Below are 57671 nucleotides of genomic sequence, written 5' to 3'. Positions count from 1 at the left end.
AGCCCGCCGATCTCGGGACCTTGATCCACACCTTGGGGATGCTCAACGCATGACTGCGATTTCTCTCGGAATTCCGTCCGTTCCGACCAAGCTCGCCGACCGGAGGGTCAGCCGCAAGATCCAGGTGGGGTCGGTGGCAGTCGGCGGGGATGCGCCGGTGTCGGTGCAGTCGATGACCACGACGCGTACGTCGGACATCGGTGCGACGTTGCAGCAGATCGCGGAACTGACAGCGTCGGGCTGCCAGATCGTGCGGGTGGCCTGTCCGACGCAGGACGATGCGGACGCGCTCGCGACGATCGCGAAGAAGTCCCAGATCCCGGTGATCGCGGACATTCACTTCCAGCCGAAGTATGTGTTCGCTGCGATTGATGCGGGCTGCGCGGCGGTGCGGGTGAATCCGGGCAACATCAAGCAGTTCGACGACAAGGTGAAGGAGATCGCGCGGGCCGCGAAGGACGCGGGTACGCCGATCCGGATCGGTGTAAATGCCGGTTCGCTGGATGCGCGGCTGCTGAAGAAGTACGGGAAGGCGACTCCGGAGGCGTTGGTGGAGTCGGCGTTGTGGGAGGCGTCGCTCTTCGAGGAGCACGGTTTCCAAGACATCAAGATCTCGGTGAAGCACAACGATCCGGTGGTGATGGTCAATGCGTACCGTCAACTGGCGGCGCAGTGCGACTATCCGCTGCATCTGGGTGTGACGGAGGCGGGTCCGGCGTTCCAGGGGACGATCAAGTCCGCGGTGGCGTTCGGTGCGCTGCTGAGCGAGGGGATCGGGGACACGATCCGGGTGTCGCTGTCGGCGCCGCCGGCCGAGGAGGTCAAGGTCGGGCTGCAGATCCTGGAGTCGCTGAATCTGAAGCCGCGGCGGCTGGAGATCGTGTCGTGTCCGTCGTGCGGTCGGGCGCAGGTGGATGTGTACAAGCTGGCGGACCAGGTCACTGCGGGGCTCGAGGGCATGGAAGTGCCGTTGCGGGTGGCCGTGATGGGCTGTGTCGTCAACGGTCCGGGTGAGGCCCGTGAGGCGGACCTGGGTGTCGCTTCCGGGAACGGCAAGGGGCAGATCTTCGTCAAGGGCGAGGTCATCAAGACCGTGCCCGAGTCGAAGATCGTCGAGACGCTGATCGAAGAAGCCATGAAGATCGCCGAGCAGATGGAGAAGGACGGCATCGCCTCGGGCGAGCCCCAGGTCTCCATCAGCTGAACCATGACTCGCACCACCGCGCCCCGCCGGACGAACACCGCCCGGCGGGGCGCGGTCGTGAGCCACCTCACGGTGCTCACCAACGCTGTTCCCACGGCAGGGGCGGCACCGATGAGCCTCTTTGGGTACAGTGCGGAAATCAGCAGACCGTATGGTGAGGCCCCCTCGTGTTGACGCAGACCACCACCCGGGTCCTCGAACCCAGCGACCTCGGCGCCGCTCTCGCCATCCTGGAGAGCGAACCCGTCGCCAATGCCTTCGTGACGTCCCGGGTCCAGATCGCAGGTCTCGATCCCTGGCGCCTCGGCGGCGAGATGTGGGGCTGGTACGCCGATGGACGGCTGCGCTCGCTGTGCTACTCGGGCGCCAACCTCGTACCGATCTGCGCCACCCCCGAGGCCGTCACGGCCTTCGCCGACCGGGCCCGCCGGGCCGGCCGCCGCTGCTCCTCGATCGTCGGCCCCGCAGAACCCACCACCCAGCTGTGGCAGCTCCTCGAACCCGGCTGGGGCCCCGCCCGCGAGGTCCGCGCCCATCAGCCGCTCATGGTCACCGAGAGCCCGTCCGCCGAGGTCACCCCCGACCCCCTGGTCCGCCGGATCCGCAAGGACGAGATGGACGTCCTGATGCCGGCCTGCGTGGCGATGTTCACCGAGGAGGTCGGCATCTCCCCGCTCGCGGGCGACGGCGGACTCCTCTACCAGGCACGCGTCGCCGAACTCGTCGGCGCCGGCCGCTCGTTCGCCCGGATCGAGGACGGCCAGATCGTCTTCAAGGCGGAGATCGGCGCGGCCACCCCGCAGGCCTGCCAGATCCAGGGAGTCTGGGTCGCCCCCGGACACCGCGGCCGAGGACTCTCCGAGACCGGCATGGCGGCGGTTCTGCGCTACGCACTGACCGATGTCGCACCCGTCGTCAGCCTGTACGTGAACGACTACAACACCCCTGCGCGCAAGGCGTACACCAGGGTCGGCTTCCGCGAGGCCGGCGCGTTCATGAGCGTGCTGTTCTGACCGGTCGGCGGCCGGTGCCACCGCCCCGTACCACCCACCCCACCCGGGCCAGTAGGGTCGGCGCATGGCAGCAGTTTCCGGGACCGGCCCCCATATCCCCAGCGTTCGGATCGGAGCGATCGATCTCGCCGCGCGCGTGGACGAGGCGCTCGCGGTGCAGGCTCTCGCCTTCGGCCTGGGACCGGAAGAGATCGAGGTACGGCGCCACATCGTCCTCAGACACCTCGACCACCCCTGCGCCCGCGCCCTCGGCGCCACCACCCCGGGCGGCCGGCTCGTCGGCTTCGTCTACGGCATGCCGAACGAACGCGGCCAGTGGTGGTCCACCGTCGTCGAGCCCTACCTCCGCGCCACCGGCTCCGCGCACTGGCTCGACGACTCGTTCGTCATCACGGAGCTGCACGTCCTGCCGAAGTTCCAGAACCGTGGCATCGGCCGCGCGCTGATCACCGCCATCACGGACGCCGTCGACCAGCCCAGGTCCATCCTCTCCGCGATCGACACGGAGAGCCCGGCACGTGGTCTGTATCGCAGTCTCGGCTACCAGGACCTGGCTCGGCAGGTGCTCTTTCCCAGTGCTCCCAAGCCGTACGCGGTCATGGGAGCCCCGCTTCCGCTGCGTCGCAAGGGCTAGGGCGCAGGACAATGGATTTCCGCCCACCCGTACCACCCGGCTAACCTCCTGCACATCACCCTTCCGAGCAGGAGTTCATCATGGTCCAGGTCCAGCGCATGTCCCGATTGATGATCAAGACACTGCGCGACGACCCGGCGGACGCCGAGACGCTCAACCACAAGCTGCTCGTCCGGGCCGGATACGTACGTCGCACGGCGGCCGGAATCTGGACCTGGCTGCCGCTCGGCAAGAAGGTCCTGGAGAACATCACCCGCGTCGTGCGCGAGGAGATGGACGCCATCGGCGCCCAGGAAGTGCTGCTGCCCGCGCTGCTCCCCAAGGAGTCGTACGACGCCAGCGGCCGCTACCACGAGTACGGCGATCTGCTCTTCAAGCTCAAGGACCGCAAGGGCGCCGAGTACCTCCTCGGCCCCACGCACGAAGAGATCTTCACCCAGGTCGTCAAGGATCAGATCACGTCCTACAAGGATCTGCCCGTGATCCTCTACCAGATCCAGACCAAGTACCGGGACGAGGCCCGCCCCCGCGCCGGTGTGCTGCGCGGCCGCGAGTTCCAGATGAAGGACTCGTACTCCTTCGACACCACGGACGAAGGTCTCGTCGAGGCGTACCAGCTGCACCGCGCCGCCTACATCCGGATCTTCGAGCGGCTCGGCCTCGACCACCGCATCGTCTCCGCCGTCTCCGGTGCGATGGGCGGCTCGGCCTCCGAGGAGTTCCTGGCCCCCGCCCCGGCCGGTGAGGACACCTTCGTCGACTGCCCCGCCTGCGACTACGCCGCCAACACCGAGGCCGTGACCTTCAGGGCCACCCCCGTGGACGGCTCGGCGCACGACCCCGTCGAGGAGCTGGACACCCCCGACACCCCGACCATCGAGACGCTCGCCGCGCACCTGGGCGTCCCGGCCTCCGCGACCCTGAAGAACCTGCTGGTCAAGGTCGACGGCGAGATCGTCGCCGTGGGCGTGCCCGGCGACCGTGAGGTCGACCTCGGCAAGCTCGGCGAGCACCTCGCGCCCGCCGTCGTCGAACTGGTCACCGCAGAGGACTTCGAGGGCCGTCCCGACCTGGTACGCGGCTACGTCGGCCCGCAGGGTCTGGAGAAGGTCCGCTACATCGCCGACCCTCGCATCGCCGCCGGCACCGCCTGGATCACCGGCGCGAACAAGCCCGGCACCCACGCGAAGAACGTCGTCGCCGGCCGTGACTTCGAGGTCGACGACTACCTCGACGTCGTCGTCGTCGAGGCGGGCGACCCGTGCCCCAAGTGCGGCACCGGCCTCAAGCTGGACCGCGCCATCGAGATCGGTCACATCTTCCAGCTGGGCCGCAAGTTCGCGGACGCCTTCCAGCTCGATGTGCTCGGCCAGAACGGCAAGCCGGTCCGGGTCACCATGGGCTCCTACGGCATCGGCGTCTCCCGCGCCGTCGCCGCGCTCGCCGAGCAGACCGCCGACGAGCAGGGGCTGTGCTGGCCCCGCGAGATCGCCCCGGCCGATGTCCATGTCGTCGCGGCGGGCAAGGCGCTCCAGACGGAGCTGGCCCTCGATGTCGCCGAGAAGCTCGCCGCCGCCGGCGTGCGGGTCATGGTCGACGACCGCGCGGGCGTCTCGCCCGGTGTGAAGTTCACCGACGCCGAGCTGATCGGCATCCCGAAGATCCTGGTCGCCGGCCGCCGCTCGGCGGAGGGTGTCCTGGAGCTCAAGGACCGCCGTACGGGCGAGCGCGAGGAACTCACGGTCGACGAGGCGATCGCCCGCCTGACCGTTCAGGGCTGACACCGCAGAACAAAGCAGAACAAAGCCGTAGGCCCCCACGCACGGCGGGGGCCTACGGCTGTGCCGGCCGGTCTTACGACCTGGGGGCGTTACAGCCAGCCCGCGAACTCCAGCGTCAGCTCGCCCTCCTGGCGACGGCCGACCGCCAGTGCCCGGGTTCCCGACTCCACCGCGCGGAACAGCGTCCAGCCGTGCAGCCGCTCCCGGTCCACGTCCAGCGAATCGGCGAGCTTCTTGATCCGTCGACGGGCCGTCGCCGCGCCGCCGGGGGAGGCGATCAGGTCCTCGACACGGTCGCGCACCAGGCGCGCCAGGTCGTAGGCCCGCTCACCGACCAGCGGCTCGGGCCCGACCGCCAGCCAGGGCACCCGCTCACCGCCGAGCACCTTGCTCTGCCGGAAGTTACCGTGCAGCAGCAGGAGTTCGGGCGAGTGGGCGACAAGCTCCTCGCGCGCCGCGAGTGCCGCGGAGACCAGCGGCTCCAGGCTCGGGTCGGCCGCGGCGCAGGCGCGCATCGGCTCCGCACGGCGCCCGGTCCGCTCCGCCACCGTCTCGAATCCATGGCCGACCGGCGGCTCGACCCAGAGTCGGCGCACCGTGCCCGCTGCCTCCAGCAGCGCCTTCGCCTCCGGCAGTGAGCGCAGCGACACCTCGGGATGCAGTCGCTCGAGCAGCAGTGCGCCGGGGCCGTCGGCGAGGAGCCGCACCGCGCCCCAGCCGTTCCAGTGAGCGAGCGCCGCTCGCTCCAGCTCCGGCAGGGCCCCGGACGGAGCGATCTTCAGTGCGGCCGGGGTGCCGTCGGAGCACGTCACCAGCAGCACCAGACTGCTGCGGCCCCCAGGGGCGGCGACCCGTTCCACGGTCAACTCCTGCCCGGTCGAGGACAGCGCTTCCTCTGCCAGTGCGGGAAGCCGCGCGAGCCAGTCGGCGGCGGCCGCCTCCCCGTACGACTCACCGAGCGCTCGCACCAGACGCTGCGGCGGTTCGAAACCCATACGTGCTTTGTTCCCTTTCAGAGCTTCTTCAGTGCGTCGCGCCGGTTCCGTTCGGCAGTCCGGTCTCGCGGATCGCGCCGGACCCGGCTTTGGTATTCGTCTTTGTCGTCGCGCCGGTTCCGTCGGCGGCCCGCTCGGCGAGCCCGGGAAAGGGTACGCCGCTGCCCCGCCAGCGGACCGCACGCACCGCGGCCTCCCGCAGCGCATCCGCGGCCTCCCGCCTCAGCGGACCCCCGGCGGCCCGCACGAGATCGGAGTACACGTACGCGACCCGGTCCTCCAGCAGGGCGGCCAGCCGCACCGCCGCAGTCGGGTCCGGCACCGCGAACGGCAGAGCGTACGCGGCCTCGGCCGCCACCGGTTCACCGCCCAGGTCACGCACGGTCCGTACCAGTGCATCGCGCCGGGCACGGTGCGCGTGGTACGCCGCAGTGGCCTCGGCCCGGCGGCCGTCGGCGACCCGGCCGCCGACCACCCCGTACCCGTACACCGCCGCGTGTTCGGCGGCCAGGGCTGCCTGAGCCGCCTTCTGTGTCCCGGCGCTCATGACGAGGTCTCCTTGGCCAGTTCGGTCAGCAGATGGGCATGGGCCGCGCCCGCTGCCGCGATCGACGCCAGCAGCCGGGCCAGCTCCGGCGGGGCCTTCAGCAGCGTCGCCGTGTGGGCGTCCGCGGTGCGGCGCTCCGCAGCGGCCAGCTCCTTGAGGGCGGCCCCGGCGTCGGTCGCGCGTGTCCCCGAGAACACGAGCGCCTTGCCGTCATCGGGCGCCAGCGCCCTGGCATGGGCCCGTACGGCGTCCCGCAGCGGCGAGAGCCCGGCGGCGGTCGCCGGATGGGCCCTGACCACCTGTTCGTACCGGGCAAGCAGTTCCCTGCTGGTACGCGCTGCACCCGCCCGGAGCGTCTTCTCCGCCCGCGCGGCCGAGGCTTCCTCGGCCGCGGTCGCCGTGTCGGCCCGTGCGGAGCCCTCCCGGCGCCCGGTCCCGTCGTCGCAGCCGGCCAGCACCGCCCCTAAAACGATCGCCCCCGTCGCGGTGAACGCACCTCTGCGCGTCGTCCCCGTGCGCCGCACCTGTTCTCCTTCGGATTTGAACCTGTCTTGACTGGATCTGTCCTGAAGTGATCAACGCAGGCGAGCGTACCCGCGGCAGCGGAGCAGGCGGACGGCAACACCCCCTGGGACCGGATACCCTTTGACCTGACACGCGAGATCCCCACAACAGCACACGCGGCCGAGGAGTCACCCGGATGAGCACCACCCAGAGCGAGAGGCTGCGCGGACTGCTCGAACCGCTCGTCAGCGCCGAGCAGCTGGACCTCGAAGAGATCGAGGTGTCCCGGGCGGGCCGCCGCCGGGTGCTGCGGATCGTCGTGGACTCCGAAGAAGGCGTGGAGCTGGACACCTGCGCCGAGCTGAGCCGCGCGATCTCCGAGAAGCTCGACGAGACCGATGCGATGGGCGAGGGCGAGTACGTCCTCGAAGTCAGTTCCCCCGGTGCCGACCGTCCGCTGACGGAGCACCGCCACTACGTACGTGCCACGGGCCGTCTGGCCAAGATGCACCTGCGCGAGGGCGGCGAGCTGGTGGCTCGCATCCTCGCCGTGGACGAGGAAGGGCTCGACCTCGAAGTGCCGGGCGTCAAGGGTCGCAAGCCCACGTCCCGCCGGGTCGCCTTCGACGAGATCGCCAAGGCGCGCGTGGAGATCGAATTCAGCCGCAAGGACAAGAAGGAAGAGGAGGCGTAGCCGTGGACATCGATGTGAAGCTCTTGAAGGGCTTGGCACAGGACAAGGAGATCCCCTTCGAGGTGCTCGTCGAGGCGATCGAGTCGGCCCTCCTCATCGCCTACCACCGTACGGACGGAAGCTACCGCCGCGCGCGCGTGAAGCTCGACGAGCGCGGCCATGTGACGGTGTGGGCGAAGGAGGACCCGGCCGACCTCGAACCGGGCCAGGAGGCCAAGGAGTTCGACGACACCCCGTCCGGCTTCGGCCGGATCGCCGCGACCACCGCGAAGCAGGTCATCCTGCAGCGGCTGCGCGACGCGGAGGACGACAGGACGTTCGGCGAGTACGCGGGCCACGAGGGCGATGTCGTCACCGGCGTCGTCCAGCAGGGCAAGGACCCGAAGAACGTCCTGGTCGACATCGGCAAGCTGGAAGCGATCCTGCCGGTACAGGAGCAGGTGCCGGGCGAGGAGTACACCCATGGCCTGCGTCTGCGTACGTATGTCGTACGGGTCGCCAAGGGCGTACGCGGTCCGTCCGTGACACTGTCGCGGACCCACCCCAACCTGGTGAAGAAGCTCTTCGCGCTGGAGGTCCCGGAGATCGCGGACGGTTCCGTCGAGATCTGCGCGATCGCCCGCGAGGCCGGTCACCGCACCAAGATCGCGGTCCGTTCGACCCGCTCCGGGCTGAACGCCAAGGGTGCCTGCATCGGCCCGATGGGCGGCCGGGTCCGCAATGTCATGGCCGAGCTGCACGGCGAGAAGATCGACATCGTGGACTGGTCGGACGATCCGGCCGAGATGGTCGCCAACGCCCTGTCGCCCGCACGGGTGAGCCAGGTCGAGGTCGTGGACTTCGGCGCACGGTCCGCCCGGGTCACCGTTCCGGACTACCAGCTGTCGCTCGCGATCGGCAAGGAAGGGCAGAATGCCCGCCTCGCCGCCCGCCTCACCGGCTGGCGCATCGACATCCGTCCGGACACCGAGACCGACGCCGAGCGCGACGTCGCCGACCGGGAGCGGGCCGAGCGGGCCCGCGAGCGTTCGGAGCGCAGCTGACCTACCCGGCGGTCGCCGGGCTGCGGCCCGCGCCGGACCCCCTGGCGGCACCCCGGAAGGGGTGCCAGGGGCTCGGTCGCGCGGGCCGCAGGGAATAGATCTGGGCGGCTTGCCGCTGAGAACACGACAACATCCGTTCGATTTTTGCCCCAAAGGGGTGAGGTCGGTGCGGGGAGGTAGACTTAAAGGTGTCTGGCCGGACGCACGCCCGCGCTTACCCTGAGCGAACCTGTGTGGGATGCCGGGAGCGGGCGGCCAAGAGCGAGCTGTTGCGCATCGTCGCGGACGGGGATGTCTGCGTCCCCGATCCTCGCGGTACGCTGCCCGGCCGGGGTGCCTATGTACACCCCGTCCCTGTCTGTCTGGACCTGGCGGTTCGCCGCCGGGCATTCCCCCGGGCCTTCAAGGCCAAGGGGCCGTTCGACCCCGCCGCAGTGCAGCGGTTCGTCGAGCGGGTGACACCGTAAGAAATGAACGGCACGGGACCCCGTGCGGTCAGGTACCTCGCGAGTTGGAAGTAGGTCGAGATTGCGATGAGCACTCGATGAGTACGCGATGAGTACGCCCATGAAGTAGCGACGGTCCGGCGGTAACCCGGACCTAAAAGGAGCGAAGTGGCTAAGGTCCGGGTATACGAACTCGCCAAGGAGTTCGGCGTCGAGAGCAAGGTCGTCATGGCCAAGCTCCAGGAACTCGGTGAATTCGTCCGTTCGGCGTCCTCGACGATCGAGGCGCCGGTTGTACGCAAGTTGACCGACGCACTGCAGGGGCCCGGCGGCAACGCCGGCAAGTCCGCTGCAAAGCCTGGCGCGCCCCGCAAGGCGATGCCTGCAAAGCCCGCAGCGCCCTCCCCGGCCGCTGTGGCACGTCCCGCTGCCCCGAAGCCCGGCGCCCCGGCCCCCAAGCCGGCACCCGCCGCCCCGGCGAGCAGCACCCCCGCAGCGCCGTCCGCGGGCCCGCGTCCGGGCCCGAAGCCCGCGCCCAGGCCCGCTCCGGTGACTCCGGTCCCCGCTGCCGAGTTCTCGGCTCCGGCTCAGCCGGCTGCCCCGCAGCAGCAGGCCCCGCGTCCCACGGGTGCCACGCCCGGACCTCGTCCTGCCGGTGGCCAGGCCCGTCCGGGCCCGGCCGGCGGTCAGCGCGACGGCGGCCGTGGCGGCGAGCGCGGCGAGCGCCCCGCACGTCCCGCAGGCCAGGGCGCCCCGCGTCCCGGCGGCGCACGTCCGGCGGGTCCCCGTCCGGGCAACAACCCCTTCACCTCCGGCGGCTCGACGGGCATGGCCCGTCCGCAGGCGCCCCGTCCCGGCGGCGCCCCGCGTCCCGGTGGCGGTCAGGACCGTCCGGGCGCCCCGCGTCCGCAGGGCGGCCCCGGTGGTGCTCCGCGTCCGCAGGGTCAGGGCGGCGGTGCCCGTCCCACTCCGAGCGGCATGCCCCGTCCGCAGGCGCCCCGTCCGGGCGGTGCCCCCGGTGGTAACCGTCCGAACCCGGGCATGATGCCGCAGCGTCCCGCTGCGGGCCCGCGTCCCGGTGGTGGCCCCGGCGGTGGCCGTGGTCCCGGCGGTGGCGGTCGTCCCGGCGGTGGCGGCGCGGGCCGTCCCGGTGGCGGCGGCTTCGCAGGCCGTCCGGCCGGTCCCGGTGGCGGCGGCTTCGCAGGCCGTCCGGCCGGTCCCGGTGGCGGCGGCGGCTTCGCCGGTCGTCCCGGTGGCGGCGGCGGTGGCGGCGCGGGCCGTCCCGGTGGTGGCGGCGGCTTCGGCGGTCGTCCCGGCTTCGGCGGACGTCCCGGCGGCCCCGGTGGCCGTGGTGGCACACAGGGTGCGTTCGGCCGTCCCGGCGGTCCCGCGCGTCGTGGTCGCAAGTCGAAGCGGCAGAGGCGCCAGGAGTACGAGGCCATGCAGGCCCCGTCGGTGGGCGGCGTCATGCTGCCTCGCGGCAACGGACAGTCCGTCCGCCTGTCGCGCGGTGCCTCCCTCACCGACTTCGCGGAGAAGATCAACGCCAACCCGGCGTCGCTCGTCGCCGTGATGATGAACCTCGGCGAGATGGTCACGGCGACGCAGTCGGTCTCCGACGAGACGCTGAAGCTGCTCGCCGAAGAGATGAACTACGTCCTGGAGATCGTCAGCCCGGAGGAGGAGGACCGCGAGCTGCTCGAGTCCTTCGACATCGAGTTCGGCGAGGACGAGGGCGGCGAAGAGGCTCTGGTCTCCCGTCCGCCGGTCGTGACCGTCATGGGTCACGTCGACCACGGCAAGACCCGCCTTCTGGACGCGATCCGCAAGACGAACGTCGTTGCGGGCGAGGCCGGCGGCATTACGCAGCACATCGGTGCGTACCAGGTCTCCTCCGAGGTCAACGGCGAGGACCGCAGGATCACCTTCATCGACACCCCGGGTCACGAGGCGTTCACCGCCATGCGTGCCCGTGGTGCGAAGTCCACCGACATCGCGATCCTCGTGGTGGCGGCGAACGACGGTGTGATGCCCCAGACGATCGAGGCGCTGAACCACGCCAAGGCGGCCGACGTGCCGATCGTGGTCGCGGTCAACAAGATCGACGTCGAGGGCGCGGACCCGACCAAGGTGCGCGGCCAGCTCACCGAGTTCGGTCTGGTGGCCGAGGAGTACGGCGGCGACACGATGTTCGTCGACATCTCCGCCAAGCAGGGTCTGCACATCGACCAGCTGCTGGAGGCCGTCGTCCTGACCGCGGACGCCTCGCTCGACCTGCGGGCCAACCCGGAGCAGGACGCGCAGGGCATTGCGATCGAGTCCCACCTCGACCGCGGCCGCGGTGCCGTTTCGACCGTCCTGGTCCAGCGCGGCACGCTGCGCATCGGTGACACGATGGTCGTCGGCGACGCGTACGGCCGTGTCCGGGCGATGCTCGACGACAACGGCAACAACGTCGAGGAAGCGGGTCCGTCGACCCCCGTCCTCGTGCTGGGTCTCACCAACGTCCCGGGTGCCGGCGACAACTTCCTGGTGGTCGACGAGGACCGTACGGCCCGTCAGATCGCCGAGAAGCGTGCCGCCCGTGAGCGCAACGCCAACTTCGCCCGCAAGGGTGTCCGGTTCTCCCTGGAGAACCTGGACGAGGCGCTCAAGGCCGGTCTGGTCCAGGAGCTCAACCTCATCATCAAGGGCGACGCGTCCGGTTCGGTGGAGGCTCTCGAGTCCTCGCTGCTCCAGCTCGACGTCGGCGACGAGGTCGACATCCGGGTCCTGCACCGCGGTGTGGGTGCGGTCACCGAGTCGGACATCGACCTGGCGACCGGCTCCGACGCCATCGTGATCGGCTTCAATGTGCGCGCCGCAGGGCGTGCGCAGCAGATGGCCGAGCGCGAAGGTGTGGACGTCCGGTACTACTCGGTCATCTACCAGGCGATCGAAGAGATCGAAGCGGCCCTCAAGGGCATGCTCAAGCCGGAGTACGAAGAGGTCGAGCTCGGTACGGCGGAGATCCGCGAGATCTTCCGCTCGTCCAAGCTGGGCAACATCGCCGGTGTGCTGGTCCGGTCCGGCGAGGTCAAGCGCAACACCAAGGCGCGCCTGCTGCGCGATGGCAAGGTCATCGCGGAGAACCTCAACATCTCCGGTCTGCGCCGCTTCAAGGACGACGTCACCGAGATCCGCGAAGGCTTCGAGGGCGGTATCAACCTCGGAAACTTCAACGACATCAAGATCGACGACGTCATCGCGACGTACGAGATGCGCGAGAAGCCGCGAGGCTGACCCGTACCTCAACAGTCGGGGCCGGTCGACGGGTCATATTTCCGTCGATCGGCCCCGGCCGTTCCGTGTACGGTTCTTGTGTCCCTGCCAAGCGCTGGCAGGGCACGAACCCGAACCGGCGGGACATCCGGACATACATGTATGTGGGGACACTGTCCTTCGATCTGCTTCTCGGCGACGTACGGTCGTTGAAGGAGAAGCGTTCCGTCGTCCGTCCGATCGTCGCCGAACTCCAGCGCAAATACGCGGTGAGTGCGGCGGAGGTGGGCGGTCAGGATCTCTATCGCAGGGCCGAGATCGGCCTTGCCGTGGTCTCCGGGGACACCGGACACCTCACAGACGTACTCGACCGGTGCGAGCGGCTGATCGCCGGCCGGCCCGAGGTGGAGCTGTTGTCCGTACGACGGCGGCTGCACAGCGACGAAGACGATTGAGCAAGGCAAAGAAGGAGACGGACCAGTGGCCGACAACGCGCGGGCGAAAAAGCTGGCGGACCTCATCCAGGAGGTGGTCGCCGAGAAACTGCAGCGCGGTATCAAGGACCCGCGTCTGGGTACGCACGTGACCATCACGGACACCCGGGTCACCGGTGACCTGCGGGAGGCCACGGTCTTCTACACGGTCTACGGCGACGACGAGGAGCGGGCGAGCGCGGCGGCCGGCCTGGAGAGCGCCAAGGGCATCCTGCGTTCGGCTGTCGGGGCCGCGGCGGGCACGAAGTTCACCCCCACGCTGGCCTTCGTGGCCGACGCCCTTCCTGAGAACGCCAAGGCGATCGAGGACCTCCTCGACCGGGCACGGGCCTCGGACGCACGGGTGCGCGCGGCGTCCTCGGGCGCCACGTACGCCGGTGGCGCCGACCCCTACCGCAAGGCGGAGGACGAGGGCGAAGCCTCCGAATGACATCGCAGAACAAGATGCCCGGTCAGGGGAGCGGGAGCGCAGCGACCTCGGGCAAGGAGGGCGGCCTTGTCATTGTCGACAAGCCGTCCGGCTTCACTTCGCACGACGTCGTCGCCAAGATGCGCGGCATCGCCCGGACCCGCCGCGTCGGCCATGCCGGCACGCTGGATCCGATGGCGACGGGCGTTCTCGTGCTCGGTGTGGAGAAGGCCACCAAGCTGCTGGGCCATCTCGCACTGACCGAGAAGGAGTACCTCGGCACGATCCGGCTCGGCCAGAACACCATCACGGACGACGCGGAGGGCGAGATCACCTCGTCCACCGATGCGTCCGGGGTGACCCGTGAAAGCATCGAGGCCGGGGTCGCGGCCCTGACCGGACCGATCATGCAGGTGCCGTCCAAGGTCAGCGCCATCAAGATCGACGGCAAGCGGTCCTACGCACGGGTACGCGGCGGCGAGGAGTTCGAGATCCCGGCCCGGCCGGTGACGATTTCGTCCTTCAACGTCTACGACGTCCGCGAGGCGGTCGCCGAGGACGGGACGCCGGTTGTCGACCTGGTCGTCTCCGTCGTCTGCTCCTCGGGGACGTACATCCGCGCGATCGCCCGCGATCTCGGCGCCGGGCTCGGCGTCGGCGGGCATCTGACCGCGCTGCGGCGCACCCGGGTCGGGCCGTACGGCCTCGACAGGGCGCGGACGCTCGACCAGCACCAGCAGGAGTTGACCGTGATGCCGGTGGCCGAGGCCGCCGCCGCGGCGTTCCCCCGCTGGGACGTGGACGAGAAACGCGCCAAGCTGCTGCTGAACGGGGTGCGGCTCGACATGCCGGCCTTCCCGCCGGGACCGGTCGGGGTCTTCGGGCCCGACGGCAGGTTCCTGGTCCTTGTCGAGGAGCAGAGGGGCAAGGCCAAGAGCCTCGCCGTCTTCGCCTGACCGGCAACCCGGGGCCCGAGGCCCCGTCGTGGAGCGGGCGGCACCCCTGCGCCCGCCCCACGATCCCCCAACGGATTCTGTCCACCGGACGCCATGAATTCACCCCAACGAGCAGGCGCTCAAAGTGAATCAGGGGTGTATTCGGGGGCGCTTTTACTCCGAGCGGTGTTCGCGTCGATCGCCGTCGACCTAACGTCGGACCATGGGAAGCGGGGACCGGACAGCGCTGGTACGAATCTGCGATCCGGACGGTCGTCCGCGGGGGACCGGATTCGTCGCCGACGACCGGGGCACGGTGGTTGCACGGAACGGACGGTCGCAGCCACCCCGTCGAGGCCGCCGATGTCACCGCGCTGCCCGAACTGGACCTCGCCCTGCTGCGCACCGGAGGGCTCTCCACGCCCGCCGTGGAGCCGACGCCGATCGTCCTACGGGACCGAATCGACGCCGGTACGTATGTGAAGATCGCCGCCCACGGCTGGCGCGAGGCGCGAGTGCTCGGCACCGCCCCGGTGACATACACCGCGAACGGCCGCTCCCATCGGATCGGCGCAGCACTGGAGCTGGCGCTCGGTACGGACGGCAGAGACGCGCTGCGGCTCGGTGGTGCGGCCGTGGGCGGCCCCGTCCTCGATCCGGAGCGGTCCTCCTCGGCGACCTCACCGCGAGCCTCAAAGACGCTGGTCCGGGTGCCCGATGCCCAACCCCATCCCGCCCGCGGCTGCTCGCCGGCCGTATCGCCCGGCGTGCGGCCGCGGGCGGGCCGGTGAGCCCGGGGGGTGTACGCCGAGTTCGGGCCGTGGTTCTGGCGGCGGTTGAGGCTGCCCGAGGCGGACCGGATCGATCTTTTCCGGCGTCTCGTCCCCGCCGACGGCCCGCGCCGGGCCGACCCCCGTGGCGACGGTGACCGCACCTGCGAGCCGTACCCCGATGGTGACAGCGGCGAGCGCTTTCTGGATGCCGTCGCGCAGCCCCGGACCGTGCAGCCGCTGCTCTGCGACTGGTTCACCGGTGACCGCCCTCTGCCTGCTGATGAGGGCGTAGCGATCCGCCCGACCGTGGCCGCCGCCGCGCAGGCGCTGCTGCGCTCGGCGGCCCGAGTGCGCGGCGGACGGTGGAGGCGCTGGGAAGCCCGAAGACGATGCCGATGCAGGCCGTGGGGGGTGAGCATGGCAGTCTTAGACCTGCGTAATAGGCAATCTCACGTACACAGGTTCGGGCGAGGAGCGGTCACAGTGCAGCGCTGGCGTGGCTTGGAGGACATCCCCCAGGACTGGGGACGCAGCGTCGTCACCATCGGCTCCTATGACGGGGTGCACCGCGGACACCAGCTGATCATCGGCCGGGCCGTGGAGCGGGCACGCGAGCTGGGCGTGCCGTCGGTCGTGGTGACCTTCGACCCGCATCCCAGCGAGGTCGTACGGCCCGGCAGCCACCCGCCGCTGCTCGCCCCGCACCACCGGCGCGCCGAGCTGATGGCGGAGCTGGGGGTGGACGCGGTGCTGATCCTGCCGTTCACCACCGAGTTCTCGAAGCTGGCTCCGGCCGACTTCATCGTGAAGGTGCTCGTCGACAAGCTGCACGCGCAGCTGGTCATCGAGGGCCCCAATTTCCGCTTCGGTCACAAGGCGGCCGGGACTGTGCAGCTGCTGACCGAGTTCGGCGAGACGTACGACTACGGCGTCGAGGTCATCGACCTGTACGTCAGCGGTGAGGCGGGTGGCGGCGAGCCGTTCTCCTCAACCCTCACCCGACGGCTGATCGCCGAGGGCGATGTCGCCGGCGCCGCCGAGATCCTCGGCCGGCCGCACCGGGTCGAGGGCGTCGTGGTCCGCGGCGCACAGCGCGGCCGCGCGATGGGCTTCCCCACGGCCAACTTGGAGACCCTGCCGCACACCGCGATCCCCGCCGACGGGGTCTACGCGGGCTGGCTCGATGCGAACGGCGAGTCGATGCCCGCCGCGATCTCGGTCGGCACGAACCCGCAGTTCGACGGCACGGAGCGGACGGTGGAGGCGTACGCGATCGACCGCGTCGGCCTCGACCTGTACGGGCTGCATGCCTCGGTGGACTTCCTCGCGTACGTACGCGGGATGCTGAAGTTCGACTCGATCGACGACCTGCTTGTGGCGATGGCCGCCGATGTGAAGCGGTGCAGCGAGCTGATCTCCGCGTACGAGCGCGGCTGAACATCTCCTCGCTCCCGTCCGGCCGGGGGCGTCCGGCACGCACGCAAGGGCTCCGCCCCACGTGTCGGGGCCTGTCCGACGGTGACCCGCCGCACAGGCCCCGCTGCACTCCGCCAAGGACACCTTTGCCGGTCGGCCAAGGGCTGCCCCGTAATCCGTGGTGGATCAGCGCGCGGCGTCGGATGTGGTGCATCGCAAGGCGGAGGGACACCCGAATACTGGATGTATTCGGGCGTTCCGACAACGCGGCGAGGATGGGGCCTCCCCTGCTCGAGCGCAGCCGAGAGCTTGGGGAAGCAGCTGTCGTCGCGCGCCCACCAGGGATTACGGGGCAGCCCTTAGGACCGAGCCTTCGCCGCCGCGCTTGCCCAGTGGCAGGCCACCTGTGTCTGCCCGCCGCCCGCGAGCACCGGCAAATCCTTCGTGCGGCACGCGCCCGCGACACCAGCCCGCTCCGCCTCGCCCGAGGCCAGCACCTGGCAGCGGGCATGGAACCGGCACCCGGACGGCACCCTGGACGGGTCCGGCGGCTCACCGGTCAGAATCACCGGATCGGTCTCGGCCTCCGGCAGCACCGACAGCAGCGCCTGGGTGTAGGGGTGTTGCGGAGCCGTCAGGATCTGCTCCACGTCGCCCGTTTCCACGATCCGCCCGAGGTACATCACCGCGACCCGGTCGGCGATGTTCCATGCCAGGCCGAGGTCGTGCGTGACCACCAGTGCCGACAGGCCCAGTTCGTTCCGCAGCCTCAGCAGCAGGGCGAGGATCTCGCCGCGCACCGAAGCGTCCAGCGAGGCCACCGGCTCATCGGCCACGATGAGTTCCGGCTCCAGCACGAGCGCGCCCGCGATCACGACCCGCTGGCGCTGACCTCCCGACAGCTCGTGCGGATAGCGCAGGAAGAACCGCTCGGGAGGCCGCAGCCCCGCCCGCGACAGCGCCTCGGCCACCGCCGCCCGCTCGTCCCCCGCGTACCCGTGGATCCGCAGGCCCTCGGCGACGGCGTCGTACACCGTGTGCCGCGGGTTGAGCGAACCGCTGGGGTCCTGGAGCACCAGCTGGACCCGCTTGCGGTACGCCTTCAGCGCCCGGCTCGCATAGTCGAGCGGCTGCCCGCCGAAGGTCACCCGCCCGGACGTCGGCGGGACCAGGCCCAGCAGTGAACGCGCCAGCGTCGTCTTGCCGCAGCCCGATTCACCGACCAGCGCGACGATCTCGCCGGGCCGGATGTCCAGGTCGACGCTGTCCACGGCACGCGCCGGGGCGGCCCCGCGCCGGCCGGGGAAGGTGACCTTCAGCCCTTCCGCGCTGAGCAGGGGAGTGGTGGTGGTCATGGTGTGCTCCTTGCTTCCTCGGCATCCGGCCGGGCCCAGGCCGCGGCGCCCGGCTCCACCAGCACACAGGCGGCCCGCCGCCCCGGCCCCGCGTCCCGCAGCTCCTGGTCCTGCGTCGGGCAGGAGTCCAGGGCCACCGGACAGCGCGGGTGGAAGGTGCAGCCGTCCGGCAGCGCCGACGGGTCCGGCGGATCGCCGGGCAGCCCGCGGGGCGCGAACCGGGAGGCCGGGTCGCCGATGCGCGGAAAGGCGCCGGACAGGGCCTTGCCGTACGGGTGGTGCGCGTTCTCGTAGACCTCGGACGCCGGGCCCTCCTCCACGACCCGGCCCGCGTACATCACCGCGAGCCGGTCGCAGGTGTCCGAGAGCACCGCGAGGTCATGGCTGATCATGATCAGGCCGAGGTCCTGCTCGGACACCAGTTGCTCGATCAGCCGCAGGATCTGCGCCTGGATCATCACATCGAGCGCGGTGGTCGGCTCGTCCGCGATGATCAGGCCCGGATCGCAGGCGAGCGCCATCGCGATCATCACGCGCTGCCGCTGTCCCCCGGAGAGCTCGTGCGGATAGGCGTCCGCGCGGGCGGCCGGCAGCCCCACCTGTTCCAGGAGTTCGCCGGCCTTCTTCGCCGCCCCGGCCTGCGTCGCCTTCCGGTGCAGCAGGATCGGCTCGGCGATCTGGTCCCCGATGCGGTGCACCGCGTTGAGGGAGTGCATCGCGCCCTGGAAGACGATCGATGCCCCTGCCCAGCGCACCGCCCTGACCTGGCCCCACTTCATGGTGAGGACGTCCTCGCCGTTCAGCAGGATCTCACCGGAGACCTTCGTCCCGGCGGGCAGCAGTCGCAGCAGCGCGAGCGCGAGCGTCGACTTCCCGCAGCCGGACTCACCCGCGATGCCGAGCTTCTGTCCGGCCTCGACGGTGAGGTTCACCCCGCGGACGGCCTGCGCCCCGCCGGCGTACGTCACCGTGAGGTCCCGGACGTCGAGAAGCGGTGTCTTGCGGATGCTCGTCGTACTCAACGGGCCACCCCCAGCTTGGGATTGAGGACGGACTCGACGGCGCGGCCGCACAGCGTGAACGCCAGGGCCACCGCGGCGATGGCGATGCCGGGCGGAGCCAGGTACCACCAGTGGCCCGCGCTCACCGCGCCCGCCTCGCGGGCGTCCTGGAGCATGCCGCCCCAGGACGTGGTGGTCGGGTCGCTGAGGCCGAGGAAGGCCAGGGTGGCCTCGGTGAGGATGGAGTTGGAGATCACCAGCGTGGTCTGCGCGAGCACCAGCGGCATCACGTTCGGCAGGACGTGCCGGACCATGATGTGCCCGTGGCCGCCGCCCAGGGCGCGGGCGCGCTCGATGTACGGCCGGGACTCCACGGCAAGGGTCTGGGCACGGACCAGCCGGGCTGTGGTCGGCCAGGCCGTGACGCCGATCGCGATGACGACCGTCCACATGGAGCGGTCCATCACGGTGGCGAGCGCGATCGCGAGGACCAGGGTCGGCATCACCAGGAACCAGTCGGTGATCCGCATCAGGACCGTCGAGTACCAGCCGTGGAAGTGCCCCGCGACGATGCCGACGACCGTACCGATGGCGACGCACAGGAACGCCGCGAGCAGGCCGACCGTCAACGAGACACGGGCGCCCCACACCAGCAGGGCCAGCACGCTGCGTCCGAACTGGTCCGTACCGAGCGGGAATTCACCGCTCGGCGACTCCAGCGCACCACCGGGCGCATCGGTGACGCTCTGTGAGTCGGAGCCGACGAGCTGCGGCGCGAACAGGGCGATCAGCGCGATCAGGGCGAGCGCGGCCAGGCCCCACAGTCCGCCCCTGTGACTGCGGTACTCCCGCCAGAAACGGGCGACGGACCGGCGCTTGCGCGCGCGGGCCAGAGCGCGCGGGTTCTCGGCCACTTCGGCCTTCGTGGGCGTGGGCATGGATTCGGTCGTCATCGGCCCACCCGGGGATCGAGTAGCGGATACAGCACGTCGGCAAGGGTGTTCGCCAGGATCACCGCGGCGGCGAAGACGAAGAACAGCCCCTGTACGAGGGGGAGATCGGGCACGCTGAGTCCCTGGTAGAAGAGGCCGCCGAGGCCGGGCCATGAGAAGACCGTCTCGACCAGGATCTGCCCGGCGACCACACGCCCGAGGTTCACGAACATCAGCGTGAACGTCGGCAGCATCGCGTTCGGCACGGCGTGCTTGCGGCGTACGACATCGTCCCGCAGCCCTTTCGCGCGGGCCGTCGTCAGATAGTCGCTGCCCATCTCGTCCAGCAGCGAGGAGCGCATCACCAGGAGTGTCTGCGCGTACCCGGCCGCGACCAGGGTGATCACGGGGAGGACCAGGTGGTGCGCCACATCGAGGATGTACGCGAGTCCGCTCTCGCCGCCCGTCTCCATTCCACCGGTCGGGAACATTCCGGGGATCGGCCCGATGCCCACCGCGAAGACGATGATCAGGAGCAGGCCCAGCCAGAACGACGGCACCGAGTAGAGCGTGAGCGCGAACGCGGTGTTGAAGCGGTCGCTCATGGAGCCGTTGCGCCAGGCGGTTCGGGTGCCGAGCCAGATGCCGAGCGCCGTGTAGAGGACGTACGACGTGCCGGTGAGGAGCAGGGTCGCGGGGAGCGCCTCGGCGATCTTGTCGATGACGGGCGCGTGGAACTGGAACGAGGTGCCGAAGTCGCCTGTGAGGGCGTCGCCGACGTACGTGGTGAACTGCCGCCACATCGGCTGGTCGAGGCCGAACTGATGGCGCAGCGACTGGAGTTGTTCGGCGGAGACGGGGCGGCCGCCCGTCATCTGCTTCACCGGGTCGCTGGGAATGAGCCGGAAGAGGAAGAAGCTGGTGACCAGCACGGCGAACAGGGAGACGACCGCGCCCGCGATCTTCGCCGCGACGTACTGGAGATAGGCCTTGGTGTTACGCGCCCGTGGACCGCGGGCGGCCGACGGTCCGGCCGCAGCCGCACCTTCGGTGTCCGCGTCCGCGATCTGCACGAGCGCCGGAGTGCTTTCAGCTGTCATGGTGAACTCTCGTTCCTCGTGCTGCACGTGGACCGGCCGTCACATGGGGGCGGCGTCGCTGGGCTGGGCACGCACATCTGCCGCGTTGTCGTCAATCACCAACACTCCGCGTTGGCTCACTCCTCCGCCTTGCAGCTGCACGCACCCAGCCCCGCTCCTTCTCCCACCCCCCATGTGACGGCCGGTCCCAGACCGGCAAATGGGGGAGACCGGCGGGGCAGACTTCGCGCCGCCCCGGCCGGTCCCTCTCGACCCGTCCGCGTGATTACTCGCGGTCGTCCGCGGTGGTACGGCGGCGCTTCGCGATGAACAGCCCGCCTCCGGCGAGCACCACGACCACCGCGATGATGCCGATGACGACTCCGGTGGAGCTGGACCCGCCGGAGCTGTCCGAACCGCCGCTGCCCGCCGGAACGGCCGACCACCAGCTCCAGTACCCGTCCTGGCCGTAGATGTTGCCTGCCGCCTCGGGCATCGTCGTGATCGACTTGATCTGGTCGGTGCGGTAGGCCTCGACCGCGTTCGGGTACGCGATGACGTTCATGTACCCGGAGTCGTACATCCATGACTGCATTTGCTTGACGAGGTCCGCGCGCTTGGCCGGGTCGTACTCGGCGAGCTGCTTCTTGTAGAGCTCGTCGTACGTCTTGTCGCAGATGAAGTTGTCGGTGGAGGCGCTGTCCTTCGCCTTGGCCGGCAGTGCGGCGCAGGTGTGGATGCCGAGGACGAAGTCCGGGTCCGGGTTGACGGACCAGCCGTCGAAGGCGAGGTCGTACTCACCGGCGTACCAGGGCACCGAGACGTCGTCGAGACAGTCGACCTTGAGGCCGATGCCGAGCTTGCCCCACCACTCCTTGAGGTACTTGCCGATCGCCTTGTCGTTCGGATCCGTGGCGTGGCACAGGACGCGCAGGTCGAGCGGCTTGCCGTCCTTGCCGACACGCTGGTCGCCCTTGAGCTTGTAGCCCGCCTCGTCGAGAAGCTCGGCCGCCTTGGCCGGATCGTGGGCGAGACTCTGCTCGGCGGACGGCTGCCAGTGGTATGCCGAGAAGCGCGGCGGGATGTAGCCCTGGCCCTCGACGGCGTGGCCCTGGAAGACCTTGTCGATGATGGTCTTGCGGTCGATCGACAGGAAGAGGGCCTGGCGCACCTTCTGGTCGAGAAGGGCCTTGTTGCCGTTGCCGAACTTCTTGCCGTCCTTGGTCTGTGCGCCCGGGTTGACGGCCAGTGAGAAGAAACGACGGCCGGGGCCCTCGTTGACCTTGATGTTCTTCTCGCCCTTGAGGGACGCGGCCTGAGCGGGCGTCAGCGCGGGGGAGCCGGCGACGAAGGAGACCTCGCCCTTGCGCAGTGCGGCGACCGCGGCGTCCTGGTCCTTGTACGTCTTGAAGACCAGCTCGTCGAACTTCGGCGTTCCGCGCCAGAAGTTCTTGTTGGCCTTGAGCTTCACGTACTGATCGACCTTGTAGTCGGTCAGGATGAACGGCCCATTGCCGACGATCGGGAACTTCGTGTCGTTGTTGAACTTGGAGAAGTCACCGACCTTCTCCCAGACGTGCTTCGGCACTATCGGCACGTCGAGCGCGGCCATGGTGGCCTGCGGCTCCTTGAGCTGAATGACCAGCTGCGTCGGGCTGGGAGCCGTCACCTTCTTGAAGTTCGCGACGAAGTTGCCGTTGGCCTGCGCGGCGCCCTCGTCGGTCATCATCTTGTTGAACGTCCAGGCCGCGTCCTCGGCGGTGGCCTGCTGCCCGTCCGACCACTTGGAGTCGGACCGGATGGTGTACGTCCAGGTCAGCTTGTCCGCGGACGGCTCCCACTTGGTGGCGAGGCCGGGGACCGCGTGGTTGTCCTTGGGGTCGTAGTTCGTCAGGAAGTCGTACATGAGCCGGCTGATGCTGGTGCTCATGAGCCGCTGGGCCAGGAACGGGCTCAGTGAGTCGACGCTCTGTGCGACGGCGACGGTCAGCGTCGACTTGCCGCTGTCGGCGGCCTGCGCCTGCTGCGGCGCGGCACCGAGGGGCATACCCGGGACGATGGATCCGGCGGTCAGTGCCAGAGCGGCGGCACCGGAGGCCAGGAGGACACGCAGATGTGAGCGCGGCTGGGCGGAGCGTGGTGGAACTCTTTCGACCATGGTCAGGGACCTCGCGTCATGACTCGCACGGAGAAGGCGGGTTGATCTATGGTTCGCCAGCTGGTGAAGCGAAGGTTTATCAGCGGTGGTCGAGCCGCGTCAACGGTCACCGAAACGGCGCGTGGTCTGCGGGAATGTGCAGAGGGCTCGCACCGTGGAGACGGTGCGAGCCCTCATTGGTTCAGACCTCTGTTGCCTTACTGCTGAGACGCTGACGGTGGCTGCTGTTGCCAACCGACGGGCGGTACGGGGCCCTGCGGTTCGGGCGGGATCGGCTGACCGGGCTGACCCGGCTGACCGGGCTGCTGCTGGTGAGGCGGCGGCGGTCCGGCCGGGCCCGCCGCGGGCTGGGCCTGCGAGGGCAACGGCTGCTGCCAGCCGTTCTGTTGCACTCCGGGGCCGGGCTGCGGGGGGTACGGCTGCGGGGGCTGCTGCCCGCCGTGCGGCGGCTGTTGCGGCTGCGGATATGGCTGCTGCGGGTACGGCTGTTGCTGTTGCGGGTACGGCTGTTGCTGTTGCTGTTGCTGCTGCGGGGCGTGGCCCTGCTGGCCGGGCATCGGCGGGGCGTACTGCGGGGGCGGGTTGGAGCCGTTCGATGTCCAGAGCCCCTGCTGCTGCTGGGCGCGCGCGAAGTCCTCGGCGACCATCGCGGAGAGATGAAAGTACGCCTCGCGGGTCTTGGGGCGCATCATGTCGAGATCGACCTCCGCACCGGCCGCCAGATGCTCGTCGAACGGCACGACGACCACGCCGCGGCAGCGCATCTCGAAGTGCTGCACGATGTCATCGACCTTGATCATCTTGCCGGTTTCGCGGACACCCGAGATGACGGTGATGGAGCGCTGCACGAGCTCCGCGTACCCGTGCGCCGACAGCCAGTCCAGTGTGGTGGACGCACTTGACGCACCGTCGACCGACGGGGTCGAGATGATGATGAGCTGGTCGGCGAGGTCCAGCACTCCGCGCATCGCGCTGTAGAGCAGACCGGTACCCGAGTCGGTGAGGATGATCGGGTACTGCCTGCCCAGCACGTCTATCGCGCGCCGGTAGTCCTCGTCGTTGAACGTCGTGGAGACCGCCGGGTCCACGTCGTTGGCGATGATCTCCAGACCGGAGGGCGCCTGCGAGGTGAAGCGGCGGATGTCCATGTACGAGTTGAGGTACGGGATGGCCTGGACCAGGTCACGGATGGTGGCCCCGGTCTCCCGGCGCACCCGGCGGCCGAGCGTGCCCGCGTCCGGGTTGGCGTCGATGGCGAGGATCTTGTCCTGCCGCTCGGTGGCCAGGGTCGCGCCGAGGGCGGTGGTCGTCGTGGTCTTGCCGACGCCGCCCTTGAGACTGATGACCGCGATCCGGTAGCAGGACAGCACGGGCGTGCGGATCAGGTCGAGCTTGCGCTGCCGCTCGGCCTCCTCCTTCTTGCCGCCCAGCCTGAAGCGGGCCGCGCCGGACGGTGTACGGCTGCTCTTCGCCTTCTGCTTACCCCTGACGAGCCGGTCGGAGGAGAGCTCCACCGCTGCCGTGTACCCGAGCGGGGCGCCGGGCACGGAGCGCTCACGCTGGTCGTGGGTGACCGGTGTCGGCCAGGCAGCCCCCGTGCGCGGGTCGACCGGCTGTCCCTGAGGTTGCTGTTGCTGTTGCTGCTGCGGGGGCTGAGGGTGGGCCGGCTGCTGTTGCTGCTGCGCGGGCGACTGCGGGGCGACCTGCGCGGGCAGATTGGGCGAGCCCGGGACCGGCTGCTGAGACGCCTGGGGGACCTGCGGCGGCAGGGGCATGCCCTGCTGCGCGGGCCACTGGGGTGCCTGCGGCTGCTGAGGCTGCTGGGCCGTCTGAGGAGGTTGCGGGAACCCGTAACCGCCCTGCACCGGCCTCTGCGGCGGCTGGGGCTGCTGGTGCGTCTGAGGGGGTTGCGGGAACCCGTAACCGCCCTGCACCGGTGCCTGCTGTGCGGGGGGAGCGGGCTGCTGCGGGAATCCGTATCCGCCCTGCGGCGGCTGTGGTGCCTGCGGCTGCTGCGGCTGCTGAGGCGCTCCGGCATGCGGGAATCCGTAGCCGCCGGGCGCCTGGTCTGCCGGGGTCCGAGCGGGCCACTGCGGCGCCGGCTGGGGCGCGGAGGGCTGCGGCATGGCGGGTTGGAAGGCGGGCGGCAGCGGCGGCAGACCGCCCTGCGGCGGCGCCGGGGTCCAGGGGGTCGGCACGTCGGGCGCCGCAGCGTCCTGCGGTGCGTTGGGGGGCGGTACGTCCTGGGGCGCCGCATCCGTGACGGCGTCCGAGGGCACGGAGCCCTCCGGTCCGTCGTCGGCATCGCTCGTGACGTCGCCCGGAGCCTCGGCAGGCGCCGCAGCGCCCACGCCGGGATCCGCGGGAACAGCGGCGTCGGGCTCCTCGGCGGGCGCGTTCCCCGTCTGCGTGGAGCCGGAACCGGTGGCTTCGCTTTCGTCCGTACGGTCAGCACCGTTGCCCACGGAACCAGTACCCGAAGCCGAGCCGCCCCCGTCCGCGTTCTTCGATGCCTCCTCGCGCTCCGCGATCTCCCGCTTCAGCGCGGCCGGCGAGAACCGCATGGTCGCGCCGCTCTCCACGTCGCCGCCGCCGAACGGGTCCGTCATCCCGTCGGATGTCCCCGCCGCCTCCGGAGGGGAGGGAACGGCGTCACCCGCCGCGGAAGGAGCCGGAACCGGAACAGGAGCCGGAATCGGAGCCGGAACCGGAGCAGGAACCGGAATCGGAGCAGGAGCGGCGGCCGGAGCAGGGGCCGAGGCCGGTGCGGGTGGTGCCGGAGCCCAGTTGGGGTCGAAACCGCTCCCGGCCGACGGTGCGGGCACGGACAGCGGCGCCCCCTGCGGCGGAGGCGGCGCCAGGTGTGCTCCGGCACCGCCGGACGAGTCCCCCGGTGCGTTCTGCGTATACCAGGCGGGCGGGGTGTAGTCGATGGTGAACTCACCCGTCATCTCGGCGGGCTCCGCGTCGGACGACTCGTCGACGGGCGTGCTCCATCCCCCGCGGATCTCGTCCCGATCGCCGTTCACTTTGCCTCCTGGTGTGGTCGAGCACCCTTGTGCCGTGGTGGGTGGGGGCGACCGTTCCCGTTCTGCGATCCGCCCGGCTCTCCCCCTTGCGACGCGCAGTGCCTGCCCGCAGGCTTCTCTGCCGCGCCCTGGCCCACCCTAATCGCCATCGGGCTCAGCGCGGCAGGCCGTACCGCATAGCAGCAACTGTCCATCAGGTCACGTACAACGCTCAAGTGAACCGGGTACGGCAGAACACGAACGAAGAAGCAGACGGTGTGTCACAGACCGGGACGTCTCCGGACGTAGTGAGAGGGCGGCGTCATCCGGACAGCCGCCCTCGCACCGGTCGGTCTACGTGAGGTCGAATTCACCGTCCCGTGCGCCCAGTACGAACGCGCGCCACTCGGCCTCCGTGTACCGCAGTACGGTCTCCGGATCCAGCGAAGAGCGCATGGCCACCGCGCCCCCCGGGAGGTGTGCGATCTCGACCCGTTCCTCGACGTTCTCGGTACCGGGTGCGCTCAGCCACTCCACATCCGAGATGTCGAGAGCGTAGAGCTCGTCCTTTTCCTGCTGGGTGCCCATGAGCACGTCCCTTCGATCGAACTGTGTCGTTCCCCCGCCATGATCCTGAAACGCGGCGGGCCCGGGGTGCAAACGAGACAGGATTCAGTCCATCCTGCGTGCACTGCCCAGCAATCCGGTCTCGACGTCCGTCGCACTGGTCATCACCCAGTGGCGCTCGCGGCCCGCCACCCAGAGCGTGACACCGTCCGCCAGAGTGGGCAGGGCCTCGCTCTCGGCCCGTGCGAGCCCCAGAATCCTGCCGATCTGCTCCGCCTCGGCCGGCGAGACCCGCTGAATGCCCACGAGCGTCGAAGTCCGCAGCAACCGAGGTGCCACGGGACTCAGATAGGGCAGCAGCGTCAGCACCGACTGCCACGGCGAGGACACCACCCGGCCACGGGGCGGACGCATGCCGCAGTCGCGCACCACCACCACCGGGCTGCCCACGGTCGCTCCTGTCGGCGGAACCCGGCCCACGTCGTGGAGGGAGATGCACTCGAGACCGGCGCCCGCAGACTGTGCCAGCGTGGTCCACGCCTGGGTGCGCCCCGTCTCGACCGCTACCCGCGCACCGGTAGCGGCAGCGCGCAGCGCCAGCACCTGTGCGGTCCACAGTCCGCCGATCAACAGGACGTCGTACGGCGTCGGTCGGTGGAACCCGATCAACTGCGTGCGTCCCTCGGCGTCGTCGCCGAGGATCACGCCGTCGTCCCCCACCGGCAATGACAGCGCGCCCAGATGGTCCGCCGCCAGGGTGTGGCCGGCGTGACGCGGGCCGAGCAGTCCCCGCCTCGGAGCGATGCGCTTCGTCACTGTGCGCCTCCCAGCGGGAGCGTCGCCAGAGCACCCGGCAGCTGTTCGCGGTCCAGTCTCACGAGGCCGACCTTTGCATGCCGGGCGGCTTGCTCCAATGTCCTTCGTACCCCGACGAGTTCGGTGTCGGAGCCACCGGTGATCCGTACGTGGCCGCGTACGGACACATGGCCCTGGTGCGCACCGCGGCGCACCGTCAGGCTGAACGTCGTCGCATACGCGGGGACCGAGGTCAGCAGCGAGACGAGCCGCGGGAGCGGAGTGGCTCCCCGGCCCAGCTCGGGCCAGTGATCCACCGCGTAGACGGTGTGCCAACGGTCGTCGCAGCGCCAGACCCTTGGTGTCTCCGCCGTCCGTCGCTGGGGCGCGGCATCCGGGCGTCCGGCGCGCGCCGACAGGATGGGGTTGGCACACATGGACGTCGCCACGGCGGAGTTCAGCTCCTCCTGGTCCAGCACCGCGGCCCGGAACCCGGCGCCGGTGATCCGGCTCGCCACGTGGTCAGCGACCCGCACCAGACAGCGCTGGGCCCCTCCGATTCCGCCACCGCGTGCCTCCACGGCCTCCCGGCACAGCTCCGGATCCAGCTTCAACGCCACCCAGGTCATCCGCAGCGCGGGCGCCCCGGTCCGGTCCTGAAGAGGGCCGTACGAGAGCCGGGCCACCGAGCGCTCCGGCAGATGGGGCGCCGGAGCGGGGCGCACCTGCTGCACGAGCTGCGCGGACTCCAGCACGATGTCGTCCACTGTGAGGGCATCGCCCAGGAGGGACAGCGGAAGCGCCCGCGCACCCAGCGCCTGACGGAGCGATTCACCACTCGCCTCGACCCGTACGACAGCGGTAAGAAACGTTCCGTCCCCGAGCATGCCCACCGTGCGGCGGTCCCGGTCCACATAGATGTACGGAGCGAATCCCGGCACGCTCTCCGCCACCGGCGCCAGCTGCGGCTCCGTCTCAGCGGGGGGCGCCGCAGCGGTCCGAGTGCGATCGCGGAGGGACAGCAGAGTCGACAGCCAGTCCTGAACGGCCCGGCCCCGGCGGCGTACCACCGCGAGAAGAATCAGCAGGCAGGCGACCGCGATGCCGGGAACCAGCCACGGACCGCCGAGCGCGGCGCCCACCAGGGCGACTGCCAGAGCTGCCTCGACGAGCACCATCTGCCGCAGTGCGGGCGCGACGCGACCGGTCCGGGAGATCGAGCGCAGATTGGTCGCCGCAGGGGCGTTCGCCGACGGATGGGAAGCTGCGTCGGCCGACCCGTTGCTGCGTTGCCGCCGGGAAGGGTCGGACGTTCGGCGGGTAGACCGCCTCGTACGCTCGCGCGTCGCTGGACCCATCGCCGCGTTGCCCCCTCGTGTCCGTAATCACCGTTTTTTTCACGGGCGTTGATCGGGCGATCACCCTACCTGAGCAGTGAGAGCCAAGTGCCAACAGGCATAGTAGGGGGCCCGGTCGACGGCAGTGGCTCACGGCGGATGTGGGAACCTGGTCGCCCACTGGGGAGAAGGGGCAGCGCGCACATGGCATCACGGCGGGACGAACTCAATGCCTACACCTTCGCGAAGCGGAGGTTGATCGCACAGTTCCTGCAGCCCAACCCCTCCGGCTCGGAGGAGGGTGCGCCGCGCCCCCTGCGTGCGGTGATGCCCGGAGCGATCGCCGGCGCCGTCGTCCTGGCGGTCTTCGGAGCCTGGGGGATGTTCAAGCCCGTGGCGCCCCAGAAGTGGGACACCCCCTACGAGAACGTCATCATCGCCAGTAAATCCACCACCCGATACGTGGTGTTGAAGACCGACGGCAAGAAGCAGCTCCACCCGGTGCTGAACATGTCCAGCGCCAAACTCCTCCTCGCCCCGGACAAGGGCAAGGTCATCAACGTCGACGAATCGGTCCTCGACAGCGGCAAGATCCCGCACGGCGCCACCCTCGGCATCCCGTACGCCCCCGACCGGCTGCCCGACAACACCGAAGCCGGCTCCAAAAAGCGCTGGGCGGTCTGCGAACAGCCCGGCGAGGGCGGCAGGGCCATCCAGAAGGCCGCGTTCGTCTTCGCGGAGCGCGAGCAGAAGAAGACCGAGGGCGCAGGCCGACTGCACGGCGGTGAAATGATGTACGTCGAGGGGCCCGGACCGGACAGGACCCGCTACATCGTGGACGCCACGGGCAAGGCGTACGAGGTGCAGAACGACGAGCTGCTGCTGCGCACCCTCGTCGGCCAGGATCGTGTCCCCCAGCGGGTGTCCGCCGCCTGGCTCGCCACACTGCACACCGGAGACGAGATCACCTTCCCGGACATAGAGGGAACTCCCGGCGTCGACGCGGGTGTTCCGGGGAAGCTGCAGCCCGACGCGAACAAGGTGGGCATGGTCCTCGCGGCGCCCTCCGGTACCAGGACCCAGCAGTACGTGGTCCTGCCGGGCAGGGTCGCCCCGGTATCGGACTTCGTCGCCAAACTCCTGCTCAGCAGCAGCGCCCTGGTCAACCTCGGCCAGGACGGCAAGGTGAAGCACGTCAGCGCCGGAGCGTTCGAGCCCGGTGAGGCGTTCGGGCAGGAGAGGGACTGGCCCACGAGCGAGTTGACCCCCGTCAACTCCGCGAGCACAGCGAAGGGAAGCCGCAACACCGTGTGCAACGTCCTGCGCGACGTCGCCGCGAAGGACGGCACCACCACACTCAGCACCTGGGCGGGCACGAGCTTCCCCGCCACGCTCCCCACCGGATCCAGCAGCGCCTACGTGACCCCTGGATCCGGTCAGCTCTTCCGGCAGTTCAAGGGGTCCAGCGCCGACTCGGGGCCGCTCTTCCTGGTGACCGACACCGGTCTGCGCTATGCCATGCAGTCCAACGGCGACAGCGCCCAGGACGATTCCGGCATCGGTGAATCCGGCACGAAGAAGGAGCGGGAGCAGCGTCAGCAGGAGGCACAGCAGGCGCAGAACCATCTCGGGTACAAGGACGTCGATCCCGCGCCCATTCCGGCCGCCTGGTCCACGTTCCTGCCGACGGGACCGCGACTGTCGACCGGCGCCGCCCGCCAGCCGCAGGGTTCGTGAGGAGCGACCACGTGACGACGTACCCCTCTACTCGCCCCCGGCGCCTGCTGACGGCCGCGGCCGCCACCGCCGTCCTCTTCGTCACCCTGCCGGTTCCGCCCGCAGCCGCGGACGATTCCACCCAGTGCACCTTCAATACGAAGAATTACGCGGGCCGCCCCTGGGCGTTGCAGCGCGTTCTGATGGACGAGCTGTGGAAGCAGTCCACCGGCAAGGGCGTACGGGTGGCGGTCATCGACACCGGCGTCGACGTCAAGAACCCTCAGCTGACCAAGGCCGTGGACACCGGGAGCGGCCGCAACTTCCTGCCGAAGGATCTCAAGGACGACAACGGCAGCAAGATCGAGCGCGGCAAGGAGAACGGCACCACGGACGTGGTCGGTCACGGAACCAAGGTCGCCGGAATCATCGCCGCCCGAGAAATGAAGGGCACCGGTTTCACCGGCCTCGCTCCGGACGCGACGATCATCCCGATCCAGCAGAACGACGCCGAGGGCCACGGAACGGCGCAGTCGCTCGCCGATTCCATCCGGTACGCCGCCAACGAGGCGGACGCCGACATCATCAACATCTCCCAGGACACGGCCAACGCGGTGAAGCCCGCGCCCGTCCTCAAACAAGAGGTTGACGCCGCTCTGGCCAAGGAGATCGTGATCGTCGCCTCGGCCGGCAACGACGGGCTGGGCGGTAACGTCAAGGAAACCTACCCGGCCTCGTACGACGGTGTCCTGGCAGTGGCCGCCTCGGACCGCAACAACGAACGGGCCGCCTTCTCCCAGTCCGGCGATTTCGTGGGCGTTGCCGCCCCCGGTGTGGACATGATCTCGACGGTCCCCGGCGGCGGACACTGCGCCGACAACGGCACCAGTTTCTCGGCCCCGTACGTCGCGGGAGTCGCCGCCCTCATCAAGGCCGAGCACAAGGACTGGACGCAGGAGCAGATCGTCGCCCAGATCCAGCAGACGGCGGAACGCTCGATCGCGGGCCACGACCGCCGGGTCGGCTGGGGCGTCGTCGACCCGGTGCGCGCCCTGACCGAGGACGACAAACCCATCGAACAACCGGTGGCGCACGAGGGCGTGAGCAAGGGCGAAGCACCGGTCCCGGCCGCCCTCCAGCTGGGCGAGACGGCGGACGAACGCAACGCCCGCCTGGCGACCTATGTCGTGGTGGGCGGGGCCGTACTGGTCGCCGCCATCGCGGGTGCGGCCGTGGCCGTGCGCGACATGCGACGGCGGCCCGGGCATCCGGGGCCAATGGGCGGTACCTGACATTGCGGCGGCGATCGGCGCTCGGACACGTCGATCGCGGCAGTCCGAGAAGTCGCGTGATGGGCAAGTCAGTTGGTCATGTCAGTGCCATTGGCTAGAGTTGACGCCATGGGGTCAGACCTGTTCACGCGGGTGCGATAGCAACGTGAGACGGTCTGAGTAAACGGGGAATCGGGGAAGGGCAGTATCGTGAGTGACGGTACGAGCGGGGGAGGCTCGGCGGATCTCCAGCGCGGCGTAGGAGCCCTCGAGCAGTTCCAGAAGCGCGTGAACGCGTTGCTGGCGGACTTCGAAGGTTCGGCAGCCGGCAAGTCGAACATCGCGGCACAGACGGTCTCGCGTGCCTCCTTGAGCGGTCAGAACGCATGCTTTGCGGAAGCGGACGGGCTCTACACGCAGTACAACCGCGTCCACGAGTCGCTCGTCTCGCTCTCGCAGTCGCTGGGCGACCAGATCGAGTACCTGAGCCTCGGCGTGCACGCGGCGGCTGTGGGTTTCGACAACGTGGAGGACGACGTGCGGCGGCGGTTCTACGAGATCCAGGTGCGTTTGGACGCTGAGCGCGAGAAGGCGCAGGCCGAGAAGACGGGCAAGCCTAAGCAGAACGCTGACAAGCAGAGCGACTCGGGGTGGGCAGCCGAATGACCGAACCGAAGAAGCCGGAGCCGGGTTCCGAGTCTCAGCCGGAGCTGACGCCGAAGGAACAGCAGCAGCAGGATCAGGCACGCGTCCAGGGCGAGTTGCTCTTCACGGACGCCAAGCGGAATCTCCAGGACGTCCTGAAAGTATTCGGCTTGGGCGGATCCGGCTCCTCGGGACGGACCTCGTTCGAGGGCCATGAGCTCAACGCGCTGATCGACCTGATCGAGAACTCCAGCCCGGAGCACCTCGAGGAGGCGGGTCAGGCGCTCCTGAAGGCCAGGACCGCGATCAACGAAGCCGCAGAGGAGTTGGGCAACTTCATCAAGGCTGTCCACTGGGAGGGCGAATCCGGCATCGCCTTCCGGGACTGGGGCAACGGCTTGGTCGCCCACGCCATGAAGCTGGGTGAGTTCGCGCAGACGGCCGGCACTCAGATCACGGTCGCGGGCACGGGCCTCGCCTCGGTACGTAAGTCCCTGCCGCCCCGCGACAACCGCGTCAATCGCAAGTCCCCCGAGGAGATCGAGGCCCCGAAGCGGATCGAGGGCAACCCGGAGTACGCGGCGGCGGTGAAGGTCGAGAAGGACCGCCAAGAGGCGATCAACCAGGCGAACCGGCTGGCGTCGTACTACTCGGTCTCGGGGGGGACGCTGGCGGCGCAGGAGCCGCCGCGGTTCGACAAGCGGCTTGGTATTGCGATGCCGCGGCCGCGGGGGCGCGATGAAACTCCTCTCGACTCCGGAGGCTCGTCAGCAGGCGCGGGGGCCTCGGGTAATACCGCAACACGAGAGAGCTCAGAGCGCGCTGCCACGGGCAGTCCCGCCAGCACAGGTGCCACGGGCACTGGTGGTCAAGCTGTAATCGAGGCGCTCGGACCTGCACCCGCGCTGGACAAAAGCACCTCGACGGAGATCAACAGCGTGGCGGCGCCACCGGCTCCTGCGACCTCCCCCGGTGCGTCTCCAGGTCCTTCGGTCGCAGGCCCTGCTGGCCCAGGCGGAGGTTCGACTCCGCCCATGGCTAATGCCTTTGTAAACCCCATGACAGGCAGCTCGCGGTGGTCCCAGGGATCAGCAGGCGTGCCCAGGGCAGTCGGACAGCCCGGGGGCGGCGTATCCAGAGCCGGGGGCTCCACCGGTAGTGGTCCTGCGGCGAACAGCCGCGCCGGAGCCCCGGTGGGGCATCCGGCCCCCCTGGGCGGGGGTTCAGCTTCCCCTGTTGCCGGCCGGTCCGGTGTGACTGGCGGTAGGCCCGTGGCAGGAGGCCAAGTCGGCAGGCCCGGAACTTCGATTCCTCATGCCGGCCGAGCAAGCGGCATCGTAGGTGGAACTCCGCAGCGTGCCACCCCAGGCGCGGGTACGCCTGGGGGAGCCCGTGGTGTTTCGCGTGGCACGGTCATCGGAGCCGGAGGCACAGTACAAACGCGCGGCTCTGCCGGTGATGCCAACCCGCGGGGAGTGATCGGTGCCGGGGGAGCGAGCAGCGTGCCTCGGCCTGGTGGACGAGGCACTCCCAGCTCGAACGGAGTCGTGGGTACGCCTCGTGGTGGTGTTGCCGGATCCGGCGGTGCAAAGGGCTTCACCGCTGGAGGCGCAGGCCTCGTACGCGGGCCCGCAGGCCGAAGGGACTCTGATGATGAGGATCAGGATGGCGGCACGCCGCGTCCGGATTACCTGACGGAAGACAGAGAGACCTGGGAGGCCGGACGGCGTGGAGTCGCACCGCCGGTGATCGAGTAGGTACAGGGAAGGTTCGGAAGTCAGGATGACAGCAGGAATGAGCCAGACCCGGAAACGCCGTACGCCTCTCGGGATGCGAGGGAGCCTGCTCGGCACGGTGGCTGTGGCCGCTGCCTGGAGTATGGGATTCGCAGGGGTGGCTCCCTCCGCAATTGCCGCGGACGTCCAATCGAAGCAGTGGTACCTCAGTGCGATGCAGGCCGAGGAGATGTGGAAGGTCACCACGGGTGAGGGCATCAAGGTTGCTGTCATCGACACAGGCGTCAACTCATTGACGCCGTCTCTCAAGGGCCAGGTCCTGAAAGGGCTTGACGCTACAGGAGCGGATGGTGATGAGTACGACGACTATCGCGGGCATGGCACAACCATGGCTGAGCTGATTGCTGGAACGGGCAAGGGAGGAGGCCTGCAAGGCCTCGCCCCAGGTGCGAAGATCATCCCGATGCGGATTACGGATACGGAGTTCCAGAATGAGCATTCGGTGAATGCGCATGACTCCGAGGATGCTATCCGAGCTGCGGCGGATAGTGATGCGCAGATCATCAGTATGTCGTTCGGTAGTGACTTCCCAGGCAACGAAGAGCGAGAAGCTGTCAAGTACGCGCAGAGTAAGGGGAAGCTTTTCTTTGCGAGTGTGGGGAACAATGCAGAGGAGGGTAACAGAGAGCACTATCCTGCCGCGTACCCGCAGGTCGTTGGCGTCTCCTCAGCTGACCGTGATGGCAAGGTGGCCGAGTATTCCCAAAACGGGAACATCGTAGATATCGCCGCTCCTGGCAATGACATCCCACGTTGGTGCGACACCACATTTCAAAGCTACTGCGACGGCGATGGCGGAACGAGTGCTGCCACCGCCATCGCATCCGCCTCCGCAGCACTGGTGTGGTCCGCCCACCCTGACTGGACCGCGAACCAAGTCCTCAACGTGCTCTTCGATACCGCCAGCCGTGACTGGAAGAAGGGCACGCTCAGCAAGTACCTCGGCCACGGCCTGATCCGTCCCTCCATGAACATCCTTAAGGGCAAGGGAGACCCCGGCGCCCCGGACATCAGCCCTCTCACCAAGGAGAAGACGTCCGGCTCCTCGGCCTCAGCCACCCCGTCCGCATCAGCTTCGTCACAGCCTGCCAAGAAAGAGAAGGCGGAAGACGTTGCCGTGGCAGGCTCCAGCACCGAGAAGGACGATGACAGTCAACTGGGCCTGATCCTGGGCGGAGTGGCAGCGGTAATCGTGCTCGGCGGCGGTGCTTTCGTGCTTGCCCGTAAGCGTCGCACCGCCTGACCGCCGCACCGCCTGATCGCCGCACCGCCTGACTGACCGTACGTTCCTCACCCGTACCCACCGGCGAGTGAAGCCGGACCGAACAAGAGCACCAGAAAGGAAGCCGAAACCATGGCCGATCAGAAGCTCTCAGATGCCGCTCTCCTCAAGCTGGAGGGCGAGCTCTCCACGCGGTTCGACTCGGTGAAAGGCCAGCTGAAGACGCTGCAGGCGACGATCGACAGCCTGGAAGGCGCTTGGAAGGGCATCGGCGCCGGCGCCTTCAACACGAAGCAGGAAGAGGTCAACCGGAAGATGGTGAGCATCGCCAATCGGCTTCTGAATTTCCAGGAGGCCATCAAGGCGGCGCGAACCATCTCGGGCAACACCGAAGACGAAGTCAGGCAGGCTCTCCAGGGCGTCGACGTCGTCAGTGGCTACTCGGGTGACGCGGCCGCGGAGGCCAGGACCTCGAACCTCAACAAGTTCTGACCTGGCCGCGCCTGCACCACGTACGAGGCCTTCACACTAAACCTAGATAACACGGGAGGACCGCATGTCGAACAACAACGACGGCACGATGGTTGTCACTTACGCGAGCCTGGATCTTGCAGCCGGTGCCATTGACCGACAGAGCAAGCAGCTCCAAGAGGATCTCGCGTCCATCAAGCGGATGATCGCCAGTGTGTCAGAGCTCTGGGTGGGCGAAGCCAAGAGTGCCTATGACACCGCTCAGCGCGGCTGGGATGCTGACGCCACGGGGATTCACACCGCCCTGAGCGAGATCTCCCGCAAGGTGCGCGAAGCTGGCACTGCTTACCACGCCGGCGACAAGCGGGCGAGGGCCAACTTCGAGTAAGGCTCGACAGAACACAGGTCAGGGTGGGCACGCACGGGAGGTGCCCACCCTGACGTGTGTCCGGAACACCAAGCCGAGTACACGCGGCGCCCTTGCTGGGGACAGGGGGCGCTGTTACGCCTGGAGCAGTACTATCCCCGGCCCGGAGGCTCCGCAGGTACGGGGCGGGAATTGATCTCTGTCAACTCGCTGCTGTAGTCAGGGGTTTTGGCATCGGCCACACAAGGTATCCGATGCTTCCCGGGCGCAGGGAAATCATTTGGGTTACACGTTCGGGAGTACGCAACGACATCCGGAAGCCGCCGTCCACGGCGGTGACCCGGGCGCTCCCGTCGTCATGCGCGAGGCCCCACGCGGTGACACGGGCGTCAGGCTCACCGCTGTCGGTTTCGAACTGCTCGACCACGGCGAAGAGGCGGGGTGCGGTGGCGTCGACGAGGGCACGGATCTCGTCGGCGAAGCGGTCAGGAGTGCCAATGGGGAAGGTGTAGGGATAGATGTATCCCTTTCATGGGGAGAGCTTTGGTATTCCGTCGTGTGGGTGGCGTATGGAATGCCTGCGCGAACGGAGGTGGGAGCGGGTGGCGCGAGCGATGCCTCCGACACTGCGGCAGCGGCGCCTGGCAGCCGAACTACGCAAGCTGCGGGAGCGGGCCGGACTCTCATCGACGGTGGCTGCAGCGAGCGTCGGTGTTCAGCAGGCGAGAATGAGCATGATCGAAGCTGGGCGTTATGCGGTGAGCGCTGACCGAGTGCGTGCAATGGCGAACAGTTATTCATGCGATGACGCCGCTCTGGTGGATGCCATGGCAGCGATGACAGGCGGTCGAGAGCGCGGCTGGTGGGACGAGTACCGGGAGCTGCTGCCTGCGCCACTGATCGAGGTCGCGGAGTGTGAGCACTGGGCGACCTCGGTGCGTGTGGGGGTGGTCGTCTCCATGCCGGGACTGGTTCAGACACTGGAGCACGCTCGAGCAGTGTTCGGGCAGAGCGTTCCGCAGTTGCGACCCCATGAGATCGAGCATCGCGCTTCCTTCCGAGTCAAGCGCCAAGCGGTGCTCTTCCGGGAGGACACTTCCCTACACCGACATCGTTCACGAAGCAGCGCTACGTATGCGGTTCGGCGGACCTGAGGTCACTCGAGCGCAGTTGCTTCACATGGCCGCGATGACGGAGCAGGACAACATCACGATCCGAGTGATTCCGTTCGAGTGCCAGGACTTCCCCGCTGCTGGGCAGCCGATCACCTACGTCGCCGGGCAGGTGCCACAGCTGGACACCGTTGTGCTGGACTCGGATCACGGCTGTGATTTCCTCGATGCTGAGGCGCAGCTTGCACGTTATAGATCTGTCCTGGACCGCATGGAGAGCTGCGCGCTCAGCCCGGCGCAAAGCCGGGACTTCGTCCATAAGATCGCTGGAAGTCTCTGAGAGGCCATTTCATATGTCCGAGTACAACTGGCAGAAGTCCTCGTATAGCACCGAAGGCGCGAACTGCGTCAATGTCGCCAGCGCGTCTGATGGCACGTTCCGGCTGCGAGAGAGCGACGAGCCAAACGTGATACTCAGCGCCAGCAGCGCCAGCCTGTCTGCACTGCTCGCGTCGATCAAAGCTGACCGAGTCGCCGGCGCGTAGCGCAGAGGGCAAGGCGAAGCTCCTCTCTGATCTGGACAGGTTGATACTTGGATAGCTGGGCCCCGGACCTGGCAGGTCGAGACTTCATTGCCGAGCGACCCGGTCAGAAGCTGGCCGGAGACATCACGGCCGAGCTCGTCGGCGCCGGCCCCTTCTCCTGAACCAGAGGGCTGAGCAGTCGGCACATATCTGCCTGTCGGCTGGGGTGCTTCCCCGAAATGGCCGCTGCCCACGGCCTCCCCGGGAGAGTCGGCCGTGGGCGGGGGTGTCAGGCGGTGCAGCCGAGCGCCTTCTTCACCTTCGGTACGACATCGACAGTGAAGGACTCGATGTGATCGCGCCGCCGGGTGGCGTCGCCGGTGGACTTGAGACTGACCTCGACATACACGATGGCGTACTTGGCATCGGGCGCTGCGCACTGAGTGCTGACCATGGCGTTGAAGTCGCCCACCGCGCCCAGTCCGTCGAATGGCAGGTCCGCCATTTCCGCCCGGTTTTTGAAGCGGAACTCCTCCGAATCGTCCATCGGGTCGTAGAGCTTGTCGACCTTTTCGAGCAGGAGGTTGACCACGAGCCAATCGTCGACCCAGATGCCGCAGTTGCCCTCGCCCGTGGTCAGGGGATTGCCTAGAACCTGGAGCTTCTTCCCGTCCACCAGGAACGGGTCGAGAGCCTTCTCACTGATGGGGACGCCGCACGCCTCCTTCGGCACGGTGTACTCACGTCCCCCGCCGCACGCACCAAGTGACAGCGCGAGGCAGCAGGCCAGGGCCGAAGCGGTGAGGCGCCGTGATGTCTTCCCGGTCATTGGACGCCCGCCACTCCCTCGGCCTTCTTGTTGCCGTCGTTGGCGGCTTCCCCGATCTGCTTGTAGATGCCGTGGTTCTTTGAGTAGCCCTCGTGGGTCGGATCCTCGGCCCACTCCGTGTTCTCCTTGTACCAGATGTCCGCGATCCTCTGAAGCTCTCGGGTACGCCGCCTGTACGTCTCCTGGTGGTCCGCGGTCGCCTCGCCGCTGATCTTGTTTTGCTCGTCCTCCAGCATCTTCGACGTGACCACGTCCACGAGACGCTGGGCAGCGTCACCGGCCGGATGCCACGGTGTGACGAGGCCGCCGATGACGTGGTACCTTCCGGCCTTCTCCCACGAGGCGTCGGCGAGCTTCTCGCCCTTCTCGTCGTTGGTGGCCTGGTAGCGGGCCTCCTCCAGGAAGCCGATGGTGCGGCCGGCGCGGTCCAGGCTGTCTTCCGGGTGCGCCTTCTCCGTGTAGATGTCGGCCACGACCGCTCCGTGCATCTGCCTGACGAGCTCGCCGTAAGCGTCTCTGTTCCGCGAGATCTGCTTGCTGACCTCCATCAGCTGCCCCGAGTCGAGCTCGTGCCGTGACACCGGATCGCTCATCGCCCTGTGCACCCAGTCGCCGTGGTTACCCATGGCCAGCGCCATGTCGTCGCGCAGCTCGGGGGGGAAGTCGTTGCCCCTGCTGGAGAGGATTCCGAGGGAGCGCTTCATGGCCTCCCGCTGCTCCGGCGAGTGCGGCAGGAACTCCGCGCCGGGATCCTTCGGGTCGGACACACCCGACACAGCCGCGAACATGGCCTTGCCCACCGCGTCCTTGGCCTCGTTCGGGCCATCCTTCAGTGGCGAGTCGTCGAAGTACGGGCGGTCCTTCAGCACCCACTGCGCGTTGTCCTGCGGCTCCTTCGCGTTGAAGAAGTCCGTCGATGCATCCGGGCTGTTGGCGAGTGCTGTGAGGAAGCCTGTCAGCGGGTCCCGGCCGAACTCCGTGTCACCGATGTAGTTCAGCTTCGGCTGCGGCTGCATGCTCCAGAAGTTTCCCGGCAGCCTCATCTCCTTCTCTTTTGCGACCAGCTGGTTGCCGTATTTGTTGAGGAACTGGTCGTCGTAGTCGCCCGTGCGCATGAGGTTGCTCATGATCTGGAAGCCCCAGACTTTCCCTCCCCGGCGGGTGGAGTGCTGCTCGCCCGAGAGCTTCAGCATGTCGTTCTCCCACTGCCGCATGGCAGGGCTGTCCGACTGGGTGGCGCCGCCCAGGACGTGACCCAGGTTCTTCTGGAACTCACCGAGCTGGTTGAGCTGCGTGCGGGTCAGGTTGTTCGGGCTGTCCGGGGTCGAAAGGTCCGCCCAGAACTGCAGCGTCGCCTTCGGACCCAGCTGCGTGGCGAACTGCTCCTGGAACAACGGGTCGTTCTTGTACGAGCCGAGCAAACCGTTCAGCTTCTGGAACTCCGCGGGCGACATCTTGTCGCCCTTCTCCTTGAGGAGTTTGGCCGCTTCATCCGCCTTGTGCAGGGCGTCGATCGCGGCGTCACGATCGCCGTACGAGGCCCCCGAGAAGCCGACCTCGGCCTGGTCGACGATGGCGCGCAGGACGGTTGCCGCCGTTGTGTCGCTCTCCGTCGCCCGGTTCAAGATGCGCTGCACATCGTCCCGCAGGTAATCCATGTCCTGTGGGGAGTGGTCCGGAACCTCGTGACCCTTGGGCGCCTGGTCCGGGTGGATGAGCATGGTTACGGTGAAGCCGCCACCTTCGGCCTTGGTCACCGTGAGGTTCTTCTTGCGGCCCCGCTCCAAGGCCTGATCCAACTGCTCCTTGTAGCTCACCAACTCGTCGCGGGTGTCCTTGAGAATGTCGTGGATGGTCTTCGCCTGGGTACGGGCATCGGAGAATTCGCCCGCCGTCTTGGTGATGAACTCACGCGAGACCGAGGCATTCAGACCAGCCCAGTTGGCCTTGTCCGCCTTCGCCTTCAGATCGTCCCGCGCGTCCGATTCCAGCGTTTCGAGTTTGCCTATCATCCCGTTCCAGGCAGTGACGGCCTGGCCGAGCTGGCCGAAGTCGCCCTGACGCAGCGTTTCGAAGTCCATCAGCGCTGCGTCCTCTCCGTGAATCCGTCGTCCAACGTCGAGATGCTGCTCACGATGTCGTAGACGTAGTACTCGTCACCGGCATGTGCACCCTGGGTGAAATCCATGTGATTGGAAATGTGCGCGCAGGCGTCCAGCAGGCTCTTGAGCTGCTTCTCCCAGCGCTCCTGTACATGGTTGAGCGCGCCGCCCAGCGCGAAGCCCTGGGTGCTCAGATCCTTCGCGGCCGTCTGGCTGATGGACCAGGCGTCACGGCCGCACTTGCCCAGATTGTCGAAGAGCCGGAAAGCGGCGTCACCGACGGCCGCGAGATCCTGCTGACTGACCTTCAGATCATGGCCGGGGGCGGTAATGCTCGGGTCTTCCGGTACACGGTTCAGCTGCATCGCCGCTGAGCGATTCTCGGCAGCCTCCGTCTTGAGCTGCTCCCACTCGTCCCAGGTCATCAGACCCCTTCCCCCGCGTCTTGCCCAGCTGAGTTTGCTGAGATGTTTCGATCTCACACTCGAAACATCGACCATACAACCGAACTTGACGGGAGTTTGACTCCCACCAGACGGTTGCTCGACCGTCGTACCGTGTCAGTCCCGTTGCTCCCGTTGGTTTCGTCAGTCCCGATGGCCGACGGTGTGGTCGTCGGACTGCGTCTCCTGTGCGACGGTATGCCAGACTGCTGGAATCAGCTCTGCCCAGGAGCGGCAGCCGGGCGAGCCGCCGCCCCGATTCCGACGTGGAAAGGGCGCGGAGTGCGAGGCGGGCGGGAACAACCACACTGGCCGGCCCCGCACCCCGCCCCCGCACTCGCTCCTACCGCTCCCCGCCCATGAGCCCCGACTGCACCAGCGGATTCCCCCGGCGCCGCGTGACGAAGACCCCGCGCCCCGGGGGCATCGGGCGCGGCCGTACGTTGCCGAGGACATCCCCCTCGATGGGGTCGCCCGAGAGCATCAGCCCCTGCGCGCCCAGCTCCATGATGCGCTGCATGAAGGACTCGTACAGGGCCCGGCCGGCCCCCGCCGTACTGCGGGCGATGATGAACCGGACGCCGACGTCACGTGAGAACGGCAGCATCTCCGTGAGCTTGGCCAGCGGGTTTCCGCTCGATGTGGAGACCAGGTCGTAGTCGTCGACGACCACGAACACCGTCGGGCCGCTCCACCAGCTGCGTTCGCGCAGCTCCTGCGCCGTGACGTCGGGCGACGGCGTACGACGCTTCATCAGGTCGTACAGCGCGTCCACGTGGTGCTCCATGTTGTTGGACATGGGCACGTACTCCGCCAGGTGCGTCGCAGGCGTGACGTCCAGGAGCGCTCGCCGGTTGTCGATGACGAAGAACTTGCAGTCATTCCCGTCGTACCGCTCGGCCAACTGCTTGATGAGCAGCCGCAGCAGATTGGACTTGCCGGACTCGCTCTCGCCGAACACCAGGAAGAACGGGTCGCGCTCGAAGTCGAGGAAGACCGGCTCCAGGTTGTTCTCGTCGATACCGAACGCGATGCCCTGCTCCGGATGCGCGTAGCCCGCGGGCAGTTGGTGCGCCGGGAGCTCGCGGGGCAGCAGACGGACCGCCGGGGCGGGTGCCGCGGTCCAGTGCCGGGCGACCTCCTGGTTCATTGCCGCCGTCGCCTCGGAGAGGTCGCTGTCGGAGTTGATGCCGTCGATCCGCGGTACCGCGGCCATGAAGTGCAGCTTCTCCGGTGTGAGACCCCGGCCGGGCACGCCGGCGGGCACGTTGACCGCGGCCTTGCGGTCGAGTTCGGAGTCCATGACGTCGCCGAGCCGCAGTTCTAGGCGGTTCATCAAGTGGTCCTTGAGAGTGGCCCGGACCTCCATGGAACGCGACGCCGTGACGATCAGGTGGATGCCGTATCCGAGGCCGCGTGCCGCGATGTCCAAGGCCGCCGCTTCCAGGCCCTCGTAGTCCGTACGGAAGTTGCCCCACCCGTCGATGATCAGGAAGACGTCGCCCCAGGGCTGGTCCGTCGCCGAGATCTCGCCGCGCGCCCGCAGCCTGCGGAAGGTGGCGATGGAGTCGATGCCCGCGCTGCGGAAGTACTCCTCACGCCGCGCCATGATCCCGTACACCTCGGAGACCGTACGCCGCACCCGTTCCGGATCGAGCCGGGACGCGATCCCTCCGACGTGGGGCAGACCGGAGACCGAGGCCATGCCGCCGCCACCGAAGTCGAGCCCGTAGAACTGGACCTCGTGGGGCGTGTGGGTGAGTGCGAAGCCCGCGATGATCGTGCGCAGCAGCGTGGACTTGCCCGACTGCGGACCACCGGTGATCTGCATGTGGCCCGCCGCACCGGAGAAGTCCCGGTAGAGCGTGTCGCGCCGCTGCTCGTATGGCTTGTCGACCACGCCCAGCGGTACGACGAGGCGGCCCGATCCCTCGAACCCGGGCTGGGTCAGCCCACGGCCCTCGACCGCGGACAGCCCCGGCAGGAGCTCGTCCAGCGACGGCGGGTTGTCCAGCGGAGGCAGCCAGACCTGGTGTGCGGAGGCTCCCCGGCCCTCCAGCCGGCGCACGATCACATCGAGCACCGTGTCCGCCAGAGCGTCGTCCTCCGCCGTACGCGCATCGGGTACGGAGGCCCCGGCCTGCGAGCTCGGCTGTACGTACTGCACCGGTACCGGAGCCGCAGTGAACAGCACCGGCCTGCGGTCCAACGGCAGAGGTCCGGAGGATACGGCCGGCTGGGCGCCCGAGCGGTACACCCCCGAGACGTACGCGGCCTTGAACCGCACCATCTCGTCCGTGCCGTACTTCAGGTAGCCCGAACCGGGAACGTTGGGCAGGTGGTAGGCATCGGGCACGCCCAGTGCCGCGCGGGACTCACCCGCGGAGAACGTACGCAGACCGATCCGGTACGACAGATAGGTCTCCAGTCCGCGCAGCCGCCCCTCTTCGAGGCGCTGCGAGGCCAGCAGAAGATGGACGCCCAGCGAACGGCCGATACGCCCGATCTGCACGAACATCTCGATGAAGTCGGGTTTGGCCGTGAGTAGTTCGCTGAACTCGTCGATGACCAGGACGAGGGAGGGAATGGGCTGCAGCGGGGCGCCCGCGGCACGTGCCTTCTCGTAGTCATGGATGTTGGCGTAGTTGCCCGCGTCGCGCAGCATCTCCTGGCGGCGGTTGAGCTCACCGCTGATGGAGTCACCCATGCGGTCCACCAGCGTCAGGTCGTCCGCGAGGTTGGTGATCACCGCTGCGACGTGGGGCATCTGTGCCATGCCGGCGAAGGTGGCACCGCCCTTGAAGTCCGCGAGGACGAAGTTGAGTGTCTCCGAGGTGTGGGTGACGGCAAGGCCCAGTACGAGCGTACGGAGCAGCTCGGACTTGCCGGAACCGGTGGCGCCGACGCACAGGCCGTGCGGCCCCATGCCCTCCTGTGCCGCCTCCTTGAGGTCCAGCATCACCGGGCCGCCGTCCTCGCCGACGCCGATCGGGACACGCAGCCGCTCCGCCTGCGAGCGGGCCCGCCAGGTCCGGCTGACGTCGACCGAGGCGGCGTCGCCGAGATTCAGCAGATCGGTGAACTCCAGGTTGGCGAGGAGCGGTTCGTCGTCGTCGCCGCCCGTGGCCACGTGAAGCGGGGCCAGTTGCCGGGCCAGTGCTTCGGCGGCCTCGTGACTCAGCAGGTCGGGAACGCCGTCGTACACCAGTCCGTGTCCGGACTCCAACTGCAGAGAGTGGGGGTCCACCACGATGGAGAGACCGCCGCGTGCTCCGTTGACCTGGCCCGAGACGATCTCGACGACCGTCACTCCCTGAAGGCCCTCGGCCGCGGCGAGCGCGGACGTCGCCGGGACGGACTGGCCGTCGAGCACGACGACGACATGGGGCTGGTCCAGGAGCGGCTGGCCATCGGGCTGGAAGCGCGGCCGCCCCTCGAGACGGCCCGCGAGCATCTCCTCCAACTCCGCGACACTCGTGGTGATCAGACGACGACTGCCGGCACCGTCGACGGTGCCCAGGACCTGCACGTGCGGCAGCCACTTCGTCCATTCCCAGCGCGGGGCGGCCTCCCGGCCGGTCGCGACGGCGATGATCAGGTCCTCGGGGGAGTGCAGCGAGGCGAGCGCACCGACCATCGCGCGGGCCGTGGAGCGCACGGACTCCGCCTCGCCGCTGATCGTCAGGTGGTAGAAGGCGCGCAGCGAGACGGCCATCGGCAGGCCGTCCAGCGTGCTGTGAACCGTGATGAACTGCTGCATCGCCCCGGCGGTCAGCGGCTCCAGCTCATCGACCGGCGCGGTGTCGGGCGCGACGAGCGGCGTGGCGAGTTCCTGACTGCCCAGGCCGATGCGTACATGCGCGAAGTCCGCGTCACCGACGCGGCGTTCCCACACCCGGCTGCCCTCGGCGACGAGCGCCCACAGCTGTTCCGGGGACGGGTGGAGATAGAACTGCGCGTCGCGCTGCTCGCGGGCCGTCTTCAGTACGGCGCGCCTGGTCTGCGTCAGATACTTGAGATAGTCGCGCCGCATGTCCGCGAGCTGACCCTGGGTGCCGCGCCGGAAGCGGATGATCATCGCAATGGCCATCGCGACCGTGGACGCGATCATGATCATGCCCATGATCCGCATGATCGGGTTCGGCGTCATGAAGAAGAAGACGACGGAACCACCCATGCCGAGCATCGGCAGCAGCTGCATCATCACCCCCTCCTGCTGGCCCCGAGGCAGCTCGGGCGGAGGTTGCAACTGCACCTGCTCGCCCGGAACTTCGGAGGGGAGAACCCGCGGTGGGCGCTTGACGACAATCTGGCTCACAGCTCACCAATTCCCTTGCCGGACGGAACTGTTCCTATCGGCGCCCCCGTGGCGACGGGCTCCGTCCGCGGGAGGATCCTACTGGCGTACGGGATCACCCGAGGGCGATAGGGTGTCGCGACGCGTGTACGCATCCGCTAACTACCGCAAAAAAACGGGTCATTCGGGACGCGGGTTGAGTCCGTGATCCAGGGGTGCGTTCCAGGAGAGTCAGCAGAACCATGAGGGGGAGCAGCACGTGACTATGACGGCCCAAACGGCGGCTACCGGATCCGGTCGGCCGGGTCCCGGAGTTCCGGCCGGCAACGGAACCGGTTTCTGCCGGGTCACGGTCGTCGCGCCCGACAGCCGCGTCGACGTGGCACTGCCCGAGGACATTCCCGTAGCGGACCTCTACCCGGAGATCCTCCGGCTGGCGGGGCAGAGCCCCACCCAGGGCGCACCGGTCGGCTATCACCTGGTACGCCGCGACGGCACTGTCCTCGACGGTGGACGCACCCTGGCCGGCCAGCGCATCCTCGACGGTGAGCTGCTGTCCCTGCGACCCTTCTCCGAGTCGCTGCCCCCCGCGGTCTTCGACGACGTCTCCGATGCCGTCGCCACCGCCGTCGCCCGGGACCGCACCCTCTGGGGCGACAGCCTCACGCGATCAGCCGGGCTCTTCGGCGGGTCGGTCCTGCTGGTCCTGCTCGGTTTCGTGCTGTGGACCTCCGACCCCCGGCACGACATGCACGGCCTGCCGGGCATCCTGGCCGCCGTCACCGCCGTACTCCTTCTCGCGCTCGCCTGTGTACGCGCGCGTGTGTACGCCGACCGTGGATCGTCCATCGCGCTGGGGATCGGCGTACTCGCGAACGCGGCGGTCGCCGGTGCCGGTCTGTTGCCGCTCGGCGAGGGCCAGGGCACCGGCAGGCTCCAGTTCCTGCTCGCCTGCACCGCCGTGCTGGTGGCGGCAGTGATCCTCATGATCGCCGCGCCCGAAGGCGACGGCGCCTTCGTCGCGTTCGTGTTCGCCGCCGCCATCGGCGTGCTGGTGACCTTCGTCGCGATCATGACCGGTATGGAGCCGGCCGAGACCGCGGCCGTGTGCGCTCCTCTCTCCGTAGGGCTCCTCGCCTTCCTGCCCGGACTCTCCACCCGCTTCGCCCGCCTCCCCATCGGCTTCGAGCCGCCCCGTACCACCGTCGGTGACTACGGGACGTCCGACCCGGCGCCGCAGGGCCCGGTCGACGCCGAGCGCATCGCCGCTCAGGCGCGGCGCGGCCACGAGCTGCTCGTCGGCCTGGTCGGCGGATGCGCGCTGGTGGCCGTGGGAGCCGCAGCCGTGCTCGGCTTCTCGGACAGCGTCTGGGGTCAGCTGCTGGCCCTCGCCACGGGCATCGCGATGCTGATGCGCGCCCACCTGTTCCGTTACACCGCCCAGGTCGGCTGCGCCCTGGCGGCGGGTCTCGGCGCACTGGTGCTCCTCGGCCTCGGACTGTCCCTCAACCCGCCGGCGGCGCTGGTGCGCGAGGCGTTCAAGGGGGACACCGCGGGGCTCGACATCCGTACGATCTGGCTCGCCGCCGCGGTCGCGGGCGTCGCCGCGCTGGTCACTGCCGTGGGACTGATCGTGCCGCGCAAGGGACTCACCCCGTTCTGGGGGCGCTTCCTGGAGATCGCCGAAGCGTGCGTGCTCCTGACGCTGCTGCCGCTGTGCCTCGCCGTTTTCGACGTCTACCACTCGATCCGCGCACTCACCAGCTGATCCGCCCCGTACCACGGACGGCCGGGGTCTCGGCGACTGGTATTCTGGCTGACGGCCGTTTGTGTACGCGCTTCCGGATCATCCTGGGAGCTGCGCTCATCGGACCCTCGCCTCCGAGTAACGGAAGACCCCCGAGAACAAGACCGGGGGCACTCGCGGGCGCATCGAACATCAAATGAGGAGTACCGCGTGTCGCTCGACGCCGCTACGAAGAAGCAGATCATGGCCGAGTTCGCCACCAAGGAGGGTGACACCGGCTCCCCCGAGGTCCAGGTCGCGATGCTCTCCCGCCGCATCTCGGACCTGACGGAGCACCTCAAGACGCACAAGCACGACCACCACTCCCGTCGTGGTCTGCTGATCCTGGTCGGCCAGCGTCGCCGCCTCCTGCAGTACCTGGCCAAGAAGGACATCCAGCGCTTCCGTGCGCTCGTCGACCGCCTCGGCATCCGCCGTGGTGCGGCCGGCGGCGCCAAGTAAGGACGCTGTGAGAGGGAGCGGTACCCCGGTTCCAGGGGGCCGCTCCCTTTGCTGTACGTGCAGGACCGGGGTCGTGCTCAGTAACCTGGACGTACAACACCAGAGGGAGGGGAGGCGCGCCATCGCCGCCGCCGGTCCTCGGTAGTGGCCCCCGGGACAACGCCCGGGAGCTTCGATCGAAGACCGGCCCGCACACACGGCGCGCTTCTCCGCACCGTCCTCCGCCACACGGGCGGCAGGACGAAAGACGACGAGTATGGAGAAAACGCTAGTGGAGAACGAGACCCACTACGCCGAGGCCGTTATCGACAACGGAACCTTCGGCACCCGCACCATCCGCTTCGAGACGGGCCGCCTGGCCAAGCAGGCCGCAGGTTCCGCCGTTGCGTACCTGGACGACGACACCATGGTGCTGTCGGCCACCACCGCTTCCAAGAAGCCCAAGGACCAGCTCGACTTCTTCCCCCTCACGGTGGACGTCGAGGAGCGGCAGTACGCCGCCGGCAAGATCCCCGGCTCCTTCTTCCGTCGTGAGGGCCGTCCCTCCGAGGACGCGATCCTCACCTGCCGCCTGATCGACCGGCCGCTGCGCCCCTCCTTCAAGAAGGGCCTGCGCAACGAGATCCAGATCGTCGAGACGATCATGGCACTCAACCCCGACCACCTGTACGACGTGGTCGCGATCAACGCCGCCTCCTGCTCCACGCAGCTGGCCGGCCTGCCCTTCTCCGGCCCGGTGGGCGGCACCCGTGTCGCTCTGATCAAGGGTCAGTGGGTCGCCTTCCCGACGCACACCGAGCTCGAGGACGCCGTCTTCGACATGGTCGTCGCCGGTCGCGTCCTGGAGGACGGCGACGTCGCGATCATGATGGTCGAGGCCGAGGCCACCGAGAAGACCATCCAGCTCGTCAAGGACGGCGCCGAGGCCCCGACCGAAGAGGTCGTCGCCGCCGGTCTCGAAGCCGCGAAGCCCTTCATCAAGGTCCTCTGCAAGGCCCAGTCGGACCTCGCCGCGAAGGCTGCGAAGCCCACCGGTGACTTCCCGGTCTTCCTGGACTACCAGGACGACGTCTTCGAGGCGCTCGCCGCCGCCGTCACCTCCGAGCTGGCCCAGGCGCTCACCATCGCCGGCAAGCAGGACCGCGAGGCCGAGCTGGACCGCGTCAAGGAGGTCGCCGCCGAGAAGCTGCTCCCGGCCTTCGAGGGCCGCGAGAAGGAGATCTCCGCCGCATACCGTTCGCTCACCAAGAAGCTGGTCCGCGAGCGCGTCATCAAGGACAAGGTCCGCATCGACGGCCGTGGCGTCACGGACATCCGTACGCTGGCCGCCGAGGTCGAGGCCATTCCGCGCGTGCACGGCTCGGCGCTGTTCGAGCGTGGCGAGACCCAGATCCTGGGCGTCACCACGCTCAACATGCTCCGCATGGAGCAGCAGCTGGACACCCTTTCCCCGGTGACCCGCAAGCGCTACATGCACAACTACAACTTCCCGCCGTACTCCGTCGGTGAGACCGGCCGCGTGGGCTCGCCCAAGCGCCGCGAGATCGGCCACGGCGCGCTCGCCGAGCGCGCCATCGTGCCGGTGCTGCCGACGCGCGAGGAGTTCCCCTACGCGATCCGCCAGGTCTCCGAGGCGCTGGGCTCCAACGGCTCGACGTCCATGGGTTCGGTCTGCGCCTCCACCATGTCGCTGCTGAACGCCGGTGTGCCGCTCAAGGCCGCCGTCGCCGGTATCGCCATGGGCCTGATCTCCCAGGAGATCGACGGCAAGACCCACTACGTCGCCCTCACCGACATCCTCGGTGCGGAGGACGCCTTCGGTGACATGGACTTCAAGGTCGCCGGTACGAAGCAGTTCGTCACCGCGCTCCAGCTCGACACCAAGCTCGACGGCATCCCCGCCTCGGTCCTGGCCGCCGCGCTGAAGCAGGCCCGCGACGCCCGCCTCCACATCCTCGATGTGATGAACGAGGCCATCGACGTCCCGGACGAGATGTCCCCGAACGCCCCGCGGATCATCACCGTCAAGATCCCGGTGGACAAGATCGGTGAGGTCATCGGCCCCAAGGGCAAGATGATCAACCAGATCCAGGAGGACACCGGCGCCGACATCACGATCGAGGACGACGGCACCATCTACATCGGTGCCGCCGACGGGCCGGCCGCCGAGGCCGCCCGCACCACGATCAACTCGATCGCCAACCCGACCATGCCGGAGGTCGGCGAGCGCTACCTGGGTACGGTCGTCAAGACCACCACCTTCGGTGCGTTCGTGTCCCTCATGCCGGGCAAGGACGGCCTGCTGCACATCTCGCAGATCCGCAAGCTCGCCGGTGGCAAGCGCGTGGAGAACGTCGAGGACGTGCTCGGCGTCGGCACCAAGGTCCAGGTCGAGATCGCCGAGATCGACTCCCGCGGCAAGCTCTCCCTGATCCCCGTCATCGAGGGTGAAGAAGACGAGAAGAAGGACGACGCCGCCAAGTGACGTCCCGTAGTTCCGTGACGACGGCCCGTGCCTCTTCGAAGGCGCGGGCCGTCGCCCGTACCCAAACGCTTCTCAAGGGCACCAACGGCATCGGTACGGTCCGCCGCACCGTTCTCCCCGGCGGCCTCCGAGTCGTCACCGAGACCCTGCCCTCCGTCCGCTCCGCCACCTTCGGGATCTGGGCCAACGTCGGATCGCGCGACGAGACCCCCGCCCTGAACGGCGCGACGCACTACCTCGAACACCTCCTCTTCAAGGGCACGGCCAAGCGCAGCGCCCTCGACATCTCCGCCGCCATCGACGCGGTCGGCGGCGAGATGAACGCCTTCACGGCGAAGGAGTACACCTGCTACTACGCGCGGGTCCTCGACACCGACCTTCCGCTGGCCATCGACGTCGTCTGCGACATGCTGACCGGCTCGCTGATCACCTCCGAGGACGTCGACGCCGAGCGCGGCGTCATCCTCGAAGAGATCGCGATGACCGAGGACGACCCGGGCGACTGCGTGCACGACCTGTTCGCGCACACCCTGCTCGGCGACACCCCCCTCGGCCGCCCGGTCCTCGGCACCGTCGACACCATCAACGCGCTCGACCGCGGCCGGATCGCCCGCTTCTACAAGAAGCACTACGACCCCACGCACCTGGTCGTCGCCGCCGCGGGCAACATCGACCACGCCACGGTCGTACGCCAGGTCCGCAGGGCCTTCGAGCGCGCGGACGCCCTGTCCCGCACCGACGCCGTCCCGGTCGCCCCGCGTGCGGGCTCCCGTACCCTGCGCACCGCGGGTCGCGTCGAACTGCTGAACCGCAGGACCGAGCAGGCCCACGTCGTCCTCGGCGTGCCCGGCCTGGCCCGCACCGACGACCGCCGCTGGGCGCTCGGCGTACTCAACACCGCTCTCGGCGGCGGCATGAGCTCACGCCTTTTCCAGGAGGTACGGGAGAAGCGCGGCCTCGCCTACAGCGTCTACTCGTACACCTCGGGCTTCGCGGACTGCGGACTCTTCGGCGTGTACGCCGGCTGCCGGCCCAGCCAGGTCCACGATGTCCTCAAGATCTGCCGGGAGGAGCTCGACCGGGTAGCGTCCGAAGGACTGAGCGACGAGGAGATCGGCCGCGCCATCGGGCAGCTCTCCGGCTCCACGGTCCTCGGACTGGAGGACACCGGCGCACTGATGAACCGTATCGGCAAGAGCGAACTGTGCTGGGGCGACCAGATGTCGGTCGACGACATGCTGGCCCGGATAGCGCAGGTCACCCCCGATGACGTACGCGCGGTGGCGGGAGAGGTCCTCGGACACCGCCCCTCGCTCTCCGTCATCGGCCCGCTCAAGGACAAGCAGGCCGACCGCCTCGACGAAGCGGTCTCCTAACTCCACCCGTAAGGAAGCAGAGCAATGAGCAAGCTGCGTGTGGCCGTTCTCGGCGCCCAGGGCCGTATCGGATCCGAGGCGGTACGAGCCGTCGAGGCCGCCGACGACATGGAGCTGGTGGCCGCTCTGGGGCGCGGCGACAAGCTGGAGACCCTCGCGGAATCCGGCACCCAGGTCGTCGTCGAGCTCACCACCCCCGCGTCGGTGATGGGCAACCTCGATTTCTGTATCCGGCACGGCATCCACGCCGTCGTCGGTACGACGGGCTGGTCCGACGAACGGCTCGCGCAGCTGAACACCTGGCTCTCCGGCTCCCCGGAAACCGGTGTGCTCATCGCGCCGAACTTCTCCATCGGCGCCGTCCTCACGATGAAGTTCGCGGAGCAGGCCGCCCGCTACTTCGAGTCCGTCGAAGTCGTCGAACTGCACCACCCCAACAAGGTCGACGCCCCCTCGGGCACCGCCACCCGCACAGCCGAGCTGATCGCCGAGGCCCGGAGGAAGGCCGGCTGCGCCCCGCAGCCGGACGCCACCACCACGGCCCTGGACGGTGCCCGTGGCGCGGACGTCGACGGAGTCCCGGTCCACGCGATCCGGCTCCGCGGTCTCCTGGCCCATCAGGAAGTACTGCTCGGTGGCGAGGGCGAGACCCTCACCATCCGCCACGACTCCCTGCACCACAGCAGCTTCATGCCGGGCATCCTGCTGGGCACACGCCGCGTGGTGACCACTCCCGGCCTCACGTTCGGCCTGGAACACTTCCTCGACCTGAACTGACTGAGCCCTGCCATGCGCGCAAAGATCACTTACTTCGTCACCGCTGCCGTCCTGGTCTTCTACTTCGCCCTGGTCGGCAGCCGTGGCGTCCTGCTCATCAATCACGGCACGCTGCTGACGGTCACCTTCGGGGTCGCGGTGCTGATCCTGCCGTTGATCGGTATCTGGTTCCTCTGGAAGAACACCCAGTTCGTGGCGCGCGCCAACGCGCTGGCCGCGGAACTGGACGCGGAGGGCGGCCTGCCGGTCGACGAACTGGTCCGCACCCCGTCCGGCCGCATCGACCGTGCCTCGGCCGACGCTGTGTTCGCACGCCGCCGCGAGGAGACGGAGGACTCCCCGGACGACTGGCGCTGCTGGTTCCGCCTGGCCGTCGCCTACCAGGACGCCAGGGACACCCCCCGCGCCCGAAAGGCCATGCAGCGCGCCATCGCTCTGCACAGGAAGCCCGCCCGGCCCAGCACGTCCTGACCCGGGCCGGTGGGCCGTCCGGCCAGATCATCAAGCCCGGCCGGTGAAATCAAGCCCCTGCGGACCTTGAGGACGGAACGACCACCGGACGGCCCCGGCAGCCACACGCCTCAGCCCCGCCGATACTCGTCCCCCCACGCCTCAACCGTGTCGGCCGCACGGTCGAATGCCTCACCCCGGCCCAGGAAATCCGCATTGCCGTCGGTGAGCAGGGGCGGAAGCGCCTTGCCCTCCTCGCGTACGACGACCAACGCCTGCCCCTGCACCGTGCGCGGCAACCCGAGCCACTTCACCGGCTGCTGCACCGTACGGACGGCCGCGACGTGGTCCCACGGCACGGTCGTCGTCGCGAAGAAGCCGACCCGGCGCACCCCGTGCCGGCTCACCCAGGCACCGACCCGCAGCAGCCGCAGGGCACAGCCGACGACCACGACGGCGAGCCCCAGACACACGGCGGCACCCGGCATCGCTCCGGCGAACGCGGTGATCATCCCCGCGAGCAGGACGAACGACGCGAGCAGCAGCAGGGAGGCCGCAGCCGCAACCCGCCAGGGTCCTGGGCGGTACGGACGCCGCCAGCTGTCGCGGTCGTCGAACGGCAGCGCGATGTCCTCAACGCTCGCGTCAGACGCGTGGTCGGCCGTCAGAAAGGGCAGGGGCACGACTGATCCTCACTCACAAGCACGCTCGATTGCTGTGCCCGGTGAGGCTACCGAGGAGGCCGCCGACCAGACCAACTGAGGGGGCCCGCAGGAGTCAGTATCCCTGGCCGGCCTCGGTCTGCTGGCTGTGCGAGGGCCCCTGGGCGGGGCTCAGGGCGGGCAGGCCGAGGATCAGCGACCCGACGAGACCTGCGACGACCGTCAGCCCGACAAGGGAACGGCCGGCCAGCTGCGAGACGGTAGCGCGCTCCCGCGCGGGCGGGGTGACGTTACTGCGGAATCGGTCGGCCTCGGCTACGAACGAGAACGGAACGGATTCACGCCGGCGGAACATGAGGAAACTCTCCTTGAACTCTCTGACGGATGCTGCTACTAAGTCAGACGCACGGCAGACCGCTTCGGTGCCCCGAATCGCCGAATTCGTCGAAGAATTCCCTGCACGACCCTTCCGGCCCTCGTTGTCAGTGGCGGCCCGTAGAGTGGGCGCCGCCCGAGCGACGCAATTGGAAGGACCCCGCCGGTGACCGAGACCCCCGAGCCCGCACAGCCCTGCTTCCGCAGCGATGTCACCGTTGACCTGGTGAAACACGCGGCAGGCGACTCCGACGTCCTGTTCGCGGCCCGTGTCTCCACGGCCGGTGAGCAGTCCCTGGAGGAGGTCACCAAGGACCCTGAGCGGTCCAAGGGGCTCATCAACTTCCTGATGCGTGACCGGCACGGCAGCCCGTTCGAGCACAATTCGATGACCTTCTTCATCAGCGCCCCGATCTTCGTGTTCCGCGAGTTCATGCGCCACCGCGTCGGCTGGTCGTACAACGAGGAATCAGGCCGCTACAGGGAGCTGGAACCGGTCTTCTACGTTCCGGGGGAGTCCCGCAAGCTCGTGCAGCAGGGCCGCCCCGGCAAGTACGAGTTCGTCGAGGGCACCCAGGCCCAGCAGGAGCTCACCGGCCGCATCATGGAGGACTCCTACCGCCAGGCGTATGAGGCGTACCAGGAGATGCTCGCCGCAGGAGTGGCCCGTGAGGTCGCCCGCGCGGTGCTACCCGTCGGCCTGTTCTCCTCGATGTATGCCACATGCAATGCCCGTTCGCTGATGCACTTCCTCGGCCTGCGCACCCAGCACGAGCTGGCGAAGGTGCCGTCCTTCCCGCAGCGGGAGATCGAGATGGTCGGCCAGCAGATGGAGGAGCACTGGGCCCGGCTCATGCCGCTCACCCATGCAGCCTTCAACAAGAACGGACGCGTAGCCCCGTAAGCGGTGTCCGTATTGCGGCGTTTCGTGAAGTTCATCTAGGCTGATCAAACGGACCCGGCACTGCTTGAACCCCCGAGCAGGCAGTGCCGGGCTCCTACTGCGTGTCCCCCCGAGGGGGCATTGGGCGCTGAGCAACGAGTAGCGTGTTACCCATGGCTCCGATCTCCACTCCGCAGACCCCCTTCGGGCGGGTCCTCACCGCTATGGTCACGCCCTTCACGGCGGACGGTGCACTCGACCTCGACGGTGCCCAGCGGCTCGCCGCCCATCTGGTGGACGCAGGCAATGACGGCCTGATCGTCAACGGCACCACTGGTGAGTCCCCGACCACCAGCGACGCGGAGAAAGATCAGCTCGTAAGGGCTGTACTGGAAGCAGTGGGAGACAGGGCCCACGTCGTCGCCGGCATCGGAACCAACGACACCCACCACAGCGTCGAGCTCGCCCGCACGGCTGAACGCTCCGGCGCCCACGGCCTCCTCGCGGTGACGCCGTACTACAACAAGCCGCCGCAGGAAGGCATCTTCCGCCACTTCACGGCCATCGCCGAGGCCACCGGTCTGCCGGTGATGCTCTACGACATTCCCGGCCGCAGCGGTGTGCCCATCGACACAGAGACGCTGGTACGGCTCGCCGAGCACCCGCGCATCGTCGCCAACAAGGACGCGAAGGGCGACCTCGGCCGTGCCAGCTGGGCCATCGCCCGGTCCGGCCTCGCCTGGTACTCCGGCGACGACATGCTGAACCTGCCGCTGCTCTCGGTCGGCGCCGTTGGATTCGTCTCCGTCGTCGGCCATGTCGTCACCCCGGACCTGCGGGCCCTCATCGAGGCGTACCTCGGCGGCGACGTCCAGAAGGCCACGGAGATCCACCAGAAGCTCCTGCCGGTCTTCACCGGCATGTTCCGTACCCAGGGCGTGATCACCACCAAGGCCGCACTGGCCCTCCAGGGCCTTCCCGCGGGCCCCCTGCGCCTTCCTCTGGTGGAACTCACCGCACAGGAAACGGCGCAGCTCAAGATCGACCTCGCCGCCGGTGGGGTAGAGCTCTAACCACAGACTTCACAACTGAATAAGCGAAGAACACTCGCAAGAGCGACAACGCAGACAACAGCAAGTGCACGATTGACATGCGCGCCACGTGCCCAAGCGGTACGTGGCGTGCGTGGTAAGGAGAGTCTTTTGAGTCATCCGCATCCCGAACTCGGCACCCCGCCGAAGCTCCCGAAGGGCGCCCTCCGGGTCACGCCGCTCGGCGGCCTCGGCGAAATCGGCCGCAACATGACGGTCTTCGAGTACGGCGGCCGCCTGCTCGTCGTCGACTGCGGAGTTCTCTTCCCGGAGGAAGAGCAGCCCGGAATCGACCTGATCCTGCCGGACTTCACCACGATCCGGGACCGTCTCGACGACATCGAGGGCATCGTCCTCACGCACGGCCACGAGGACCACATCGGTGGTGTCCCGTACCTGCTGCGACTGAAGCCGGACATCCCCCTCATCGGCTCCAAGCTGACCCTCGCGCTGATCGAGGCGAAGCTCCAGGAGCACCGCATCCGTCCGTACACCCTCGAAGTCGCGGAGGGCCAGCGCGAGCGCATCGGCGTCTTCGACTGCGAGTTCATCGCGGTCAACCACTCCATCCCGGATGCTCTCGCGGTCGCCATCCGCACACCTGCGGGCATGGCCGTCGCAACCGGTGACTTCAAGATGGACCAGCTCCCGCTGGACGGCCGGCTCACCGACCTGCACGCGTTCGCCCGGCTGAGCGAGGAAGGCATCGACCTTCTCCTCTCCGACTCGACCAACGCGGAGGTCCCCGGCTTCGTACCGCCCGAGCGGGACATCTCCAACGTCTTGCGCACGGTCTTCGCCAACGCCCAGAAGCGCATCATCGTGGCGAGCTTCGCCAGCCATGTGCACCGCATCCAGCAGATCCTCGACGCGGCACACGAATACGGCCGCAGGGTCGCCTTCGTCGGGCGCTCGATGGTCCGCAACATGGGCATCGCCCGTGATCTCGGCTATCTGAAGGTCCCCGCGGGCCTGGTGGTCGACGTCAAGACCCTCGACGATCTGCCGGACGACGAGGTCGTGCTGGTCTGCACGGGATCCCAGGGCGAGCCGATGGCCGCACTGTCCCGTATGGCCAACCGCGACCACCAGATCCGCATCGTCCAGGGCGACACGGTGATCCTGGCGTCGTCCCTGATCCCGGGCAACGAGAACGCGGTCTACCGCGTGATCAACGGCCTGACCCGCTGGGGCGCCAATGTCGTCCACAAGGGCAACGCCAAGGTCCACGTCTCGGGCCACGCCTCGGCCGGCGAGTTGCTGTACTTCTACAACATCTGCAAGCCGAAGAACCTGATGCCGGTCCACGGCGAATGGCGCCACCTCAGGGCCAACGCCGAACTGGGCGCCCTCACCGGTGTACCCAAGGACCACATCGTCATTGCCGAGGACGGCGTCGTCGTCGACCTCATCGACGGCAAGGCCAAAATCGTCGGCAAGGTCCAGGCGGGTTACGTATACGTCGATGGCCTCTCGGTCGGCGACGTCACCGAGACCTCTCTCAAGGACCGCCGCATCCTCGGCGACGAGGGCATCATTTCGGTCTTCATCGTGGTCGACAGCACCTCCGGCAAGATCACGGGCGGTCCCTACATCCAGGCCCGTGGTTCCGGTATCGACGACTCGGCATTCAACGCCGTCGTACCGAAGATCGAGGACGCGCTCAACAAGTCCGCCCAGGACGGCGTGGTGGAGCCCCACCAGCTCCAGCAGCTCGTCCGCCGCTCGGTGGGCAAGTGGGTCTCCGACACCTACCGCCGGCGACCGATGATCCTTCCCGTCGTCGTCGAGGTCTGACCCCGACAGGCGCGAACTCCGGAGCGGGGCCCCCGATTTGCATCGGGGGCCCCGCTCCAGTACGTTTACGGCTCCGCCTGACGGGGAAGCACCGCGCACACTCATGTGCCCCGGGCACCCCGAACGGGACGGAAATTCCGACTCAGAACTTCTGATAAAGTCGGATCCGCCGAAAGGCAAAGGCCACTCCAACGGCCACCGGAATTCAAATTCGGACCGGAAACGGGGCGAAAAAAGAATCTGGTAAGGTTGGAACCGCCGGAAAGGGAAACGCGAAAGCGAAGAACTGGAAAGCGGCCCCGCTTCGACCGGGAATCGGACACGAAAGAGTCTGATAGAGTCGGAAACGCA

46 protein-coding genes and 2 pseudogenes are annotated in these 57671 nt (G+C 68.5%); 30 read left to right on the top strand and 18 right to left on the bottom strand.

Annotation, left to right across the window (positions count from 1 at the left end; all coding sequences use genetic code 11):
• Window positions 1-49: 49 nt before the first annotated feature.
• From ispG to ACH4EW_RS22000, 4 genes are all read left to right on the top strand, one after another.
• Window positions 50-1204 carry a flavodoxin-dependent (E)-4-hydroxy-3-methylbut-2-enyl-diphosphate synthase gene (gene ispG / locus ACH4EW_RS22015; RefSeq protein WP_398259347.1) on the top strand — a complete coding sequence of 385 codons (1155 nt, stop codon included), beginning with the start codon at window positions 50-52 and terminating at the stop codon, window positions 1202-1204.
• Between the two features lie 167 nt (window positions 1205-1371).
• Complete coding sequence (locus tag ACH4EW_RS22010; RefSeq protein ID WP_398259345.1) at window positions 1372-2217, top strand: GNAT family N-acetyltransferase; 846 nt, start codon at window positions 1372-1374, stop codon at window positions 2215-2217.
• Window positions 2218-2281: 64 nt separating this feature from the next.
• Window positions 2282-2851 carry a GNAT family N-acetyltransferase gene (locus ACH4EW_RS22005; RefSeq protein ID WP_398259343.1) on the top strand — a complete coding sequence of 190 codons (570 nt, stop codon included), beginning with the start codon at window positions 2282-2284 and terminating at the stop codon, window positions 2849-2851.
• An 80-nt stretch (window positions 2852-2931) separates the two neighbouring features.
• Window positions 2932-4632 carry a proline--tRNA ligase gene (locus ACH4EW_RS22000; RefSeq protein ID WP_398259341.1) on the top strand — a complete coding sequence of 567 codons (1701 nt, stop codon included), beginning with the start codon at window positions 2932-2934 and terminating at the stop codon, window positions 4630-4632.
• Window positions 4633-4721: 89 nt separating this feature from the next.
• Here ACH4EW_RS22000 and ACH4EW_RS21995 read toward each other — a convergent pair whose 3' ends face one another.
• From ACH4EW_RS21995 to ACH4EW_RS21985, 3 genes are read right to left on the bottom strand one after another with little or no spacing between them, the layout of a single operon-like run.
• Window positions 4722-5627 carry an aminoglycoside phosphotransferase family protein gene (locus ACH4EW_RS21995; RefSeq protein ID WP_398259339.1) on the bottom strand — a complete coding sequence of 302 codons (906 nt, stop codon included), beginning with the start codon at window positions 5625-5627 and terminating at the stop codon, window positions 4722-4724.
• A 28-nt stretch (window positions 5628-5655) separates the two neighbouring features.
• Window positions 5656-6174, bottom strand: a complete 519-nt coding sequence (locus ACH4EW_RS21990) for a ferritin-like domain-containing protein (RefSeq protein WP_398259337.1) — start codon at window positions 6172-6174, stop codon at window positions 5656-5658.
• On the bottom strand, window positions 6171-6698 hold the full coding sequence (locus tag ACH4EW_RS21985) for a hypothetical protein (RefSeq protein WP_398259335.1): 528 nt from the start codon (window positions 6696-6698) through the stop codon (window positions 6171-6173). Before ACH4EW_RS21985 ends, ACH4EW_RS21990 begins: the two co-directional genes overlap by 4 nt.
• A gap of 176 nt (window positions 6699-6874) precedes the next feature.
• On the opposite strand from ACH4EW_RS21985, the gene rimP reads away from it, so the two are divergent.
• The 9 genes and pseudogenes from rimP to ACH4EW_RS21940 all read left to right on the top strand — a co-directional run bounded on the left by rimP (window position 6875) and on the right by ACH4EW_RS21940 (window position 16170).
• Window positions 6875-7372: a ribosome maturation factor RimP gene (rimP, locus tag ACH4EW_RS21980; RefSeq protein ID WP_398259333.1), complete on the top strand. Its 498-nt coding sequence runs from the start codon at window positions 6875-6877 to the stop codon at window positions 7370-7372.
• Window positions 7373-7374: 2 nt separating this feature from the next.
• Window positions 7375-8415, top strand: a complete 1041-nt coding sequence (gene nusA / locus ACH4EW_RS21975) for a transcription termination factor NusA (protein WP_398259331.1) — start codon at window positions 7375-7377, stop codon at window positions 8413-8415.
• 188 nt (window positions 8416-8603) lie between these two features.
• The gene (locus tag ACH4EW_RS21970) at window positions 8604-8882 is read left to right on the top strand and encodes a YlxR family protein (protein ID WP_398259329.1); all 279 of its coding nucleotides are present in this window, start codon (window positions 8604-8606) and stop codon (window positions 8880-8882) included.
• A gap of 147 nt (window positions 8883-9029) precedes the next feature.
• Window positions 9030-12143 carry a translation initiation factor IF-2 gene (infB, locus tag ACH4EW_RS21965; RefSeq protein ID WP_398259327.1) on the top strand — a complete coding sequence of 1038 codons (3114 nt, stop codon included), beginning with the start codon at window positions 9030-9032 and terminating at the stop codon, window positions 12141-12143.
• A gap of 137 nt (window positions 12144-12280) precedes the next feature.
• Window positions 12281-12577, top strand: a complete 297-nt coding sequence (locus ACH4EW_RS21960) for a DUF503 domain-containing protein (protein WP_398259325.1) — start codon at window positions 12281-12283, stop codon at window positions 12575-12577.
• A 25-nt stretch (window positions 12578-12602) separates the two neighbouring features.
• Window positions 12603-13046, top strand: a complete 444-nt coding sequence (gene rbfA, locus ACH4EW_RS21955) for a 30S ribosome-binding factor RbfA (RefSeq protein WP_398259323.1) — start codon at window positions 12603-12605, stop codon at window positions 13044-13046.
• Between the two features lie 14 nt (window positions 13047-13060).
• Window positions 13061-13981, top strand: a complete 921-nt coding sequence (gene truB / locus ACH4EW_RS21950; RefSeq protein WP_398259557.1) for a tRNA pseudouridine(55) synthase TruB — start codon at window positions 13061-13063, stop codon at window positions 13979-13981.
• A 202-nt stretch (window positions 13982-14183) separates the two neighbouring features.
• A pseudogene (locus tag ACH4EW_RS21945) lies at window positions 14184-14619 on the top strand (serine protease); the annotation flags it as partial.
• Between the two features lie 597 nt (window positions 14620-15216).
• Entirely contained in the window at window positions 15217-16170 is a 954-nt protein-coding gene (locus tag ACH4EW_RS21940) for a bifunctional riboflavin kinase/FAD synthetase (RefSeq protein ID WP_398259321.1), read from the top strand.
• A 338-nt stretch (window positions 16171-16508) separates the two neighbouring features.
• Here ACH4EW_RS21940 and ACH4EW_RS21935 read toward each other — a convergent pair whose 3' ends face one another.
• The 9 genes from ACH4EW_RS21935 to eccE form a co-directional block, all read right to left on the bottom strand.
• Entirely contained in the window at window positions 16509-17504 is a 996-nt protein-coding gene (locus ACH4EW_RS21935; RefSeq protein ID WP_398259319.1) for an oligopeptide/dipeptide ABC transporter ATP-binding protein, read from the bottom strand.
• Complete coding sequence (locus tag ACH4EW_RS21930) at window positions 17501-18526, bottom strand: ABC transporter ATP-binding protein (RefSeq protein ID WP_398259317.1); 1026 nt, start codon at window positions 18524-18526, stop codon at window positions 17501-17503. Before ACH4EW_RS21930 ends, ACH4EW_RS21935 begins: the two co-directional genes overlap by 4 nt.
• Window positions 18523-19458, bottom strand: coding sequence for an ABC transporter permease (locus tag ACH4EW_RS21925; RefSeq protein ID WP_398259315.1), 936 nt, complete (start codon window positions 19456-19458; stop codon window positions 18523-18525). The genes ACH4EW_RS21930 and ACH4EW_RS21925 overlap by 4 nt, the downstream gene beginning before the upstream one ends.
• Entirely contained in the window at window positions 19455-20537 is a 1083-nt protein-coding gene (locus ACH4EW_RS21920; RefSeq protein ID WP_398259313.1) for an ABC transporter permease, read from the bottom strand. Before ACH4EW_RS21920 ends, ACH4EW_RS21925 begins: the two co-directional genes overlap by 4 nt.
• Window positions 20538-20802: 265 nt before the next feature.
• On the bottom strand, window positions 20803-22674 hold the full coding sequence (locus ACH4EW_RS21915) for an ABC transporter substrate-binding protein (protein ID WP_398259311.1): 1872 nt from the start codon (window positions 22672-22674) through the stop codon (window positions 20803-20805).
• Between the two features lie 197 nt (window positions 22675-22871).
• Entirely contained in the window at window positions 22872-25703 is a 2832-nt protein-coding gene (locus ACH4EW_RS21910) for an SCO5717 family growth-regulating ATPase (RefSeq protein WP_398259309.1), read from the bottom strand.
• Between the two features lie 333 nt (window positions 25704-26036).
• Window positions 26037-26270 carry a DUF397 domain-containing protein gene (locus tag ACH4EW_RS21905; protein ID WP_351276327.1) on the bottom strand — a complete coding sequence of 78 codons (234 nt, stop codon included), beginning with the start codon at window positions 26268-26270 and terminating at the stop codon, window positions 26037-26039.
• 84 nt (window positions 26271-26354) lie between these two features.
• Window positions 26355-27065 (bottom strand): hypothetical protein, encoded by a 711-nt coding sequence (locus ACH4EW_RS21900; RefSeq protein ID WP_398259307.1) that lies wholly within the window; start codon window positions 27063-27065, stop codon window positions 26355-26357.
• Window positions 27062-28402 (bottom strand): type VII secretion protein EccE, encoded by a 1341-nt coding sequence (eccE, locus tag ACH4EW_RS21895; protein ID WP_398259305.1) that lies wholly within the window; start codon window positions 28400-28402, stop codon window positions 27062-27064. Before eccE ends, ACH4EW_RS21900 begins: the two co-directional genes overlap by 4 nt.
• Window positions 28403-28585: 183 nt before the next feature.
• On the opposite strand from eccE, the gene eccB reads away from it, so the two are divergent.
• The 8 genes and pseudogenes from eccB to ACH4EW_RS21855 all read left to right on the top strand — a co-directional run bounded on the left by eccB (window position 28586) and on the right by ACH4EW_RS21855 (window position 37526).
• Window positions 28586-30118 carry a type VII secretion protein EccB gene (gene eccB / locus ACH4EW_RS21890; RefSeq protein ID WP_398259303.1) on the top strand — a complete coding sequence of 511 codons (1533 nt, stop codon included), beginning with the start codon at window positions 28586-28588 and terminating at the stop codon, window positions 30116-30118.
• Between the two features lie 11 nt (window positions 30119-30129).
• Entirely contained in the window at window positions 30130-31389 is a 1260-nt protein-coding gene (gene mycP, locus ACH4EW_RS21885) for a type VII secretion-associated serine protease mycosin (protein ID WP_398259301.1), read from the top strand.
• A gap of 189 nt (window positions 31390-31578) precedes the next feature.
• Window positions 31579-32034, top strand: coding sequence for a hypothetical protein (locus ACH4EW_RS21880; RefSeq protein WP_398259299.1), 456 nt, complete (start codon window positions 31579-31581; stop codon window positions 32032-32034).
• A gap of 1761 nt (window positions 32035-33795) precedes the next feature.
• A complete protein-coding gene (locus tag ACH4EW_RS21875; protein ID WP_398259297.1) occupies window positions 33796-35052 on the top strand; it encodes a S8 family serine peptidase in 1257 nt (418 codons plus the stop codon).
• A gap of 111 nt (window positions 35053-35163) precedes the next feature.
• A complete protein-coding gene (locus ACH4EW_RS21870; protein WP_398259295.1) occupies window positions 35164-35523 on the top strand; it encodes a WXG100 family type VII secretion target in 360 nt (119 codons plus the stop codon).
• A gap of 64 nt (window positions 35524-35587) precedes the next feature.
• On the top strand, window positions 35588-35890 hold the full coding sequence (locus tag ACH4EW_RS21865; protein ID WP_398259293.1) for a WXG100 family type VII secretion target: 303 nt from the start codon (window positions 35588-35590) through the stop codon (window positions 35888-35890).
• Window positions 35891-36483: 593 nt separating this feature from the next.
• Window positions 36484-37321, top strand: a pseudogene (locus ACH4EW_RS21860) (helix-turn-helix transcriptional regulator).
• Window positions 37322-37334: 13 nt separating this feature from the next.
• Complete coding sequence (locus ACH4EW_RS21855; RefSeq protein ID WP_398259291.1) at window positions 37335-37526, top strand: DUF397 domain-containing protein; 192 nt, start codon at window positions 37335-37337, stop codon at window positions 37524-37526.
• A 268-nt stretch (window positions 37527-37794) separates the two neighbouring features.
• On the opposite strand, the gene ACH4EW_RS21850 is transcribed toward ACH4EW_RS21855, so the two are convergent.
• The 4 genes from ACH4EW_RS21850 to eccCa form a co-directional block, all read right to left on the bottom strand.
• Entirely contained in the window at window positions 37795-38334 is a 540-nt protein-coding gene (locus ACH4EW_RS21850) for a hypothetical protein (protein ID WP_398259289.1), read from the bottom strand.
• Window positions 38331-40415 carry a hypothetical protein gene (locus ACH4EW_RS21845; protein WP_398259287.1) on the bottom strand — a complete coding sequence of 695 codons (2085 nt, stop codon included), beginning with the start codon at window positions 40413-40415 and terminating at the stop codon, window positions 38331-38333. The genes ACH4EW_RS21850 and ACH4EW_RS21845 overlap by 4 nt, the downstream gene beginning before the upstream one ends.
• The gene (locus ACH4EW_RS21840; RefSeq protein ID WP_398259285.1) at window positions 40415-40861 is read right to left on the bottom strand and encodes a hypothetical protein; all 447 of its coding nucleotides are present in this window, start codon (window positions 40859-40861) and stop codon (window positions 40415-40417) included. The genes ACH4EW_RS21845 and ACH4EW_RS21840 overlap by 1 nt, the downstream gene beginning before the upstream one ends.
• Before the next feature lie 361 nt (window positions 40862-41222).
• A complete protein-coding gene (gene eccCa, locus ACH4EW_RS21835; RefSeq protein WP_398259283.1) occupies window positions 41223-45197 on the bottom strand; it encodes a type VII secretion protein EccCa in 3975 nt (1324 codons plus the stop codon).
• A 244-nt stretch (window positions 45198-45441) separates the two neighbouring features.
• Between eccCa and eccD the strand changes: the two genes are divergently transcribed.
• The 6 genes from eccD to ACH4EW_RS21805 all read left to right on the top strand — a co-directional run bounded on the left by eccD (window position 45442) and on the right by ACH4EW_RS21805 (window position 52533).
• Entirely contained in the window at window positions 45442-46944 is a 1503-nt protein-coding gene (gene eccD, locus ACH4EW_RS21830) for a type VII secretion integral membrane protein EccD (protein ID WP_398259555.1), read from the top strand.
• 189 nt (window positions 46945-47133) lie between these two features.
• Window positions 47134-47424 (top strand): 30S ribosomal protein S15, encoded by a 291-nt coding sequence (gene rpsO / locus ACH4EW_RS21825; RefSeq protein ID WP_189546018.1) that lies wholly within the window; start codon window positions 47134-47136, stop codon window positions 47422-47424.
• Between the two features lie 271 nt (window positions 47425-47695).
• Window positions 47696-49909, top strand: coding sequence for a polyribonucleotide nucleotidyltransferase (locus ACH4EW_RS21820; protein ID WP_398259553.1), 2214 nt, complete (start codon window positions 47696-47698; stop codon window positions 49907-49909).
• Window positions 49906-51285, top strand: coding sequence for a M16 family metallopeptidase (locus ACH4EW_RS21815; RefSeq protein WP_398259280.1), 1380 nt, complete (start codon window positions 49906-49908; stop codon window positions 51283-51285). The genes ACH4EW_RS21820 and ACH4EW_RS21815 overlap by 4 nt, the downstream gene beginning before the upstream one ends.
• Before the next feature lie 24 nt (window positions 51286-51309).
• On the top strand, window positions 51310-52062 hold the full coding sequence (gene dapB, locus ACH4EW_RS21810; RefSeq protein WP_398259278.1) for a 4-hydroxy-tetrahydrodipicolinate reductase: 753 nt from the start codon (window positions 51310-51312) through the stop codon (window positions 52060-52062).
• A gap of 12 nt (window positions 52063-52074) precedes the next feature.
• The gene (locus ACH4EW_RS21805) at window positions 52075-52533 is read left to right on the top strand and encodes a hypothetical protein (RefSeq protein WP_398259276.1); all 459 of its coding nucleotides are present in this window, start codon (window positions 52075-52077) and stop codon (window positions 52531-52533) included.
• Between the two features lie 110 nt (window positions 52534-52643).
• Here the strand turns inward: ACH4EW_RS21805 and ACH4EW_RS21800 are convergent, their stop codons facing one another.
• Together ACH4EW_RS21800 and ACH4EW_RS21795 are read right to left on the bottom strand one after the other, a co-directional pair.
• A complete protein-coding gene (locus tag ACH4EW_RS21800) occupies window positions 52644-53195 on the bottom strand; it encodes a hypothetical protein (RefSeq protein ID WP_398259274.1) in 552 nt (183 codons plus the stop codon).
• A gap of 94 nt (window positions 53196-53289) precedes the next feature.
• Window positions 53290-53529, bottom strand: a complete 240-nt coding sequence (locus ACH4EW_RS21795; protein WP_398259272.1) for a hypothetical protein — start codon at window positions 53527-53529, stop codon at window positions 53290-53292.
• A 186-nt stretch (window positions 53530-53715) separates the two neighbouring features.
• Here ACH4EW_RS21795 and thyX point away from each other — a divergent pair, with 186 nt between their 5' ends.
• From thyX to ACH4EW_RS21780, 3 genes are all read left to right on the top strand, one after another.
• Entirely contained in the window at window positions 53716-54453 is a 738-nt protein-coding gene (thyX, locus tag ACH4EW_RS21790; RefSeq protein ID WP_398259270.1) for an FAD-dependent thymidylate synthase, read from the top strand.
• A gap of 152 nt (window positions 54454-54605) precedes the next feature.
• On the top strand, window positions 54606-55505 hold the full coding sequence (gene dapA, locus ACH4EW_RS21785) for a 4-hydroxy-tetrahydrodipicolinate synthase (protein WP_398259268.1): 900 nt from the start codon (window positions 54606-54608) through the stop codon (window positions 55503-55505).
• Window positions 55506-55634: 129 nt separating this feature from the next.
• Complete coding sequence (locus ACH4EW_RS21780; RefSeq protein ID WP_398259266.1) at window positions 55635-57320, top strand: ribonuclease J; 1686 nt, start codon at window positions 55635-55637, stop codon at window positions 57318-57320.
• Window positions 57321-57671: the final 351 nt, after the last annotated feature.

It is taken from the genome of Streptomyces sp. NPDC018000 (genome assembly GCF_044328025.1).
GTDB lineage: Bacteria > Actinomycetota > Actinomycetes > Streptomycetales > Streptomycetaceae > Streptomyces.
This window is presented reverse-complemented; position numbering and strand designations above follow the sequence as displayed.

What these genes read in the sequence shown, in the direction of transcription:
- ACH4EW_RS21870 (WP_398259295.1), top strand. Translation starts at nt 35,164, where the DNA reads ATGGCCGATCAGAAGCTCTCAGATGCCGCTCTCCTCAAGCTGGAGGGC.
- ACH4EW_RS21805 (WP_398259276.1), top strand. Translation starts at nt 52,075, where the DNA reads ATGCGCGCAAAGATCACTTACTTCGTCACCGCTGCCGTCCTGGTCTTC.
- dapB (WP_398259278.1), top strand. Translation starts at nt 51,310, where the DNA reads ATGAGCAAGCTGCGTGTGGCCGTTCTCGGCGCCCAGGGCCGTATCGGA.
- eccE (WP_398259305.1), bottom strand. Translation starts at nt 28,402, where the DNA reads ATGGGTCCAGCGACGCGCGAGCGTACGAGGCGGTCTACCCGCCGAACG.
- ispG (WP_398259347.1), top strand. Translation starts at nt 50, where the DNA reads ATGACTGCGATTTCTCTCGGAATTCCGTCCGTTCCGACCAAGCTCGCC.
- ACH4EW_RS21865 (WP_398259293.1), top strand. Translation starts at nt 35,588, where the DNA reads ATGTCGAACAACAACGACGGCACGATGGTTGTCACTTACGCGAGCCTG.
- ACH4EW_RS21905 (WP_351276327.1), bottom strand. Translation starts at nt 26,270, where the DNA reads ATGGGCACCCAGCAGGAAAAGGACGAGCTCTACGCTCTCGACATCTCG.
- ACH4EW_RS21925 (WP_398259315.1), bottom strand. Translation starts at nt 19,458, where the DNA reads ATGACGACCGAATCCATGCCCACGCCCACGAAGGCCGAAGTGGCCGAG.
- ACH4EW_RS22000 (WP_398259341.1), top strand. Translation starts at nt 2,932, where the DNA reads ATGGTCCAGGTCCAGCGCATGTCCCGATTGATGATCAAGACACTGCGC.
- dapA (WP_398259268.1), top strand. Translation starts at nt 54,606, where the DNA reads ATGGCTCCGATCTCCACTCCGCAGACCCCCTTCGGGCGGGTCCTCACC.
- ACH4EW_RS22005 (WP_398259343.1), top strand. Translation starts at nt 2,282, where the DNA reads ATGGCAGCAGTTTCCGGGACCGGCCCCCATATCCCCAGCGTTCGGATC.
- ACH4EW_RS21935 (WP_398259319.1), bottom strand. Translation starts at nt 17,504, where the DNA reads ATGACCACCACCACTCCCCTGCTCAGCGCGGAAGGGCTGAAGGTCACC.
- ACH4EW_RS21915 (WP_398259311.1), bottom strand. Translation starts at nt 22,674, where the DNA reads ATGGTCGAAAGAGTTCCACCACGCTCCGCCCAGCCGCGCTCACATCTG.
- eccB (WP_398259303.1), top strand. Translation starts at nt 28,586, where the DNA reads ATGGCATCACGGCGGGACGAACTCAATGCCTACACCTTCGCGAAGCGG.
- ACH4EW_RS21990 (WP_398259337.1), bottom strand. Translation starts at nt 6,174, where the DNA reads ATGAGCGCCGGGACACAGAAGGCGGCTCAGGCAGCCCTGGCCGCCGAA.
- ACH4EW_RS21960 (WP_398259325.1), top strand. Translation starts at nt 12,281, where the DNA reads ATGTATGTGGGGACACTGTCCTTCGATCTGCTTCTCGGCGACGTACGG.
- ACH4EW_RS21850 (WP_398259289.1), bottom strand. Translation starts at nt 38,334, where the DNA reads ATGACCGGGAAGACATCACGGCGCCTCACCGCTTCGGCCCTGGCCTGC.
- truB (WP_398259557.1), top strand. Translation starts at nt 13,061, where the DNA reads ATGCCCGGTCAGGGGAGCGGGAGCGCAGCGACCTCGGGCAAGGAGGGC.
- ACH4EW_RS21875 (WP_398259297.1), top strand. Translation starts at nt 33,796, where the DNA reads ATGACAGCAGGAATGAGCCAGACCCGGAAACGCCGTACGCCTCTCGGG.
- ACH4EW_RS21845 (WP_398259287.1), bottom strand. Translation starts at nt 40,415, where the DNA reads ATGGACTTCGAAACGCTGCGTCAGGGCGACTTCGGCCAGCTCGGCCAG.
- rimP (WP_398259333.1), top strand. Translation starts at nt 6,875, where the DNA reads ATGAGCACCACCCAGAGCGAGAGGCTGCGCGGACTGCTCGAACCGCTC.
- ACH4EW_RS21920 (WP_398259313.1), bottom strand. Translation starts at nt 20,537, where the DNA reads ATGACAGCTGAAAGCACTCCGGCGCTCGTGCAGATCGCGGACGCGGAC.
- ACH4EW_RS21855 (WP_398259291.1), top strand. Translation starts at nt 37,335, where the DNA reads ATGTCCGAGTACAACTGGCAGAAGTCCTCGTATAGCACCGAAGGCGCG.
- ACH4EW_RS21995 (WP_398259339.1), bottom strand. Translation starts at nt 5,627, where the DNA reads ATGGGTTTCGAACCGCCGCAGCGTCTGGTGCGAGCGCTCGGTGAGTCG.
- eccD (WP_398259555.1), top strand. Translation starts at nt 45,442, where the DNA reads ATGACGGCCCAAACGGCGGCTACCGGATCCGGTCGGCCGGGTCCCGGA.
- ACH4EW_RS21840 (WP_398259285.1), bottom strand. Translation starts at nt 40,861, where the DNA reads ATGACCTGGGACGAGTGGGAGCAGCTCAAGACGGAGGCTGCCGAGAAT.
- ACH4EW_RS21795 (WP_398259272.1), bottom strand. Translation starts at nt 53,529, where the DNA reads ATGTTCCGCCGGCGTGAATCCGTTCCGTTCTCGTTCGTAGCCGAGGCC.